Genomic DNA, 40,847 nt, shown 5'->3' on the forward strand with positions numbered 1-40,847 from the left:
GCGATTAAATCAGATCACAAACGAAGCCTTTTTTCTATCTATTTCAATTGGTTGTAGCTAAAGATCCTGTACATGAAAGGCCTCTACAACCAGATGGGCACCGAGTACAAGCGCTTGCCGCAGCTCTACCAGACCCTGTGGGGTATCTTCGCCGGGGTGAAGAACAAGCAGGATATCGAGCAATTGCGCCAAGTGCTGGTGCCCAAGATGGAGGATCTGGACGGCGAACTGGTGGATGTGAACCTCAAGGTGCGAGAAGACTTCTACGAGGCGCTCACGGCATTTGCCAGTTGTCTGAAAGTGGCGTTGCAGTCGGCCTCTTTCTTCGAGGACAGCGCCTTTAGCGAGGCGGATCGCCGTCACTACAAGGAGACGGTGAAACAGCTCTCCAGCCTGCGCCAACTGGTGCAGCAGGATGCAGGTGAGAAGATTGACTACGACGAATATGCCGAGCAGGTGAAGAAGCTGCTGGATAAGCATGTGGTCGGTGTAGAGGTCAAAGAGCCGGGTGGCGTCTACGAGGTCGGCAAGATGGGCCAGCAGCAGCCAGAGGAGTGGAACGAGAACAAGACCCGCAACGAGACCGACATCATCAAAACGCGGGTCAGCCGCATGATTGAGCAGGAGCTACGAGATGACCCTTACGCCCAGGAAGCCTTCTCCAAGCTGCTGCGACAAGCTATCGAGGAGGCAGAGAAGCTGTTCGAGCACCCGCTCAAGCAGTACATGCTGTTTCGGGAGTTCGAAGAGCAGGTGCAGGAGCGCCGCCTGAGTGACATACCTGACGCCTTTGCTGGGCATCGCCACGCTCAGGCCTACTTTGGGGTGTTCAAAAAGGTACTGCCGGAGGTGTTCGCCATTACCGACAGCCAAGTACAGGATAAGTGGATAAAGCTGGCCTTCGAGATCGATACGGTCGTGGATGCGTCTGTGGCCGAGCACTCCATCAACCCGCAGAACATCGAGGCGGGTATTCGCAAGCAACTGTTGCCACGCATGTTCCAGGAGTGCAAAGCAATCGGCAGTGGTATGGAGCAGGCCAAGAAGATCGTCGAGATGGTGGTGCAGATCACCCGAGTCGGCTTGAGCGGAGTCTGATCAGATGAATGTGCCTATTCGGGCCAAGGGCGATGCTCAGGCCCAGGCTCCAGCTCCATCCTTTAGCTTTCGCTACGGCGATGAGCGGATCGCCTTCGAGCGGGTGCAACGGAGACAGGCTAGCGGCAAGGTGCTTATCAAGGTGCATCCCGATTGCCGCGTCGTGGTCTCGGCCCCGCGTGAGGCGGCTGATGAAGCGGTTCTCGCAGCGGTCAAGCAGCGCGGACGCTGGATCTACGAACAGTTACGCGACTTTCGCCAGCAGTTGGAGCACGTCACCCCACGCCAGTACATCAGTGGGGAAAGTCACTATTACCTCGGCAAGCAGTACCTGCTCAAGGTGATCGAAGCCTCTGATTCGGTGCCGGGGGTCAAAATGCTGCGTGGCAAGTTGGAGGTGTCGGTCAGGAGCCTAGTCACTGATAGCGCAAAGAGAGCCGAGAAAGTCCAGGCACTGCTCGCTGACTGGTACAAGGCTCGTGCCAGGGAGGTGTTTGCCAGACGACTCAATGCCATGCTCGATCAGGCCATCTGGGTTACCGAGCGTCCGCCCCTGCGCATCCTGACCATGCAGACCCAGTGGGGCAGTTGTTCCCCCAATGGCCGGATCACGCTTAACCCGCATCTGGTCAAAGCGCCCCGCGAGTGTATCGATTACGTGATCCTGCACGAGCTCTGCCATATTGCCGAGCACAATCACAGCGAGCACTTTTACCGGCTGATGGGTCAGGTGATGCCCGGTTGGGAAAAGACCAAAGCGAAGCTGGATGGCATGGCTAACCGCTTGTTGACGTGAGTTATCAGCTCGTCAGTCACCCACAGCCCGGCAGGCCACCCTTGCGAATCGTGTTACGGGACACCCGCAATTGCTGGGCGATAGCCCGGATGCTCATGCCCTGACGGGCCAACACTCTGATTTCCACTGATAACTCCTGGGTCAACATGGGCGTGGCTCAAAAGCCACGATCTTGGCCCAGGTGGGTCAACTTTACTCCGGCGTTAGTGGGTCATTTTTACATCGGCGGTGACATAATCTCCGCATTATGGACTACTCTCTTGCCGACTGACGTTGATGTTATTGCAATGAAATAGGTAGGTAGGTAGGTAGGTAGGTAGGTAGGTAGGTAGGTAGGTAGGTAGGTAGGTAGGTAGGTAGGCTTGAACTAATGGAATAGATGCCGCATGCATTGCATGCGGCAACGCACGCTGGCTAACCTTTAAATTAAGGTGCTACCGACTATGCTGTGCCTGCGTAAAGTCGCTTATTGAGCCACCTGCGGCGCTATAACAACACCTCAACGGGTAGGTCCGCAAAATGCATAGGGAAGGTGCGAATAAGTCATATGGCACGAGAGCATTTACTGGTAACCCATTGATATTAAATGACTAAAATTTTCATTTTTTGTTCGTGGGATACTTGTTCGCACTTTCCTTAGTCTGGCGATGCCCATTGGTTGCAAAAAATCTAATCACCGCCATAGCTCATGCTCCTCATACTCACTCTCGATTAATGCTGGATTTACCTCCACTGCATCCTCGTCATCCTCACCTGAGTGTGACCATGTAGTGTCTGGGGTCGCAGTATCGCTTTTATCATGGCGTATAACCCGAGATGGCTGTGTTAATTGTGGTGATAACATCTCGTTGATTTTATCAACCTGCTCTTTATGTTGTTTTTCTAGGGAAGGTGCGAATAAGTCATATGGCACGAGAGCATTTACTGGTAACCCATTGATATTAAATGACTAAAATTTTCATTTTTTGTTCGTGGGATACTTGTTCGCACTTTCCCTAACTCTTGCCAGCAGGTTACGAGCGTTCAAGTACTATGTCAATACTTTTCGATCACATATCTTTATGGATGTCAATATTTATATTTACAAATATTTATAGGGGCTAATATTGACATGGGCGCATGATATGAATTGGTACTGCAACGACCCACCGTATTGAGATGGGTTGGCTCCTGCGCCCTGGCTATGGCACCAGATGTCATGCTGTCTGGGAGGGGCGCTAACCGCTACATACAGCGCTTAGCGACATATCCAGAGCTCAGGTGGCCTCTCTTCAAATGACGGTCACTAGATCCGCCGGTATCAACTCGATCTTCGCTTTCAACAGGGCAATGCTCACCCGTTTGCCGTAGCGGCCAAAGGTCAGCCCCTCCTTGCTGTGTCCTACCAGCTCCGCCACGATGTGCTCTGCCACATCCGCCTGCTGCAACTCATCAACAAAGGTGTGGCGCATGCCATAGATCGTCGGCCGCCCCTTACCGACAATGCCTGCATTGGTGAGATGGCGCTGGAACCGACACACCAGGTTGTGTGACCAGTCGGCGTCCTGGCCCGAGGGTTTATCGTCAAACAGGTACTGGTTGCCCTGGCTACGGCAGTGGCCGACATACTCTAGGAAGTGATGTCCGATCAGTGCACTGTGCAGCGGAACATCACGGTAGGCGTTGGCCGTCTTGAGCTGCTGATCTTCTTCACCCGCCTCGACCACCAGACACCAGATCCCCTCGATCTGTTTGACGTTCTGGGTCTTGAGTTGACATGCCTCAGACGGGCGCAGTCCGGCGTAGAGGCAGAGCAGCGGCACCCAGAAGTCCTGGGGCTTGAGTTTTTTGCCTTTTTGGGATTGTTTGGCTCGCAGGCTCGCAAACAGGGTGTCCAGTTGCGGGCGATGCCTGCGTACCCTGGCTTCATCTGCCCGCTTTTTCACTGGTTTCTTGCCCGCCGTTAAGCTGTCGAACGGGTTGCGGCTGCAATAGCCCAGGATCATGCACCAGCGGAAGAACTGCTTGGTGGCGGCAAGGTAATCTGATTTGGTTTTGAAGCTGATACTGTCGTTACGGAGCAGAGTGTTACGGAAGGCTTGAGCTAGGGCAGGCGTTATCTCATCGACCATGTGCCCCTTGGCCCAAGTGACGAACGCCTGAACCCGCAGTTGGAGTTGTCCGACGGATTTATGCTGGATCCCCTCACTGGCCTTACTCTCAATAAACTTCGTCAGCGCCTGTCTGAGGGGGACCCCTGTAGTAGGTGGAGAGGTATCGACGGGTTGCTTGATGGTCTGGGGAACGGACGAAAGCGCAACAGAAAGAGCATGATATTGCGGTACGGTAAAGCCCGCCGCTTTGAATGCATCGATCTCAGCTCTGATCCAGGCATGAAAACTATGGGTCGTGGCATCGGCAGGTGTCGCCGCAATGAGGGTGCGGACACGCGCCGCCAGCACCAGATTACGGTCTACGGCAACTTGACGTTCTTTGGTAAGGAGGGAAGTGCGGATAGCAAACGGCAAGCCACGGTCACGCAAAATCTTGGGCAAGGGAAGCCGAGTGTAGTAGGTGCCGGAGGCATTTTTACTCAGATACATGATTGTTCCACCCAGTTGATCCAGGAAAAAAATCACGTAAGTCTAGAAATGAAAAAACCCGTTGAAATTCAACGGGTTATATTTGGCGGTGAGGGAGGGATTCGAACCCTCGATACGTTGCCGTATACACACTTTCCAGGCGTGCTCCTTCAGCCACTCGGACACCTCACCAAATTTTTACTGCTTGAAGTGGCTTTCGGAGCACGCTGCGCGTGCATCTTGCCGACTTCGTCGGTGGGCAGCCTCTCGGATACCTCACCAAATTCTGCTCTGTGATTTAACGTGTTCAGCCAACACGGTGTTCGCTGCGCCGTTGCGCTGGAACGGGGCGTAATTTAGGGGAAAGGGCTGCCTGGGTCAACCACTTTTCCCCTTATTTTTCATAATCTTTATCGAGTGCCTATCCCTTGAACAGAATGCCGGTTTTTTAAGCCCATTCAGGGCTTGTCGAGAATGATCAGGCTGTCAGGCAGCTCGTTCTGATCCCGGGTGGCGGGGAAGGCGTCGGTCAGAATGGCGCTGGTGCGCTCCACGCACTCCAGAAACCCCTGCTCGACCTCCTTGTTGCGTACCCGAACCACGAAGTCGTCGATGATCTGCTGCCACTGGGTGTTGTCGATGTGCTGGGCGATCCCGTCGTCTACCAGGATTTCCACATAGTGCTCCGCCACCGAGACGAAGATGAGCACCCCGAGCCGGTCCCGGGTGCGGTGAAGTCCCTGCTCGACAAACTGCAGGCGGGCCATCAGGGCGGCCCGGTGACGGCGTACCTTGTTGGGAATGAGCCGCATCTTGATGGGTGTCCAGTGGAACAGCAGGCTCAGCAGCAACCAGACCGACCACTGCACCAGCAGGATCTCGTACCAGCCAAGCCAGAAGCCGAGCTGGAAGACCAGCAGGGGGGTGAGCATGGCCAGCAGGGCGGCCCACAGGGTCGGAATATAGCGATAGCCATCGCTGGCCGGGGCCAGCACGGTGACCAGTTCGGCATCCGTGGCCTGCTCGGCCTGTCGAACCCTGGCCTGCAAGGTGTGGAAAAACTGTTTCGAAATCATCTTGTTGTCTCTTTTTCCCTGATTACCAACCGCCAGATGCACCGCCGCCGCCAAAGCTGCCGCCGCCACCACTGAAACCGCCACCACCACCGCCAGTGCGGCCGCCAAAGGAGCCGGCACCGAATCCACCGGCCATGTAGGCGGCCCGGCGACGTCCTCCCGGCCCACCGCCGCCACCGCGCAGGTTGTGCAGCACGATCATCGCAATCACCACCAGGATGAAGAGCCAGGGACCTCCCTGCTTGTCGGCCTTGCTGGTGTTGTCCACGGGCTGATACTCCCCGGCCAGGGCCTGCATGATGCCCTGGCTGCCGGCGAGGATGCCGGCCACCATGTCACCGCGCTTGAAGGCGGGCAGGATCCGGGTCTGGATGATATTGGCGGCGATGGCGTCGGGCAGGGCACCTTCCAGGCCATAACCCACCTCGATGCGCACCTTGCGCTCGTCCTGGGCGATGATCAGCAGAACGCCGTTGTTCTTGCCTTTTTGGCCGATGCCCCAGTGGCGACCGAGCTGGTAGCCGTACTCTTCGATGGTATCCCCCGCCAGCGTGTCGATGGAGACCACCACCAGCTGGACGCCGCTGCGCTTCTCGAAGACGGCCAGTTGCTGTGCGAGCTGGTGGGCCTGCTTGCGGGACATCAGATTGGCCTCGTCCACCACCCGCCCGGTCAGGGCCGGGAAATCGGGGGCGGCATGCAGCGCCGTTGCACAGAGCAGCAGACAGAGCGCCAGCCAGCGTCTCATCACGTTCATTGGAAGCTGACCTTGGGCGCCTCATCGGCACCGGGTTTGGCGCTGAAGGTGGGTTTGGCTTCCAGATCGGAGTAGAGCAGCTTGGACCAGATGACCCCGGGGAAGGTACGGATCTCGGTATTGAACTGGCGTACTGCTTCGATGTAATCCTGTCTGGCCACCGCGATGCGATTCTCGGTGCCTTCCAGCTGGGCCTGCAGGGTCAGGAACTGCTGATCGGCCTTCAGATCCGGGTAGCGTTCGACCACCACCATCAGCCGGGAGAGGGCGCTGGAGAGCTGCTCCTGCGCCGCCTCGAACGCCTTGAGCTGGGAGGGGTCACTCACCTGCACGCTGCCGACTCGGGCACGGGCATCGGTGACAGCCTTGAGGGTCTCCTGCTCGTGGCTGGCGTACCCCTTGACGGTGGCCACCAGGTTGGGAATGAGATCGGCCCTGCGCTGGTACTGGTTCTCGACCTGTCCCCAGCTCGCCTTGACCTGCTCATCCAGGGTCGGAATGGTGTTCATGCCGCAGCCGGTCAAACCCAGCAGCAGGGTTAGGGTCAGCAGGGCACGGGTACCACGCTGCCAGAGTGAAGTGGCCATCTTGTTGTTCTCCATTGATATTTCTCTCGGAAATAGGTTCACCATAACAGCTTGTGGTCAGCCCTCACAACGCCTGGGTAACAGGGGGGCGCGGTAGCTCATCGACACCTTGGGCAACTGGGGTTTGTCCTTGAGCCAGGAGGCCAGCTCCTCCCCACAGCCATTGCCAGGGGGAATGGGAGCCTGGGGCTGGCAGTCCGGACTGTTTGCCGGGCAGCGCAGGCGCACGTGAAAGTGGCTGAAGTGGCCGACCCAGGGGCGCAGCTTGGCGACCCAGGCTTCACCGGGTGCCTGTTTGCACACCTCGGCCTTGATGACGGGGTTGACGAAGATGCGCGCCACCTCGGGGCGATCAGCCGCAAGGCGCAGCAGATTGAGCTGCCTGGGGCCGAATCGGCCGGGCAGCATCCGGTAGCTGGGTTCATCGATCAGCGCCCACTCCCTGGGGGCATCCTGCTCCCAGCGGCTGATGGGCCTGTCAGCCATCCTGAACCAGATGTCGGCATCCAGGCCGGTCTGGTGGCTGCGATGACCTGAGGTAAAGGGCCCCCCGTGCATCATGGCGAGGTCGGCGATATAGAGATCCGGCATGCCGGCCAGTCTGGTCTGGTTGGCCAGATGCTGCAGGTAATGGATGAGGTCGGGGTGACCGTAATAGCGCAGCCGTTTGGTGCGGATCACCTGATAACCTGGGCCTTCGAGGGGCAGGGCCACGGCATTTTTCAGGCAGCCAGCGGAGTAGCCGCCGATGGCCTCGGCATAGAGTGTGCTCGCGGACAAGAGCAGGGCGGTGGCGAACATGGGACTCCCGGGATGGCGCCCAGTGCGGGCTCAGACAGCCCCAAGCATACCAAGAGTGGCGGCTGGCCGTCATCCGTGTCGCGGTGGCGGTTGCATCGCGGCGCGTCGCTCGCGCACAATGCGCGGCAACGCAGCGACGGCAAGGCCGTTCGCATCACAGAAGGAGAAGAGAAGATGAGAGTCAGTGAGCTGGCAGCGCAAGAGAACGTGCGCTGGCTGATGCCCCCGGCCCGGCGGTTTTACGGGGTGATGATCTGCCTGTTGCTGGCGAGTCTCGCCACTGTGGTGGCCGCCCTCTGGCTGGGATATCCCGACATGGGCCTGCTGCCCTGGGTCGGGGTGGTCTTTGGCGGTATCGTGCTGGTGATGATGGTGTTGCCGCGCAGCTGGCAGCGCTGGCGTCTGGCGGAGCTTGCCTGGGATGAACGCCATCTCTATCTGCTCAATGGCGGCGAAGACCGGGCCTTGGCGCTGCCCAGAGCCGTGCTGGTGGGCATGGAGCGGGATCGCAAGGTGGGACACGATGGCCAGTGGCTCGATTTCAGCCTGGATCTCGGGCTGGATGAGGTGACTCTGGCGACGGCCACCAGCCTGCTCGGGTTGTCCCGGGAAGGGACTCACGAAGTGGCCCCCGGGGTCTATCGATTCGGGTTCAAACGTGCCTGGCATGGGCGTCGTGCCCTCGGCACATTGCTGGCCGAGCTGCACCCGCTCTGACTATTTTCTCGACAATTCATCCCAATGCTCAGATACTGCCTCTGATTCGATTTGATCTTTCCTGCTCCGATAGCCCAAGAGATCAAGGACTTGGGATACGAAGCTGGAAGTGCCATGGCATGATGCCGTGGCTGGTCCGGCAGGGGGGTTGTGCCCTTACTCCCAGGTCGGTGGATGCATAGATAAGGCACCTTGAATCGAGAGTGGATGGCATGAAGATTTACGTAGGTAATCTGTCGTACCGGATGACGGCCGACGAACTGACAACCGTGTTCAGCCAATTTGGGCAGGTAGACAAGGTCGATATCATCATCGACCGCGATACCGGTCAGTCCAAGGGGTTTGGTTTCATTGAAATGCCGGTCAATGGTGAGGCCGAGAAGGCCATCGCCGAGTTGCACGGCACCGAGGTCGGCGGCCGCACCATCACGGTCAATCAGGCCAAACCGAAGACGGATGCACCCCGTGGTCGCCCCCAGCGCCATCGTTGAATCGTCTCGATAACGGAAAACGGCATGGAATCCTCCATGCCGTTTTTGTTTTCAGGGTCTGGTGCAGACTCAGGGAACGTCATAACCCAGAGCGGCCTTGCGGATGCGGAACCACTGCTGGCGAGTGAGCTCAATGGACTCGGCTGCCACGGCGGCGGCGATCCGCTCCCGTTTGCCGGAGCCGATGAGGGGCAGCGGCTGACTCGGCAGCATCATCACCCAGGCGTAGACCACCTGCTCCAGACAGTCGGCGCCCACCTCCTGGCGGATCTGCTCGAGTTCCGCCCGCAGCGGGGCATATTCGGGGGCATGGAACAGCCGCCCGCCGCCAAGGCAGGACCAGGCCATGGGCTTGATGCGCAGTTGCTGGCATTGATCCAGGGCACCATCCAGCGTCCCCTCCTGATGGAGCGGGGAGATCTCCAGCTGGTTGGTGACCAGGGGGAAGGGCAGGCGGGATTGCAGCAGGGCGAACTGGTGGGGCGTGAAGTTGGAGACCCCGGCGTGCTTGATCTTGCCTGCCTGCTTGAGGGTGATGAAGGCGTCGGCCACCTCGTCGGCGTTCATCAAGGGGTCGGGGCGATGGATCAGCAACAGATCCAGATGATCGGTGCCGAGCTTTTGCAAGGAGGCTTCGGCACTGGCGACGATGTGTCCCTTGCCGGTGTTGTAGTGATTCAGGGCGTGGGCCGGATTGGCGGTGAGGGCGATGCCGCACTTGCTGACGATCTCCATGCGATCGCGCAGGGAGGGCTCCAGGCGCAGGGCATGGCCGAAGGCCTCCTCGCACTGGTAGCCACCGTAGATGTCGGCGTGATCGATGGTGGTGACCCCGAGATCAAGGTGATATTTCATCAGGTCCAGTAGGGTGGCGGGGGAGAGCTGCCACTCCATCAGGCGCCAGTAGCCCATGATGAGGCGGGAAAAGGTGGGGCCTTGCTCATGCAGGGCCAGACGGGATACGGACATGGTGACTCCTCTGGAGATAACAATGCGAAAAGAAAGGGGCAAAATCATGTGCAGCATCTTGGTCTCTTCCGGCGGACAAGGCAATAATGCCCCCTTCGCGAATTCGAACTATGGTTCTGACTCCGACGGGTCAAGATCCCGGTGTCAGTGAGAGGAGAAGGGGTGATGGAAGGATTTGCCGCCAGGCTGCAAAGTCTGATCGGGGAGGGGAGCGTGAGCGCTTTTGCCCGCAAGGTGGGGTTGAGTGAAGCCCTGATCCGCAAGTATCTGAAAGGGGCCGAGCCCGGCCTTGGCAAGGCGAACCAGATTGCCATGGGGGCCAACTGCTCGCTGGAGTGGCTCGCCACCGGTTGCGGGTATCTCTATCGTCAGGCCGAGGTGGTGGACAGGGACGCCCTGTCGGCGGCGGGGGCGCTGGTGCAGGAGACCCGTCCGGGAAAACCCATGCCGGACGAGGAGCAACTGGTGACCCTGCTCGCCTATTACCAGTTCCTGCGCAGCCACAAGCAGGCGGACGGTTTTCTGGACCTGGCCCGGGCGCGGGAGTTTGGGCGCCATCTGGCCGAGGCCTGAGCCTGACGGGTGCTCCCGGCAGTCCGCCATTCTTCTGATACCCTCTAAACAGTGATCAAATCCAAGGACACGCAGATGAGCTATCTGATCTTGGGCAGTGGCGGGTTGGGCAGTGCGCTGGCACGGGAGCTGGCCAGACGGGGCGAAGAGTGGTTGCTGGCGGGCAGGCAACTGCCTAGGGGGCTGGATCCCGCCTGCTACTTTCCGCTGCAGGAGGTGGACCCGCTCTCCTTCGAGGCCCTCTTTACCCTCTATGACAGCACCACACTGCCGATGGTGGTGATCAACACCATAGGCCTGCTCCATGATCTTGCCCACATGCCGGAGCGGCGGGTGGAGGAGGTGACCCCCCAATGGCTCGAAGAGAGTCTGCTGGCCAATGCCTGGCCCCACCTGGCCCTTGGTGCCAACCTCAGCCGGCGCATGATGCCCCAGAGCACGCTCTGGCTCTGCAGCCTCTCGGATCGGGCGGGAAGCCTGGAGGAGGGGGGCCAGGAGGCCATGTGCCACTACAGCTACCGCATGAGCAAGGCCGCCCTCAACATGGGATCCCGGATCCTGGCGGGTGAGTGGGCCGGACGTTTTCCCGGCGCCGGTGTCATCACCGTGCATCCCGGCCTCATGAATACCCCCATGCAGCAACCTTTTCTTCAGGAGACGGATCCCGCTTTGCTGCAGGACCCCGCCGAGGTCGCCGTCCGCCTGCTGGATCTGATGGCCACACTGACGCCGGCGCACTCGGGCCGTTTCGTGGATCTGCAGGGTCAGTCGCTGCCCTGGTGAGCCGCCGGGCTCACATTCCCGCTTGCCGTTTCTTGCCAGCCGGGTGTCGGCTGGTTAATGTCATCGTCCTGCATCAGGAGGATGACATGCGCTATATCGATTTACGAAGTGATACCGTGACCCAACCCACGGAAGCCATGCGCCAGAGCATGCTGCATGCCGAGGTGGGAGACGATGTCTATGGGGAAGATCCCAGCATCAATGCGCTGGAGCGCCGCGGCGCCGAACTGCTTGGCAAGGAGGCGGCCCTGTTCGTGCCCTCCGGCACCATGTCCAACCTGCTGGCCATGATGAGTCACTGTCAGCGTGGGGAAGGGGCCGTGCTGGGGGCGGCCTCCCACATCTATCGCTACGAGGCCCAGGGCTCTGCCGTGCTGGGCTCGGTGGCCCTGCAATCCGTCCCCATGCAGGCGGACGGCACCCTGGCCATCGAGGATGTGCGGGGGGCCATCGCTCCCGATGATCCCCATTTCGTCCAGACGCGCCTCGTCTGCCTGGAAAATACCCATAACGGCAAGGTGCTGCCATTGACCTACCTGCGCGCCATGCGCGAATTCGTCGACGAGAAGGGGCTGAAGCTGCACCTGGACGGGGCTCGCCTCTTCAATGCGGTGGTGGCGAGCGGGGAACCGGTGGCCGCCATCGCGGCGCATTTTGACAGCATCTCCGTCTGCCTCTCCAAGGGACTGGGAGCACCGGTGGGTTCCCTGCTGGTGGGATCGGCTGCGTTCATCGCCCGCGCCAGACGGCTGCGCAAGATGCTGGGGGGCGGCATGCGCCAGGGAGGGATCCTGGCCCAGGCCGCCCTGTTCGCGCTGGATCAGCACGTTGCCCGGCTGGCGGATGATCATCGCCGCGCCAGGCGTCTGGCAGAGGGGCTGGCCGCGTTGCCAGGCATCACACTCAACATGGGTGAGGTGCAGACCAACATGGTATTCCTGCGCCTGACCCAGGGAGATCCCGCCACCTTGCTGGGTTTCATGAAGGAGCGCGGCATTCTCTTCTCCGGCTACGGGGAGCTCAGGCTGGTGACCCACCTGCAGATCACCGACGATGACATCGACGAGGTGATCGACGCCTTCACCGAGTACCTGAGTGGCTGACGCCATTCCCCATCGCAACAACAAGGGCGCCATCGGGCGCCCTTGTTGTCATGGCAGGGTCGGTCATCCCTGGCGCTGGCCGGTGATCAGCATGGCCTCGTCGGTGGCGTCATAGATCATGATGGCCAGGTGGGTGACCTCTCCGGCGAAGTCGGCCAGCGGCACCAGGGTCAGGTTCTGGTACATGTAGGGGGCCGATCCCGTGATGGGGCGGTAGTTGGAGAAGCGCAACAGGTAGGGGCGCTGCTCCCAGGTGCTGAAGGCACGGTTGTTGAGTTTGAACACCATGTTGGCCTTGCGCTCGAACCAGGCCTTGTCCACATCGGGGAAGAGCGAGAACAGCCCTTGATCGCGCACCTCGCCTGCCAACCGGCCGCTGTGACTCTCCATGAAGCCGTTCCACACCTGGATCCGGTACTCCCTGTCGAGCACGACCAGCCCCACGTCCAGATTCTGGACGATGTTCATCAGCCAATGAAATTCCCGAATGTCCATGGGTCACTCCTGGTGGTTGCTGCCGCGGGGCAGTCAGAGCATGTGCATGATCTTGTTGTTCATGGTGGCGATGGAATCTTCGGTAAACAGCAGCAAGAGATCGCACTGCACCGCATAGCCCTGCACCCGATAGTTGATCTCGATGGCCAGAGTGCGGCGCCAGCGGCTCTGGTTGGTCCGAATGAGATCCTGAATGGGCCTGTGCTGGCCCAGCACCACGGGGTGACCTTGGCTAAAAGGGGTGTCGAGCTGGTTGGCGTAGCCGCGCAGGAAGGCGCCGATCAGCACGTTGGCGGTGTCCATTAGCAGTTCCAGCTCGGCGCCGTGATCCAGCTCCCCCTGATGGTTCATCAGGCGGGCCAGGTCCTGGAAGCTGGCATCGTGGAACAGCAGCAGGGCCTCCCCAGCGATCCCGGCCCCGATGAAGCCCTGGCAGACCGCAGAGAGCGTCTCCGACTCGGCGGCGGCCGAGAGTGCCATGTGCAGCTCGGAGACCTCCAGCACGTTGACGTTGGGGATGGGGAGCAGCACGAAGGCGCCGAGCAGGCGGGCCAGCAGATCCGCCCCCTGGCCCATGGCGACGTTGGCCAGCTCCTGATAGACATCCCGCAGCTCGGGGGTGAACTGGATGCTGCTCTGGGCAGCCTGGTGGCTGGCGACGGGCTGGTGCTGGATGGCCGTCACCTGGGTGGCTGATTGCCACAGACCGTGGCGCTTGAGCAAGGCAAGGAGGGTGTCCGGGGAAGCCGGCTTCTTGATGAAATCGAGGGCGCCAAGAGCCATGACACGCTCATGGGCTTCCGGCTGGATGTCGCCGGAAACCACGATCACCTTGCTGCGCACCCCCTCTCGCTTGAGGGTCTCGAGCACGCCATAACCGTCCATCTCCGGCATGGTGAGATCGAGAAAGATCAGGTCCCCGTGCCCCATCAGGATCTGCTCGACCCCTTCCAGTCCGTCCGCGGCCTGGTGCAAGGTGACACCCCAATCGGCGGGCAGGGCGCGCACCAGCTGCTTGCGCGCGAACCCGGAGTCATCACATATCAATACATTCATAGTGTTAGCCGACCTGTGCAACGAGGATTGCGCTAAGTGTGGGTCATCAGCCGTCAGATGCAACGGGCAGCGGCTGCGCCGGTGAAAATTGATCGTTCTGCTGGCAGGTACGATAGCGCTCGGAGTGCTTCTCGACGAAATCGGCGAACATCTTAACACGCAACGGGGTGAACCGGGGCTGGCAATGGAGCATGTAGAAGGGACGTTTTCCCGACTGCCAGTCAGGCAGGACGGGGACGAGCTGACCATCTTGCAGGAAGGAGTGCACATAGTGCTGCGGGGCGTTGACGATGCCGAGGTGGCGCTGGGCTGCCCGTACGGCGGCCTGGGTCTGGTCGATGCAAAGGCGGGGAGTGCGCTTGATGCAGATCGTCTGTTCGTCCCGCCCGCTCAGTTGCCAGTGCTGGTGGGGCCAGCAGTAGATGAGATCGTGCTCTTCCAGCTGGGTCGGGTGGGAGGGCACACCCATCTTCTCCAGATAGAGGGGGGAGGCGAACAGACCGTACTGGATGTGACCCAGACAGAGGGCGTTGGGCAGGGTCTGGGGGAGCTCGCCGTTGAAAAAGACCAGGTCCCTGTCCTGATCCGCCTGGAGGGCATGATCGTTGGATTGGCGGATGTCGAATTGTACCCCGGGATAGCGCAGGCCGAAGTCCACCAGCATGTCGACCAGGATGGTGTTGGAGAGGGCGATGGGGGCCGCGAGGCGGATGAGGCCGCTGATGTCCGTCTCCTCACCCCGGATTTCGCCGGTGGCCTGCTCTATCTCTGCCAGGGGGGTACAGAGGCGCTCGTAATAGCGCAGCCCTTCGTCCGTGAGACGCAGCTTGCGGGTGGATCTGTGCAGCAGGCTGCATCCGAGCTGCTCTTCCAGTTGGGAGATACGTCGACTGATGGTGCCGGTCGGCATGCCCAGCGCAGCGGCGGCGTGGGAGAAACCGCCCTCTTGCACCACCTTGACGAACAGATAGAACTCTTCGATGTACTTCATAGCGGTTTTAGGGGGTGTTCTGGCTGTAACAAGCCAGTGACCTTATGAAGAGTCACCGGGCTTGGCAAGCGCAATCCGGCGTTTAATTGATCTGGATTAGATTCGACTCGCGCTGGTATTGCTGGAGCAGATGGACGAAATCTTCAGGGGATCTGTCCAGGCTGTTGTCGGGCACCAGCAGATCGTACCCCAACAGATCACGCAGCCGTGCCATGCGGTTGCCGAGCATGGCGATCACCCCCTCATAGCGCTGGCCGGAGGGTGAGCAGAAGCGGCTCTCCTCCAGCAGTCCCTCTCCCAGGAGCCCACTGCCGCACCCTCCGGTCGGGCAGTCGGAGCGCTCGCTTCGCATGGCCTGCATCAGCACGGCGCGCTGCTCGGTCAGCAGACGGACGGCGAGCCGGGGTGTGATCAGCGTCAAAAAAGCGTCGTAATCCTTTATTTTCAAGCCGATGTAGGGCAGCTCCACCAGATCCCACCCCAAATGGATACGTGGTTGGTCAATTCGCTGAATATTTCTCCATTTCAGGATCCAGCCGCCGTACTTGTGATGGTATTGCAGGCAGTCCTGACACAAAGAGAGACTAAAATGAGGCTCGCCCAGTTTCCAAACCCCGACAAGAATTGTCATCAGGCCCGCCAGGAGGAGGGAAATGGCGGGGATTAGTAGTTGTTCACGAAGAAAAAAAGTATAAAAATCATAGCAATGGTTATCACCATGCCCAACAATACCAGTGTGAGTCCATTTCTTCGTACCATGGGGATCACATGTAGCGTTTTCATATGATTTCGGCCTTTTTTCATCCGTTTGTTATCCGATTATGGGCCGGAACTGATTTTGTACCAGCGTGAATACTCCTGTCAGGGGGCGCAAGCGACTGGTTCGACCATGAGCTTTCAGCATGAATCATCACTCAACATGAATACGCTAGACGAACGCCTGCTCACCGTGATGGATGTCCTCCACACGCCGGTCTGGGTCTATGACATCCAGCGTCATCATATTTACTGGGCCAACGATGCTGCCCTCGGGCTCTGGGAGGCGAGCTCCCTGGCCGAGCTGAAGTCCCGGGATTTCTCCGCCGACATGGCCGCCGCCATCGATCTGCTGCTGCAGCGCTATCTAGGCGATTTCCAGCAGGAGCGCAGTTACAACGAGTGGTGGACCCTCTCGCCCAAGGGGGTCAAGAAGCAGGTCTATCTGCGTCTTTCCGGGATCCAGCTTGCCGGAAGGCAGATGATGATGGCGGAAGCGGTCATCGATGCCGACACCCTCTATCAGGAGTCCTCCCTCGCCACCGGCGACACCCTGGCCTGTCTCTTTGACAACGAGGGGCGCCTCGAGAGCGGCAACCATCACTTCGACATGTGCTTTGGCACCGGCATTCTGACGCTGCCCCAGATCTTCTCCGGTGCGGACGAGGCCTTCTATCGTCGCCTCTCCCGTCTGGACGAAGTAGTGGCCGAAGGGGAGTGCCGCACCCAGAAGGGGATGCGCTGGTTCCAGTACCAGTTTCGCCATATCCAGCAGGGGGCACGGATCCTGCTGACCATGCGGGACATCACGGATCGCAAGCTCGAAGAGCTGGAGCATCGCCACCTGGCCTGGCACGACTCCCTCACCGGGCTGCTCAACCGCTACGGCCTGATGAAATCCCTGGAAGCCTATTGCGGCCTCGGGGGGCGCTTTGCCCTGGTGTTCATGGATCTGGACAACTTCAAGCTGGTCAATGACAACTACGGCCACAAGGCCGGGGATCGCCTGCTGGAGCGGGTCGCCGGACGGCTCAAGCAGATCTGCCCGCGGGACGTGGAGCTGGCGCGCCTTGGCGGGGACGAGTTCACCGCCCTGGTGCCCCTCAACCAGGCGAGCGATCGGGCCCAGGAGGTGGCGGATCTCATGCTCTCCCAGATGAGCAAGCCACTGCAGCTGAGCGGTGTCCCCGAGGTCACCATCGGCGGCAGCATCGGCATCGCCATCTACCCGGACGACGCCGATGATGGCGACAACCTCATCACCCGTGCCGACATGGCCATGTACCAGGCCAAGCAGATGGGGCGGCTTCGCTGGCAGCGCTTCACCCCCAGCATGCAGCAGAGCCTGCATCGCAAGCTGACCCTCAAGCAGTTCCTGGCCAAGGCCGTCGGTCGGGGGGAGCTCAGCCTGCGCTATCAGCCCCAGGTGGATGTGGCGCAAGGTCGGGTCATCGGTTTCGAGGCCCTGGTACGCTGGTACAATCCCGTGCTCGGCCATGTGTCGCCGGCGGAGTTCATTCCGCTGGCCGAAGAGATGGGGCTCATCCGGGAAATTGGAAGCTGGGTGCTTTCCACCGCATTGGCCCAGATGGGGGAGTGGCAGCGACAGGACGGGGTGAGGGTGCCGGTGTCGGTGAATCTCTCGGGCTTCCAGCTCTCTGCCAGTTTGCCGGAGCTGGTGGCCCAACTGCTCGAGGCATTCTCGGTGGAGGCGGCGCTGCTGACCCTGGAGCTGACCGAGACGGTGCTGATGCTCGACATGAAGGGGGGCATCGAGATCCTCGACGCCCTGAGCGAGCAGGGGATCAAGATCGCCATCGACGACTTCGGGACGGGCTACTCGTCGCTTGCCTACCTCAACCGGTTGCCGATCGACACCATCAAGCTGGACCGCTCCTTCGTGGTGGGGCTCAACCTGCCGGTGATCCGGGCGACGGTGGCCATGGCCACCAGTCTGGGGCTCGGGATCCTGGCGGAAGGGGTGGAGGAGGAGCACGAGCTCGCGGCCCTGCAGACCCAGGGTTGCCACGTCTTCCAGGGATTCCTGTTCAGCCGTCCCATGACCCCGGAAGAGGTGGCGGCAGCGGGGTTCGCAGTACAGTGCCGGCTGGGCCGCTATCCCCTCGCAAACCATTGAGCAAGTTGTCGATTAATGTGCGGCATCTCCCATTTATGAAGTGTGAGATGCCAAATTAAACATAATTAATCGAATTTTTGTCTCATATCATGGGATCCATTAGACGTTATCGCTAGTATGCGCGCTCATTCCTTGGTAATGGAGTATCACCATAATGAGTCAAGCTGCAGTGAACGAGCGTCCGGCCCCTCCCAACGGCTGGTTGAACCGCTTTCTGAACGGGGTGGAGAAGGCGGGCAACAAGCTGCCGGATCCCGCCATGCTCTTCCTCTATGCCTTGCTGATCGTCTGGGTTGGCTCCTGGATAGGCTCCCAGTTCTCCTTCGATCTGGTCAATCCCCGCACCGGAGAGGCCGTGGTCATCAACAACCTGTTGACCGGGGCAGGGCTGGCGGACTTTCTCGCCAGCATGGTCACCACGTTCACCGGGTTTGCTCCCCTTGGCATCGTGCTGGTGGCCATGCTGGGGGTCGGGGTGGCTGAACAGTCCGGTTTCATCAACACCGGGCTCAAGAAGCTGCTCAAGGTGACGCCGGCGCGCTTTCTGACCCCCATGCTGATCCTGGTGGCCATCGTCAGCCATACCGCCGCCGATGCGGGCTATGTGCTGGTGATCCCCATTGGCGGCATCATCTTCCATGCGGCGGGTCGCCACCCGCTGGCGGGGATTGCCGCAGCCTTTGCCGGGGTTTCCGGCGGGTTTGCCGCCAACTTCCTGCCCTCCGGCGGGGATGCGCTGCTTCAGGGTTTCACCCAGTCTGCAGCCCAGTAGTTCGACCCTGACTACATGGTCAACACCCTGTGCAATATCATCTTCACCGGCGCTTCTTCCTTGCTGATCATCTGCGTGGGCTGGTTTGTCACCGAGAAGATTGTCGAGCCGCGCCTCAAGCAGGTGCCTCTCAACGAGGATCTGGAGAGCGCCGACGAGATGGGTCGTTACAGCGCCCAGGAAAGCTGGGCCTTCAACTGGGCCGGGTTCGCCATGCTGGCGGCCGTGGTGCTGCTGGGGCTGGCGCTGGCCCCCGGCGACTCGCCGATGCGGGCACCGGACGGTTCCCTCACCACTTTCGCCGCACCGGTGATGAAGTCCATCGTGCCCCTCATTTTCCTGCTCTTCATCCTGCCCGGGATCGTCTATGGCTTTGTCGCTGGCAGTTTCAAGAGCGGCAAGGATGTGATCGACGCCATGTCGGCCACCATGAACAAGATGGGCTCCTACATGGTGATGGCCTTCTTCTGCGCCCTCTTCATCAAGGCGTTCGGGGATTCCAACCTCGGTACCCTGCTGGCGCTCTCCGGTGCCGAGGTGCTTCACGCCCTGGCGTTGCCGGGAGAGGTGACCATCGTCGGCATCATACTGCTGACGGCCACCGTCAACCTGGTGGTGGGCTCGGCCTCCGCCAAGTGGGCCCTCATCAGCCCCATCCTGGTGCCCATGCTGATGGCGGTGGGGATCTCGCCCGAGCTGACTCAGGCCGCGTATCGGGTGGGGGATTCCGCCTCCAACATCATCACCCCGCTGATGGTCTTCTTCCCCCTGGTGGTGGTCTATTGCCAGCAGTATGTGAAGAGCACAGGCATCGGCACCCTGGTCTCCATGATGCTGCCTTACTCCCTGGCCTTCCTGGTGAGCTGGACGGGCTTCCTGCTGATCTACTGGGCGCTGGGGTTCCCGCTTGGGTTGCAGGCCCCCTATGTCTATCCTGCCCCTTGAGGGTGACGGGGGGCCTTGGGCCCCCCGCTTTTTTTGGGTAGAGTGTGGCCTTCATCCCGGAGGTACCATGAACCCGACCATCGATCTCATTCTTTCCCATCGCTCCATTCGCCAGTTCACCCCAGAGCCCGTCAGCGCAGAGCAGCTGGATCAGATCCTGAGCGCCGCCCAGAGCGCCGCGAGCTCCAGCTTCCTCCAGGCCAACAGCATCATCCGGGTCACCGACAAGGGGTTGCGGGCCACCCTGGCGGAGCTGGCCGGCCATCAGGCCTATGTGGTCGAAGCGGCGGAGTTTCTGGTGTTTTGCGCCGACTACCATCGTCACAGCCAGATAGTGCCGGAGGCCCGCACCGGCTTCGTGGAGCAGCTCATGATCGGGGCCATCGACGGCGCCCTGATGGCGCAAAATGCCTTGCTGGCGGCCCAGTCACTTGGGCTGGGGGGGGTCTATATCGGCGGCATTCGCAACAATCCGGCCAAGGTGAGCGAGGTGCTGGGTCTGCCCCATCAGGTGATCCCGCTGTTTGGCCTCTGCCTGGGTCATCCCGCCCAGCGGCCGGAGCAAAAACCGCGGCTGCCCCGGGCGCTGGTGGTGCACGAGAACCGCTATCCAGAGACGCTCGATCGCGCCCTGCTGGCCCAATATGATCGGCAGATCCACGACTACTACCAGGCCCGCAGCAGCAACAACAAGGATCAGACCTGGAGCGGGCAGATCAGGGGGATCCTGGGCAAGGAGGCGAGGCCCTTCATGCTGGGATTCCTGCAGTCGAAGGGTTTTTGCCTCAAGTAATGGGGGCGGCGGGCGATATGGAGCAAGACGCACCGGATGCGGTCACCGCCTGGGAGCGTTCTTGTGAGGCAATACGGGATCTGGGCGCTACCCTATGAGGCTAAGCTGTTGTAGGATCTCGCAATTGGATTGGGACTGGAGTGTGAACACCCTATGATTTTAACCCTGATATTGCTGTCAATCGGCGCACTCCTGTTTCTGGTCATCGCCTATAACGTGGTGCAGCAATACAAGCAGAAGGCCGAATCGGACAAGCGCCAGGCCATTGCCCGTCACAAGGCGGTGGCAGACGAGACCGAAGAGGTGTTGCTGAACGTCAACCTGGTGCCCTTTTCCAAAAACATGGTGCTGCTGTTGCAACACCGGATCCTGGATGCCTACCGCGCCATCGCGCTGGTGATGCCCAATGCACAGGTCAAGCAGCGCATCGCCGATGTCCAGCTCCAGATCAAGAACGTGCAGGAGAACTACAGCAGCCAGGACGAGGGAAATTTCAAGACGCCGGAGTCCGACCGCCAGGCCATCCAGATGCTGCAACTGGCCAAGAAGATGCGGGCCGTGCTGCGGGTCGAGCACAACAAGGGCAAGATAGATCCTCAGGGCTTTGCCCAGGAGGATCGCCGCCTCGAGCTGATGCAGCTCAAGATCAACATCGCCAACCTGCTCAAGCGGGCCATGGATGCTCAGATCCAGGGGCAGTACGGCACCTGCCGCCAGCTCTACACCAAGGGACTGGGGGCGCTGGCCAATGTCACCGACAAGGATCCCTACCTGCTGGCGCGGGAAGAGGACATGCGTCAGGGGATGCGCCAGCTGGAAGAACACCTGCAGCAGCACAGCGAGAAGGAGCTGCAAAACATCAAGGACAAAGAGACGGACGAACTGGACGTCCTGTTCCAACCCAAGAAGAAATGGTGATCATGTCACATCCACTGGATTCCACACTGGGGCCCATGGCCCCATTTGTTTGCCAACTGCTCACGGAAATGCATGCCGTCATGGGAGTCAAGGACTCCCCCGTGGTGGATCACCTCTGCTACCGCGCCGCCACCCTGCAGGAATATCTGGAGTTGAAAGCGGTGCTGGCCGCCCACGGAGTCTTGCTGGTGGAGGGGATGATAGGCGGTCGTCCCATCGCCACCTATCGCTTGCACCAGCCTGTCTGCTGGGAGCAGGTGACCGTCCCCTGCATCGAACTGGCCGCCCCCAAGGCGGGTCGAAGCCATCAGGCCGGGCTCGAACATATCGAGCTGGTGGTGCCCTCGCTCACGACCTTGGTGACGACGCATCCGGATGTCCCCTTCAAGACCGGCAACATCGATGACGGACGCAATCCGGATATAGGACTGATGCTGCCCTCTGGGCAGATCAAGTTTCATCTGCGCCCGCTTGACGAGGTGATCGACGAAGAGCTCTGCACCGGCGCCGTAGTGCCGGTACCGGCGGACTATTATGACGGTCTGTGAGGTGAGGGCCCGTTGACGGAAGCCTGATCCTGTGGCGTCAACGCACAAGCGGGCGCCACACGTCCTTTCAAGTGACCGAGCCAGAGGCTCAACCCCGCGGTGATCATCAACACCAGCTCGATGCCGAGCACCAGACCCCAGAGCCCCCCTTGCTCCCAGAAGGGATGCAGATAAAGCCCGCCCAGACTGGCCCCCAAGTAATACCCCACCAGATAGAGCGACGAGGCGAGCGCCCGGTTGTGCTCCACGTGCTGGCCGACCCAGGCGCTGGCGCAGGCGTGGGCCAGGAAGAAGCCGAAGCTCGAGACAAGCAATCCCCCGATGATGGCGACAAGGCTCCCCTGCAACAGGGCCAGGCTGCCGAGTGCCATCAGGGCTATTCCCGCCAGCAGCAGGCGTTGTGCTCCCCAGCGATGGGCCCCGCGGCCGCTCAGTGAAGAGGCGACGGTACCAGTGAGGTAGGTCAGAAACAGCATGCCGAGCCATTGGGTCGGCAGGGAGAAGGGGGCCTTGGCCAGCAGGAAGGTGAGATAGCTGTACTGATTCAGGAAGACCATGAAGTTGAGGCCGCCGATGAGATAGGCCCCCACCAGCAGGGGATTGCCAAGGTGGCTCTGGATGGCACGGCGCAGTTGCCCAGGCGCTGCCTCCACGGCCACGAAGCAGCGCTGGGCGGGCAGCAGCCAGATGACCAGTGGCAGCAGGGCGAGGCTGATGATCCCGATACCGAGGAAGGTGTGCTGCCAGTCACCAAACCAGCCAGCCAGCAGACCGCCGACCACCCGGCCCGCGATGCCCCCCAGGGAGTTGGCGGCGATATAGACGCCGACGGCTACGATGAGGGCACGTTTGCTGAACTCTTCCCCCATATAGGCAATGGCGGTGGCGGGCAACCCTGCCAGCAGGACGCCTTGCAGGATGCGCAGGCTCACCAGCACATCAAAGTGGGTGACCCAGGGGATGCACAGGGAGAGCAGGATGGCGGCCGCCAGGGTCCACAGCATGATCCGCCGCCGTCCGAACCGATCAGCCAGACGGGCACAGACGAGCAGGGAGCCTGCAAGCCCTGCGGTGCAGCCTGCCAGCGTCCAGCTGGCGGACAGGGCGCTGACGGAGAAGACCTCTGCCAGGAGCGGCAGCAGGGGATGGGTCTGGTAGAGATTGAGGAATACCAGGAAGGAGCCCTGGCTGAGAGCCAGGGTGGCGCGTATCCATTCGCGACTGCCTACTTCGATCATATGGAGTTGTCCCGACGACTTCTGTGCAGGGTAGTGCGACGAAAAGTATAAATATAATATATTTAAGTTATTACTCTGATAAATGAAATTGATATGGATCTGAAACAGCTCGGATACCTGCTGGCGGTGCGCGATGCCGGCTCCTTCACCAGGGCGGCCCAGGGGCTGAACGTGGCCCAGCCTGCTGTCAGCATGGCCATCGCCAAGCTGGAGCAGCAGCTCGATCTGCGGCTGTTTGACCGACAGGATCGCAGCGTGCGTCTCACCCCGGAGGGAGAGGTCCTCTGTCGCCACGCCGAACGGCTGCTGCGCCAGATGCACCAGGCCGAGGCCGAGATGGCCGAGCTCAAGGGGCTGGAGCGGGGGGAGGTGCGCATCGGCATCCCCTACATGATGGGATCCTATTACTTCCCGCCAATCCTGATGGCATTCAAGCATCGCTACCCCGGTTTGAAGATCCGGGTGGAGGAGGCGGGCACCCGGGAGCTGCTCAGCCGCATGGTGGATGGCAGTCTGGATCTCGCCATCCTCATCACCAGCGATCTGCCACCGGCCCTTGAGGGGGCGCAACTGCTGCGGGAAGAGATGCTGATGGTGGTGGGGGAGGAGCACCCCCTGCGCGGCGCTGAGTCGGTCTCGTTGCCACAGTTCTTCGGCCAGGAGCTCGCCATGTTCCGGCGAGGCTTCTACCACAGGGAACACATGGAGGTGTTGGCGCAGGGGCTGGGGGTAGAGCCTGACATCGCGTTCGAAAGCAATCTCATCCCGCTGCTCAAGGCGGTGGTGCGTCAGGGATTCGCCGTGACCACCTTCCTGCGCATGGCGCTGGAAGAGGAGCCGGCCCTCACCGGCATCCCTTTTTCCCCCCCCATCTTCCTGGATCTCTGCGTAGCCTGGCGACGGGGGGATCCGCTCTCCATGGCGAACCGGGCATTGCGGGATTTTTTGCTAGCACAAGGGGATGTTTCTCACCATTGCGCTACAGATACTCAATGATTGAGTGGTATCACCAATAAAAACGCCTCCAATCTGGAGGCGTATGCTGACAAGGTGGATGCAACCTTACTTCTTGAACAGGTGATCCAGCTTGTTTGCCTTGGTGGAGAGATAAAACTCGTTGTGGGGATTGCGACCTTCCTGAAGGGGCACGCGCTCCGCCACCGGGATGCCAAAGGATTCCATCGCCTTCAACTTGCGCGGGTTGTTGGTCATCAGGCGCAGGGACTTGACCTCGAGCGCCTTGAGCATGTCGGCACAGATGGTGTAGTCGCGCATGTCGGCGGCAAAGCCAAGCGCCACGTTGGCTTCCACGGTATCGGCCCCCTGATCCTGCAGATGATAGGCCCGGATCTTGTTGAGCAAGCCGATGCCTCGCCCTTCCTGACGGACATACAGCAGGACGCCGCGGCCCGCCTTGGCGATGTTTTCCAGCGCGGCCTGCAATTGGAAGCCGCAGTCACAACGCAGACTGAACAGGGCATCCCCGGTTAGACACTCGGAATGAATGCGTCCCAGCACGGGTTCGCCGTCTGCGATATCGCCCATCACCAGCGCGGCATGATCCTTGCCCGTGCCGGTTTCCTGAAAACCAACCAGCGTGAAAGTGCCCCAGGGGGTCGGCAACTTGGATTTGGCCACGAGGGTAACGCTGCTCATATGGTTGCTCCTGACTACAGCTGCTTGAAAAAGGGCGGCTAGTGTAGCGCGCCTTGTGCATAACAACCATAAGAACAAAACCTTGCGCGAGGAGGGGGTTAGCAGATTGGTCATAATAGGCGCAATCGCGACGACTTTTGCGCAATTGTGTGCCCTGACAACTGCCAGCGTCGATGCATTCGGGTATAATCGGCGCCCATTATCCCATCCCGATCAGGGATGCGGGCAACCAGTCAAGATGCCGAGTGCGCAGGAGAAACGTTATGGCTCAGATGGCCCCCGTGATGACTATTGATGGCCCAAGTGGCGCAGGAAAAGGCACCTTGTGCCAGTTGCTGGCTGAAAAACTGGGCTGGCACCTGCTCGATTCCGGTGCCATCTACCGGGTGCTCTCCCTGGCAGCCCTGCATCACGATGTGGAGCTCGATTCCGAAGCAGCATTGGTTCCCCTGGCCGCCAATCTGGATGTGCAATTCCAGGTAGAAGGGGAGCTGGTCAAGGTGATCCTCGAAGGGGAGGATGTTTCCCGCACCATTCGTACTGAAGAAGTGGGCAACGCGGCCAGCAAAATCGCGGCGTTTCCCCGGGTACGTGAAGCCCTGCTGCGCCGTCAGCGTGCATTCCGCCAAGCCCCCGGTCTCATCGCCGACGGTCGCGACATGGGTACAGTAGTTTTCCCCGAGGCGGATGTGAAGATTTTTCTCGACGCCAGCGCCGAGGAGCGGGCCCAGCGCCGCTATAAGCAGTTGCAAGATAAGGGCTTTGATGTTAACTTTGAGCGTCTTTTAACCGAGATTCGGGAACGTGACGATCGCGACAGAAATCGCGCCGTCGCTCCTCTGAAACCCGCGGAAGATGCTCTTGTTGTAGACTCAACGTCCATGACCATAGATGAAGTGCTGGCAACGGTGCTTGCCTATGCAGAGCAACAACTTGGTGATGTCAGCGCAAACTGATGTCAGTCGTCTGCACCAAGGATGGCGCAGATAATTTAAAACAACCCCGCTTGTGCCGGATTGCAAGTGGATGTTTCATTTGTGACATAAACAATGATCGAATCTTTTGCTCAACTCTTTGAAGAGTCCCTGAACGCCGTTGAAACCCGTCAAGGTTCCATCGTCAAGGGCACTGTCGTTGCTATCGAGAACGGTTTCGTACTGGTTGATGCCGGTCTGAAATCCGAGTCTGCTATCCCGGCTGAAGAATTCAAGAACGCCATGGGCGAGCTGGAAATCAACGTAGGTGACTCCGTTGACGTGGCTCTGGACTCTATCGAAGATGGTTTCGGCGAAACCAAGCTGTCCCGCGAAAAAGCCAAGCGCCACGAAGCCTGGCTGCAGCTTGAAAAAGCTTACGAAGAGCAAGCTACCGTTATCGGTATCATCAACGGCAAGGTCAAGGGTGGTTTCACCGTTGAACTGAATGGCATCCGTGCCTTCCTGCCGGGTTCTCTGGTTGACGTGCGTCCGATCCGTGACACCGCTCACCTGGAAAACAAAGAACTCGAGTTCAAAGTCATCAAGCTGGACCAGAAGCGCAACAACGTTGTTGTTTCCCGTCGTGCCGTGATCGAGACCGAGAACACCTCCGAGCGTGAAAGCCTGCTGGCCAACCTGCAAGAAGGTCAAGAAGTTAAGGGTATCGTCAAGAACCTGACCGACTACGGTGCATTCGTAGATCTGGGCGGTGTTGACGGCCTGCTGCACATCACCGACATGGCGTGGAAGCGCGTTAAGCATCCTTCCGAAATCGTCAACGTTGGCGACGAGATCGCTGTCAAGGTTCTGAAGTTCGACCGCGAGCGTACCCGTGTATCCCTGGGCCTGAAGCAGCTGGGCGAAGATCCCTGGGTTGCTATCGCCAAGCGTTACCCGGAGACCACCCGTCTGTCTGGCCGCGTGACCAACCTGACCGACTACGGCTGCTTCGTTGAAATCGAAGAAGGCGTGGAAGGCCTGGTACACGTATCCGAGATGGATTGGACCAACAAGAACATCCACCCGTCCAAGGTTGTCAACGTTGGCGACGTGGTTGACGTGATGGTTCTGGACATCGACGAAGAGCGTCGTCGTATCTCCCTGGGTCTGAAGCAGTGCAAATCCAACCCGTGGCAGCTGTTTGCCGAAACTCACGCCAAGGGCGACCGTGTTTCCGGCAAGATCAAGTCTATCACTGACTTCGGTATCTTCATCGGTCTGGATGGCGGCATCGACGGCCTGGTTCACCTGTCTGACATCTCTTGGAACAACCAGGGCGAAGAAGCCGTGCGTGAATTCAAGAAGGGCGACGAAATCGAAGCCGTTGTTCTGCAAGTGGACCCGGAGCGTGAGCGCATCTCCCTGGGCGTCAAGCAGATCGAAGAAGACCCGTTCAATAAGTACCTGTCTGACAACAAGAAAGGTGCTATTGTGAAGGGCAAGGTTACCGAGGTTGATGCCAAGGGTGCCGTGATCGAACTGGCTGACGGCGTAGAAGGCTACCTGCGTGCCTCCGACGCTGCTCGTGACCGCGTAGAAGACGCCACTCTGGTGCTGTCTGTTGGTGACGAAGTTGAAGCCAAATTCATGGGCGTTGATCGCAAGAACCGCACCGTAAGCCTGTCTGTCCGTGCCAAGGACGAGGCTGATGAGCGTGTTGCCATCGACAGCCTGAACCAACAAGAAGAAGTTGTGTTCAGCAATGCCATGATGGAAGCGTTCAAAGCCGCCAAGGGTGAGTAATCCTTGATGCAAGAAAAGGGCGGCATTGCGCCGCCCTTTTTTATCTTGGCAAAATGATTATTGCATGTGATCGGGGAAGGAGATTTAACCTTATGACCAAATCAGATCTCATCGAACAACTGGCAGCCAGCCGCATGCATATGCCGGCCAAGGATGTCGAAGCCGCCATCAAGGAGATCCTTGAGCAGATGGCATCGACCTTGCAAAACGGCGACCGGATTGAAATCCGAGGATTTGGCAGTTTCTCGCTGCACTATCGTGCGCCCCGCGTGGGTCGCAACCCCAAGACCGGGGACAAGGTTGAACTGACCGGGAAATATGTCCCGCACTTCAAACCTGGCAAAGAGTTGCGCGAACGCGTCAACATCATCGAATAATGCAGAAAACGGCATACCTGAGTATGCCTTTTTCATTTTTATGTTTTGGAGTCTGCCCGTTGTCGGGTTTCTCACACTCTTTTCCCATTCGCGCTAGAGTCTGCCTGTGATTTTAAGGATAATCAGTCACTCATTCGCTACAGACAGGGAGCTCCCATGAAGCGTATCTTGGCCCTCATTCCACTGGTGCTGGTGTTTGTCCTGACCCTTGCCATCGGTTCTCAAAATGGTCAGCTGGTGCAGTTCAACTACCTGATTGCCCAGGGGGAGTTCTCGCTCTCCATGTTGCTGGGGTTCTTCTTCGCCGGCGGTTTTCTGCTGGGCTGGCTGGTGTTTGGTCTGCTGTTCCTGCGTCTCAAGCTGCAAAATCGCACCCTGAACCGAACCATGCGTCGTCAATCTCGCGAGTTGGAGCTTGCCCGGTCGACAACCAAGGAATAATGTCCCTCGATGCTTGAACTGCTTTTCCTGCTGTTGCCCATCGCTGCCGGTTATGGCTGGTACATGGGCCGCAGGAGTGTTCGCCAGGACACCCAGCAACAGAGTAACCAGTTTTCCCGCCAGTACGTGGCGGGCCTCAACTATTTGCTCTCTGACGAGTCGGACAAGGCGGTGGATCTCTTTATCCAGCTGCTGGAAGTCGACAGCGAAACCATCGAAACCCACCTCTCCCTCGGCAACCTGTTCCGTCAACGGGGCGAAGTCGATCGCGCCATCAAGATCCACCAGAACCTGGTCGCCCGTCAGCTGACCCGTGAGCAGCGTCAGCTTGCCTTGCAGGAGCTGGCCCGTGATTTTCTGGCTGCCGGATTGCTCGATCGGGCCGAAGCACTCTGGAAAGAGCTGTGTGATGACAGCGATTTCGAAGAGACGGCTCTGGCACAGCTCCTGATCATTCATCAGCAGTTGCGTGACTGGGACAATGCCATCGCCGTGGCGGTGCGTCTGCAGAAATTCCAGGGCAAGAAGCTGGCCGAGCCCATATCCCACTTCTATTGCGAACAGGCGGAGAGTGCCTTGCGCGATGGCGACAAGCCTGCGGGGATCGCCAAGCTCAAGCGTGCGCTCGGTGCCCACCCGGCCTGTGCCCGCGCCAGCCTGCGGCAGGCCGATCTGGCGATGGAGGAGGGCAGGTTCGAGGATGCGGCCAAGGAGCTCCTGCGGGTGTTCGAGCAGGATATCGACTTTGCCTCCGAAGCCATGCCGAAACTGCTCGAGTGCTATCGCCTGCTTGGTCGCAGCCAAGAGCTGATCCCGCTGCTTGAAAAAGCGGTAGAGGATCATGCGGGGGTCAGCGTGACCCTGGCGCTGGCCAATCTGGTGGAGGCCCGCGATGGGTTGAGTCAGGCCCGTGCGCTGGTGCTGCGCCAACTGCGTCGCCACCCCTCCATGAAGGGCTTCTATCAGCTAGTCGGTTTCCAGTTGGCCAGTGCCGAGGAGGGGCCTGCCAAGGAGAGTCTGGAGCTGCTGCAACAGCTGGTCGGCGAGCAGATCAAGATCAAGTCGACCCACAAGTGCCGTCAGTGCGGCTTTGCCACCCATTCGCTATTCTGGCAATGCCCTTCCTGCCGGCAGTGGGGCACCATCAAGCCGATCCGAGGGCTGGATGGGGAGTAAACGCCAGCGAGGCCAACACGACCGGGCGAGCACGGATACCCAAGAATTTCAGATGCCAGAGTGCAACCGGGCCCCGGCTCTGCTGCGCCTGGCTGTGGCATAACAATCCATAGGAAGTGACATGCAAGACCCCAAAGTACTGGTCGCGCTGGATTATCAGCACGAAGCCGACGCCTTTGCCTTCATTGAGCAGATCTCACCGGCCCAGTGCCGCCTCAAAGTAGGCAAGGAGATGTTTACCCTGTTTGGTCCCCAGTTCGTTCGTCAACTGGTGGCCAAGGGGTTCGACGTCTTCCTGGATCTGAAATTTCACGACATTCCCAACACCGTCGCCAAGGCGGTGGCGGCCAGTGCGGAGCTGGGCGTCTGGATGGTGAATGTCCATGCCAGCGGTGGCGAACGCATGATGCGTGCCGCCAGAGAGGCGTTGCTGCCATACGGCGACAAGGCGCCACTGCTCATCGGGGTAACCGTGCTGACCAGCATGGAGCAGTCCGACATGGTGCCCCTGGGTCTGGATGTGACGCCGGCAGAACAGGTGATCCGCCTGGCCACCCTTGCCAAGACGGCCGGGCTGGATGGTGTGGTCTGCTCCGCGGAAGAGGCGAGTGTGCTGAAGGAGCTGCTGGGAGCCGAATTCAAGCTGGTGACGCCGGGTATTCGTCCGAGCGGATCGGCTGCCGGTGATCAGCGCCGCGTCATGACGCCGCTGGCAGCGGTGGAGGTGGGTGCGGATTATCTGGTGATCGGTCGTCCCATCACCCAGTCCTCGGATCCCGCCGCCGTGCTTGGGGCTATCAATGCCGAGCTTTGCCGGTAACGGCGTCATGGGCGAATGAGCGCAGGCCGGATCCCAGATCCGGCCTGCTGCATTTTGGCCGTGGGCTGGCCTTGCCTATGGGGAGCTCAGGAGTGGACGGCCTGGGCGTCCAGACGAATGGGGAAGAGGCCGAGGAGCAGGCCGGCGAGTGCACCGATGAAGTGTGACTCGATGTGTACCCTGGCACCGATCAAGGCGGAGACAGGGCTCTCGCCGGCACTGTAAAAGTCCACACCGAGCTTGATGGCGACGCCCGCCAGCATCAGCCAGCCGGAGTGACGGCGAAAGCGGATGTCCTGCATGGCACCCCATACGAACAATCCGTGCAGCAGGCCGGAGAGTCCCATGTACCACTGGGTTTGCGGGCAGCCCCACCAGATGCCGAGTCCGACCGCCGTTCCCAGCAGCAGCAACAGCACGGGCAGGCGCCATCCCGTCAGGTACTCCTGAAACAGGCTGTAGAGCACGGCCAGACCGCTCAGGTTGAGCAGCAGGTGCCATCCATTGGTGTGTGCCAGATTGCCTGTTATGATGCGCCACCCTTCGCCCTGGGCGATCAGGTCGCGATCGAAGGCGAGCTGATGATTTGGCACGGTGAAAAAGAGCAAGGCAGTGACGAGCGAAAGCGCGATGACCCAGAGCAGACCCGATTTTCCTGACAACATGAAGCAGCCCAACGACAAAGAGAGCCGATACTGTACACGCTGTACCCGGGCCCTCAAAGCGTGCCTGTGCGATTATATTCAGCGGGTGCCGAACCTGGCTGCACTCCATATTCTGCAACACCCTGCCGAAGTAGGTCACCCCAAGGGGACGGCTGCGTTGCTGGCGGCGTCCCTGACCGATGTGCGCATCCATGTGGGAGAGGATTTTTCCGACGACGAAGGGCTCAATGCCCTGCTTGCCGACCCCGCTGTCCAGTGCTATGTGCTGTGGCCCGATGAGGAGGCCCTGACCCTGATACAGGCAAGGGAGCATCTCCTGAGAAGTGGGCGCACCGTGCGAGCCCACTTCATCCTCCTTGATGGCACCTGGCGCAAAGCCTATCGCATGTTGCACAGCTCGCCTGCACTGCTCGAGTTGCCGCGGATCACCCTCGGCGCCATTGCCGGGCAATATTCCATTCGCAAGAAGCCCTTTGAGGAGGCACTGTCCACCCTGGAGGCGGGCTACCATCTGTTGTCCCGGTGGGAAGGAGAGCCTGTGCGCTTCGCCCCGCTGATGACCCTGTTTACCCATTTGAACCGGCAGTGGCATGACTTTGCACAAGGCCGCCGCCGTTGAGTTGCCCAGAGGAGTGAAAAACATGAAAAAAGCCGTCGTGGTCTTCAGTGGCGGGCAGGACAGCACCACCTGTCTGGTGCAGGCACAGGCCCGCTATGACGAAGTGCATGCCATCACCTTCGATTACGGCCAGCGCCACCGGGCGGAGATTGACACCGCCCGCCATCTGGCGACGGCGCTCGGGATCGCCGCCCACAAGGTAATGGATGTGACCATGCTCGGGGAGCTGGCCATCTCTGCGCTGACCCGGGACGACATACCGGTGAGCTTCGAGCTTCAGGAGAACGGCCTGCCCAACACCTTCGTACCGGGACGCAACATCCTGTTCCTGACCCTGGCGGCCATCTATGCCTATCAGGTGGGCGCCGAAGCGGTGATCACCGGGGTGTGCGAGACCGACTTTTCCGGCTATCCCGATTGCCGCGACGACTTCGTCAAGGCGCTCAATCAGGCGGTCTCCCTGGGGCTGGATCGCCCCATCCGCTTCGAAACCCCCCTGATGTGGCTCGACAAGGCCGAAACCTGGGCGCTGGCGGATCATTACGGTCACCTCGATACCGTGCGTCACCAGACGCTCACTTGCTACAACGGTGTCCAGGGAGAAGGTTGCGGGGCCTGTCCGGCCTGCGAGCTGCGTCGCCGTGGCCTGGATCACTATCTGGCTGACAAGAGCGGCATCCGTGCCAGACTGTACGAGAAGAGCGGACTGGGCGAGAAAAGCGGATCCTGAGCCTGTGCCTGGCCCGGGTTTGGGGTATAATCCGCCCCTTTTGCAGCAAGTCGTGACCAAGATGCACTACCCAATCAACGAGATCTTCCAGACCATCCAGGGGGAGGGGGTATTTACCGGCCTGCCCGCCATCTTCGTTCGCCTTCAGGGCTGCCCGGTGGGCTGCCCCTGGTGCGATACCCGCCACACCTGGGTGGTGGACCCCGAGCGTGAGGTGGCCCCTGGCGAGGTGCTCGATCGTTCCAATGAGTCCGACGGCTGGAGCAAGATGAGCACGGAAGATATCCTGGCCAGCTTTACCCGGCTCGGTTACCGGGCCCGTCACGTGGTGTTGACCGGTGGTGAGCCCTGCCTCTACGACTTGCGCGAGCTCTCTTCGGCCCTGGTGGCATCGGGTTATCAGGTGCAGATCGAAACCAGCGGGACCAGCGAGGTGCTGACCCATGAGCAGACCTGGGTGACTGTTTCCCCCAAGATCGGCATGAAGGGTGGGTTGCCGGTGCTGGTCTCTGCCCTCGAGCGGGCCAACGAGATCAAGCACCCGGTGGCCACCGAGCACCATATCGAGGAGCTGGATACCCTGCTGGCCACCGCCCGGCTGCGCCCCGATGTGATAATTGCGCTGCAACCCATCAGCCAGAAAGCCAGGGCCACGGAGCTGGCCATGGCGACCTGCATCGCCCGTAACTGGCGACTCTCCATCCAGACCCATAAATACCTGAATATCGATTGATATGGATGGACTCAGTGATGAGCGCATCTTACTGACGCTGGCCAGCAAGATGCCTTACGGAAAATACAAGGGGCGGCGCATCATCGATATTCCCGAGCCCTATCTGGTATGGATGGCGCGAAGCGGTTTTCCGGCCGGTACCCTGGGCCAGTCTCTGGCACTGGCCTACGAGATAAAGCTCAATGGACTCGAGTCCATGATTATTCCCATTATTAACAGGATGTCAGAATGAGAATATATACAAGGCAAGGGGACAAGGGGCTCACGCGACTGGCCGATGGCACTTCCCTGGCCAAAGACGATAAACGTGTCGAGACCTATGGCGCCATCGACGAGCTGAATTCCCAAATAGGCTTGTTGATGGCTGAAATTCCCGCCGGGGAGACGACTCTCCTGGCCGATCTCATATTGTTGCAGCAGGAGCTGTTTGATCTGGGCGGGGAGCTGGCATTTTCCAGTGAATCGCAAACGGATACGCTGTGGCAGGTGAACGAGGCTTGGACGAACAGGCTCGAGCAACAGATCGATGCCTACAGTGCCGGGTTGCCGGTGCTGCGCAATTTTATTTTGCCGAGCGGTTCGCGGGCGGCGGCCCAGGCACATGTGGTGCGTACCCTGACCCGTCGCTGCGAGCGCCTGCTGCTTGGGTTGAGCCGCGTAGAGCGGGTGAATCCGGCCGTTTTGCCCTACCTCAACCGGCTGAGCGACTGGTTTTTCACCATCGCCCGATACCTGCTGGTATCGTCGGGTACCCCGGAGATCCTCTGGGTCAAGGCGGCTGACAGAGGCTGACCACCGCACGAAGCAGCAATAAAAAAACCTCGCCTTGCGAGGTTTTTTTATTGCTGTGGAAAGGGGTCTGATATTGCTGTCAGATGGCAAAGGCTTCCACGGATTTGCCTTCAGCAACGGCCTTGGCAATGACCGAGGGCATGCGGCCCTGACCGGTCCAGGTTTTTTCCACACCATTGTCCAGATAACGATATTTGGCGGGGCGGGGCGCACGTTTGCTGACCTTGGTATTCTCGGGAACCACGGTGTTGACCAATTCGGCGGGATCGATCCCTGCTGCCTTCAGCATTTCGGCATATTCGGCAATTTTCTTTTGATGCTCTTCACGGGCCTGGCGTTCGGCGGATTCATCTTGCCGACGTTCATCGACGATGGCGGAGAGCTTTTCCAAGCCTTCTTCCAGTTGTTCCAGCGTCAAATCGCGGCAAGCTGCACGCAGGCTACGGATATTCAACAGCACTTTCAGAAATTCGTTCATATTGGCTACCACGCGAGCAAAATATTAAGGGAAGAACTGGTTTTTCGATAATTTATAGGGGTGTTTGGCACCAAGTCAAGCCTGCCAAAATAATTAATTAGGCTGATAAATTAAGTCTCGAAATAGATATGAAGGATATTTTTATCCGTTTGACGGGACAACATCTTCGAATGGGCTCGTGTCAGATGAAAATATCGCCATCGGAGTTTTTGGTGAACCATTTGACTACCTTTGCAGGTATGGGGGCCACAGAAACCTTGAAATTTAATCAAAAAACTTGCTATCACCCGGTGGCTCGATAAAATGTGCCGCGAATACCTTTAAGTAGAGGCGCGCTGCCTATGAGTAACCGAGCGGAGGGTGATGCCTGCGATGCTCGATGAAAGGAGTCGGCGCCGAAGTGACCAGGCCATCATACCGGGTTGCTGGTTCTGCATCTAATAGGTGCAGGACTGCCATAGTCATCCACTATGGAGCGCTACCTGAAGGGGCTGAGGAGTATACCCTCCCCATGGGTTTTGTTTCTTTGATCCTCTCGGTAGATCTCCACCTGTTGTCTTTAGGTGCAAAGAGATCATGGACATCGTTCATTACGCCGACTCCGGTTGGTCCGTCGTTCCCCCCCTGCTGGCCGTTGCGCTGGCGATCATCACCCGCCGCGTCCTGGTGTCGCTGGGGGTGGGCATAGTCGCAGGCAGCCTGCTGCTCAACCAGTTCTCTCCCCTTGCGTCCCTGCATTACATGCTCGATACCGTGCTCAGGATCTTCTGGGTCGACGGTGCGCTCAATCGTGACAACGTCAACATGATCCTCTTCATGCTGCTGCTGGGCGGCCTCATCAGCCTGATGAGCGTCTCCGGTGCGACCCGGGCGTTTGCCGAGTGGGCGGAGCGCCGCGCCAAGACCCGCAAGGGTGCCAAGTCCCTGACCGGTCTGATGGTGTTCGCCTTCTTCATCGACGACTTCTTCCACAGCCTGTCGGTGGGGGCCATCTGCCGTCCGGTGACCGATCGCTTCCAGATCTCCCGCGCCAAGCTGGCCTATCTGCTGGACTCCACCGCCGCGCCGGTCTGCGTGCTGATGCCGATCTCCTCCTGGGGGGCCTACATCATCGCCCTCGTCGGCGGCATCATGGCGGCTCATGGTCTGACCGACCAGAGCCCCATCTCCGCCTTCGTCGAAATGATCCCCATGAACCTCTATGCGGTGTTCACCCTGATCATGGTGCTGGTGGTGATCGCCTTCCAGCTCGATATCGGCCCCATGCGCCAGCATGAGCAGTGGGCACTGGAGGGCAAGCTGTGGGACGAGTCCAAGGGGCGCCCCATCGGGCTCGACATGGAGAGCCCGGAGGAGAGCAATGGCGGCATGATTGACATGGTGCTGCCCATCCTGACCCTGACCCTGGCCACCGTCTATTTCATGATTGACTCCGGGGCTGCGGTGCTGGCCGACAAGGGGCTGCCGTTCAGCGTGCTCGGCTCCTTCGAAAACACCAATGTCGGCTCCTCCCTGGTCTATGGTGCCCTGTGCAGCCTGGTGGTCTCCATCGGTCTGGCCATGCGCCTCAAGCTCGGGGCAAGCAACTGGATGAAGGCGGCTCCGCAGGGGATCATGGCCATGCTGCCCGCCATCAACATCCTGCTGTTCGCCTGGACCATCGGCGCCGTGGTGCGCGATGTGGAGACCGGTAAATACCTGGCCTCTCTGGCCAATGGCAATCTGCCGGTGGAAGTGCTGCCCGCCGTGGTCTTCGTGCTCTCCTGTGCCATGGCGTTTGCCACCGGCACCAGCTGGGGTACCTTCGGCATCATGCTGCCGCTGGCCGGCGACATGGCGGCCGCCAGCGACATCAGTCTGATGCTGCCCATGCTGGCCGCCGTACTGGCAGGGTCCGTGTTCGGGGATCACAGCTCCCCCATCTCCAGCACCAGCATCCTGTCTGCTACCGGGGCCGGTTGCCATCACATCGATCACGTGATGACCCAGCTGCCCTATGCCCTGGCCATCGCCTTTGGCGCTGCGCTCGGCTACCTGGTGATGGGGCTGATGCACTCCGCGCTAGCCGGTTTCACCGTGAGCGGGCTCTGGTTCCTGATCTTCTCCGGTTACCATGTGCGCAAAGCCCGGGCGTATAGCGCCGTGGCAGTCGCATAAGAGAACAAGGGGCCTGCGGGCCCCTTGGTTTTGGCAGGGGCTTTGGTTAGCATGCGCCCCATCACTCCCGTTTCGGAACCCCATCATGGCTTCACTGCACTACAAATTTGCCACCATGAACTCAGGCAAATCGACCCAGCTCATCCAGGCCCACTTCAACTATCTGGAGCGTGGCATGTATCCGCTGGCCATGACGCCCGCCATCGACGATCGCTTCGGTGCCGGCGTCATCAGTGCCAGGGTCGGTCTTGAGCTGAAAGTGGAGGTGTTCAGCGACAGCTGCGATCTGTTCGAGATGGTCAAGGCGCGCCACGCAAAGCGGCACATCGATGTCTTCATCGTTGACGAGGCGCAGTTCCTGACCCGTGAGCAGGTTTACCAGCTCGCCCGCATCGTCGACGAGCAGGACATTCCGGTGATTGCCTATGGTCTCAAGACCGATTTTCGCGGCGAACTGTTTCCCGGCTCCTACCACCTGCTCTGTCTGGCGGACAAGTTCGAGGAGCTAAAAAGCATCTGCTGGTGCGGCAACAAGGCCCACATGAACTCGCGGGTCAACGAGGCGGGGCAGGTGATGCGCGACGGTGAGCAGGTGGAGATCGGCGGCAACGATCGCTATGTGTCGCTCTGCCGCAAGCATTATCTGGAAGGACGGGCCTTCAAGTAACCCGTGGCTGGCTCGTGCAGCCTGGACACCAAAGAGGGCGCCCATCTGGCGCCCTCTTTGTCTATGGGAGTCAGTCGATCTCGATGTCCACAGGGGCGATGATGGGGTCGGCCGCCGGGAGGCGGTGGAAGAGCTGGCGAAAATGCTGCTGTACCCGGCCTATGTCCACCAGGGACATGCCGGAGGCGAAGCCGAACCAGACATAGAGCCCGGTGAGGTCGCGAAACATGGGAGGGAGGTAGCGAGGGGCGTCGATGAGCCCCTCCAGATAGTGCTGATAGAGCACGGGGATGTCGTCCAGGGTCACCTTGCCGACGAACAGCATGGGCAGGATCTCCGGCACCCCCTCCAGCACGGCGCTGCGAATGAAGTTCACCGTCTCCACATAGCCCTTCACATAGGAGAGATCCTTGGTAAAGCAGGCGCCCCCTTCGACCATGCCTCCGCGAAACACCCGCTGGGTGATCTTGTAGGCGTCGTGCTCGCTGGCCCCCTTGGCCACGAAGTGGCGGAACACCTCGATGAAATCGGCGCCACGCTCCGCCATGTCGATGGCCATGACCCGATCCGAGATGCGCTTGGCCCTGTCCGGGAAGGAGCTGAACGTGAGGGTCTCGATGAGTACTGCCAGCCCCTCCTGACAGGCGGTGATGCGGGGCGAGCCGGCGCCGAGCCAGGTGGCGTAAGATTGCTGGCGGCCGTTGAGGGTGGTGCCGACGTGAACCCAGCCTTCGTGTACCTCCAGCACCTGCAGATCGAGCTCCGAGAAACGGGCGTGGGAGTTGAGCTTGATGTAATCCCCCCCGGCGGCGGCATCGGAGACAATGCCATCGCTGAGCTTGACCTGGACTGTGCCGTCGCTGAAGTAGCTCGACAGCTTGCCCTGCAACCTCGCCACCGCGACTTCCCCCTCGAACTCCTTGGGGTAGGGACGCACCAGGTGGCGGGCGCCGGGCAGGGAGAAGATGTCGCACAATCTGGCCCCCAGCTCCTTCAGGGTCTTGCGATCCCCGCGCAGGTGATCGCTTGCCGAGCCGTAGAGCCGCTGGCTGTAGCGCTGGAAGTCAGGCTGCCCGCGCTGGCGCAGCATCTCGATGACCACCATGTACTGATCCACCGTCTCTTGCAGGATCCGGCCGAGATCGTCCTGAGGGCCGAGGCGCCGGCGGATCCTGTCCCTCAACTCCTTGAGCTCAAGGTACTTGTTGCGGGGATCGAACCCCAGGGGGAGGGATTCATAGAAGTGCCTGTCGATGGCGGGCAGTGCCTTGCCGCCACTTGCCAGAAAGTCGCTCTGCAGGTGACGGGGCCATTTGATGGCATCCAGGATGCGGATGGGTTTTTGCAGGGCGAGCAGTTCATCCGAGAGGGATTTGAGGTGCAGGCGATACTTTTCTTGGATGGTCATCGGGCTCTTTGGAGGCGAGTGCGCTACGAGAATGGCTGAGTATAGGCACAGGGCCTGTCAAAAAGAAGCGAGACGACGGGGATCCGGCCTGTGTGCTTTTGGTTGTCTGAAAATTGGTTTAGACTGCGCCCCTTGATCTCTACCGTGTCGTGAAAATGATGAATATCCCCAGCTCTGAAATGATAATGCGTTGGTTGCAACAGGCCCGGATCGAGCACTATGTGTGCGATCAGTGTCATGGCATCCACATGGTCTCCCTGCAGTCCGTTGAGGGCATCCAGGAGAGCCGGATCTTCGTGGAAGAGGAAGGGCTGCTGTTCTCATCCGAGCTGGAAGTGCGCCCCTCATCGCTGCTGCCCCTGGTGGCCGAACTGGGTCGTCTCAACATGCAATATCCGTCCCTCAAGGTGTTCCTCGACATCATCGATGACAACCTGCCACGCCTCGTCGTGGGTCACACCGTCTTTACCAAGGCGGGTCTCACCGTCGAGCAGTTCCTGCTGTTCGTTGAAAGCACCACGGCAGCCACCCATGAAGTGGTTTCCGAATGTGAACGCCTTGGCTTCCTCAATCTGCCGGAAATCCAGGTCGCACCGGAATCCGTTCACTGACCTCAGCACCTGAACTGTGCGTTTAATGTGCGAACGGTTCGCTGCGGCTAAAAAGCCGTTGACGGCGGCGGGGCTTTCCCCTAAATTACGCCCCGTTCCAGCGCAACGGCGCAGCGGACACTGTGTTGGCTGAACACGTTAAACCACAGACAAAAATTTGGTGCGGTATCCGAGAGGCTGCCCACCGACGAAGTCGGCAAGATGCACGCGCAGCGGGCTCCGAAAGCCACTTCAAGCAGTAAAAATTTGGTGAGGTGTCCGAGTGGCTGAAGGAGCACGCCTGGAAAGTGTGTATACGGCAACGTATCGAGGGTTCGAATCCCTCCCTCACCGCCAAATATAACCCGTTGAATTTCAACGGGTTTTTTCATTTCTAGACTTGCGTGATTTTTTTCCTGGATCAACTGGGTGGAACAATCATGTATCTGAGTAAAAATGCCTCCGGCACCTACTACACTCGTCTCCCGCTGCCTAAGTCACTACGTGACCGTGGCTTGCCCTTCGCTATCCGTACTTCCCTTTGCACCAAAGATAGGCAGCTCGCCGTAGACCGCAACCTGGCAGTGGCAGCTCGTACTCGCGCACTTATCGCGGCTACTCCTGCCGATACTGCCCCCCGCAGTTTCTATCGCTGGATCCGCGCCGATCTAGACGCGTTCAAAGCAGCGGGGTTCATCCCTCCTCAAACACCTTCCACACCTCGTGAACCTTCTGTTGATGCCTCAGCTTGCCCCAGCAGTGGGATCATGCTCACCCACGCATTGGCGAGATTCATCGAGACTAAAACCAGTGAGGGGATCCAGCATAGGTCGGTGGGCCAGCTCCAACTTCGGATCAACGCCTTCGTCACCTGGGCCAAAGGCGTCAAAATTGATGAGGTGACGCCCGCACTGGCACAGGAGTATCGCAACATCTTGCTGCGCAAGACCAACCTCAGTTTCAAAACCAAAGGGGATTACCTCGCCGCCCTGAAACAGTTCTTCCGTTGGTGCGTGGCGCTGGACTATTGCAGCCGTAACCCTTTTGATGGGTTGACGGCAGGCAAGAAGCCGCACAAACGGGCGGATGAGGAGCGAGTGCGCTGGCATCGCCCTCAACTGGCTCAGCTGTTTGCCAGCCTGCGCAGCAAACAATCCCAGAAAGGCAAAAAATTGAGAGTTCAAGACTGGTGGGTGCCCCTGCTGTGCCTGTATGCCGGGCTGCGACCCTCCGAGGCTTGCCAGCTCAAAACGCAAAATATCAAACAGGTCGAGGGGATTTGGTGTTTGGTGGTCGATGCGGGAGAAGCGGATCAGCAGCTCAAAACCGTCAATGCGTACCGTACCGTGCCACTGCACAGTGCGTTGATCGGACATCAATTCCTAGACTATGTGGAGAGTCGTCGCAGTCAAGGGAAGGTATTTTTGTTCGATGACCATCAGGCAAAGACGACGATTGGGCGCATAACATCACCTGTCGCTTCCAACGCCACCTCAATGATGCTGGCATCGTAGGTCAGGGCCGCCCCACCATTTACGGGATGAGACACACGTTTATCGATGAGCTGCAACAGGCGGACGTTGCTGAGCATATTGTGGCTGAGTTGGCGGGACATAGTAAAACAGGGATCACTTTTGGCCGCTATGGTAAACGGGTAAGCGTCTCTCTTTTGAAAGAAAAGATAGAGTTGATTCCCAGAGACTTAGTATAAGTGTCAATCCAGTACCGTCTGGTGAACTTTTGCTGTAGTGCTCATAGACGTATAAGCCCCAACTCAATGCCTGTCTCTTGATCAGATCTTGATCCCCTGCGCCATCAGATCCTTGGCGGCAAGAAAACCCTCCATTTTACTTTGCA

42 protein-coding genes, 2 tRNA genes, 2 pseudogenes and 1 riboswitch are annotated in these 40,847 nt (G+C 59.6%); of the genes and pseudogenes, 29 read left to right on the top strand and 17 right to left on the bottom strand.

The genetic code is table 11. From position 1 onward, the window contains the following. Window positions 1–72: 72 nt before the first annotated feature. Together PG892_RS11480 and PG892_RS11485 are read left to right on the top strand one after the other, a co-directional pair. Complete coding sequence (locus PG892_RS11480) at window positions 73–1,098, top strand: hypothetical protein (protein ID WP_270825416.1); 1,026 nt, start codon at window positions 73–75, stop codon at window positions 1,096–1,098. A 4-nt stretch (window positions 1,099–1,102) separates the two neighbouring features. Next, window positions 1,103–1,894, top strand: coding sequence for a M48 family metallopeptidase (locus tag PG892_RS11485; protein ID WP_270825418.1), 792 nt, complete (start codon window positions 1,103–1,105; stop codon window positions 1,892–1,894). A 40-nt stretch (window positions 1,895–1,934) separates the two neighbouring features. Here PG892_RS11485 and PG892_RS11490 read toward each other — a convergent pair. The 7 genes and pseudogenes from PG892_RS11490 to mepA form a co-directional block, all read right to left on the bottom strand. Beyond that, window positions 1,935–2,042: pseudogene (locus tag PG892_RS11490) on the bottom strand (helix-turn-helix domain-containing protein); the annotation flags it as partial. A gap of 1,123 nt (window positions 2,043–3,165) precedes the next feature. Beyond that, window positions 3,166–4,476 carry a tyrosine-type recombinase/integrase gene (locus tag PG892_RS11495; RefSeq protein WP_270825419.1) on the bottom strand — a complete coding sequence of 437 codons (1,311 nt, stop codon included), beginning with the start codon at window positions 4,474–4,476 and terminating at the stop codon, window positions 3,166–3,168. Window positions 4,477–4,559: 83 nt separating this feature from the next. Then, window positions 4,560–4,647: transfer RNA gene (locus tag PG892_RS11500), tRNA-Ser, on the bottom strand. A 266-nt stretch (window positions 4,648–4,913) separates the two neighbouring features. Further along, window positions 4,914–5,531 carry a TPM domain-containing protein gene (locus PG892_RS11505; RefSeq protein ID WP_010675024.1) on the bottom strand — a complete coding sequence of 206 codons (618 nt, stop codon included), beginning with the start codon at window positions 5,529–5,531 and terminating at the stop codon, window positions 4,914–4,916. Between the two features lie 22 nt (window positions 5,532–5,553). Further along, entirely contained in the window at window positions 5,554–6,288 is a 735-nt protein-coding gene (locus tag PG892_RS11510) for a TPM domain-containing protein (protein ID WP_041211561.1), read from the bottom strand. After that, window positions 6,285–6,890, bottom strand: coding sequence for a LemA family protein (locus tag PG892_RS11515; RefSeq protein ID WP_223938485.1), 606 nt, complete (start codon window positions 6,888–6,890; stop codon window positions 6,285–6,287). The genes PG892_RS11510 and PG892_RS11515 overlap by 4 nt, the downstream gene beginning before the upstream one ends. A 42-nt stretch (window positions 6,891–6,932) precedes the next feature. Next, on the bottom strand, window positions 6,933–7,676 hold the full coding sequence (gene mepA, locus PG892_RS11520) for a penicillin-insensitive murein endopeptidase (RefSeq protein ID WP_223915141.1): 744 nt from the start codon (window positions 7,674–7,676) through the stop codon (window positions 6,933–6,935). 174 nt (window positions 7,677–7,850) lie between these two features. On the opposite strand from mepA, the gene PG892_RS11525 reads away from it, so the two are divergent. After that, the gene (locus PG892_RS11525; RefSeq protein ID WP_223915142.1) at window positions 7,851–8,393 is read left to right on the top strand and encodes a hypothetical protein; all 543 of its coding nucleotides are present in this window, start codon (window positions 7,851–7,853) and stop codon (window positions 8,391–8,393) included. Window positions 8,394–8,605: 212 nt separating this feature from the next. Beyond that, a complete protein-coding gene (locus PG892_RS11530) occupies window positions 8,606–8,884 on the top strand; it encodes an RNA recognition motif domain-containing protein (RefSeq protein ID WP_029314670.1) in 279 nt (92 codons plus the stop codon). A gap of 69 nt (window positions 8,885–8,953) precedes the next feature. Here PG892_RS11530 and PG892_RS11535 read toward each other — a convergent pair whose 3' ends face one another. After that, window positions 8,954–9,853 (bottom strand): aldo/keto reductase, encoded by a 900-nt coding sequence (locus PG892_RS11535; RefSeq protein ID WP_103859220.1) that lies wholly within the window; start codon window positions 9,851–9,853, stop codon window positions 8,954–8,956. 165 nt (window positions 9,854–10,018) lie between these two features. Here PG892_RS11535 and PG892_RS11540 point away from each other — a divergent pair, with 165 nt between their 5' ends. From PG892_RS11540 to ltaE, 3 genes are all read left to right on the top strand, one after another. Then, window positions 10,019–10,426: a transcriptional regulator gene (locus PG892_RS11540; RefSeq protein WP_052816457.1), complete on the top strand. Its 408-nt coding sequence runs from the start codon at window positions 10,019–10,021 to the stop codon at window positions 10,424–10,426. Between the two features lie 75 nt (window positions 10,427–10,501). Then, on the top strand, window positions 10,502–11,209 hold the full coding sequence (locus PG892_RS11545) for a short-chain dehydrogenase (protein ID WP_128314236.1): 708 nt from the start codon (window positions 10,502–10,504) through the stop codon (window positions 11,207–11,209). A gap of 86 nt (window positions 11,210–11,295) precedes the next feature. Then, a complete protein-coding gene (gene ltaE / locus PG892_RS11550; RefSeq protein WP_103859222.1) occupies window positions 11,296–12,312 on the top strand; it encodes a low-specificity L-threonine aldolase in 1,017 nt (338 codons plus the stop codon). Window positions 12,313–12,375: 63 nt separating this feature from the next. Here ltaE and PG892_RS11555 read toward each other — a convergent pair whose 3' ends face one another. The 4 genes from PG892_RS11555 to PG892_RS11570 form a co-directional block, all read right to left on the bottom strand. After that, window positions 12,376–12,807: a PAS domain-containing protein gene (locus PG892_RS11555; protein WP_039038700.1), complete on the bottom strand. Its 432-nt coding sequence runs from the start codon at window positions 12,805–12,807 to the stop codon at window positions 12,376–12,378. Window positions 12,808–12,840: 33 nt separating this feature from the next. Then, the gene (locus tag PG892_RS11560) at window positions 12,841–13,863 is read right to left on the bottom strand and encodes a response regulator (protein ID WP_029314668.1); all 1,023 of its coding nucleotides are present in this window, start codon (window positions 13,861–13,863) and stop codon (window positions 12,841–12,843) included. Window positions 13,864–13,909: 46 nt separating this feature from the next. Then, entirely contained in the window at window positions 13,910–14,854 is a 945-nt protein-coding gene (locus tag PG892_RS11565; protein ID WP_223915144.1) for a LysR family transcriptional regulator, read from the bottom strand. A gap of 82 nt (window positions 14,855–14,936) precedes the next feature. After that, window positions 14,937–15,485 (bottom strand): DUF2982 domain-containing protein, encoded by a 549-nt coding sequence (locus PG892_RS11570; protein ID WP_223918117.1) that lies wholly within the window; start codon window positions 15,483–15,485, stop codon window positions 14,937–14,939. Window positions 15,486–15,806: 321 nt separating this feature from the next. Here PG892_RS11570 and PG892_RS11575 point away from each other — a divergent pair, with 321 nt between their 5' ends. The 5 genes and pseudogenes from PG892_RS11575 (at window position 15,807) to PG892_RS11595 (ending at window position 21,723) form a co-directional block, all read left to right on the top strand. Beyond that, a complete protein-coding gene (locus PG892_RS11575; protein ID WP_223915165.1) occupies window positions 15,807–17,747 on the top strand; it encodes a putative bifunctional diguanylate cyclase/phosphodiesterase in 1,941 nt (646 codons plus the stop codon). Window positions 17,748–17,901: 154 nt separating this feature from the next. Continuing rightward, window positions 17,902–19,464, top strand: a pseudogene (locus tag PG892_RS11580) (AbgT family transporter). Window positions 19,465–19,531: 67 nt separating this feature from the next. Further along, window positions 19,532–20,257 carry an oxygen-insensitive NADPH nitroreductase gene (gene nfsA, locus PG892_RS11585; RefSeq protein WP_103858887.1) on the top strand — a complete coding sequence of 242 codons (726 nt, stop codon included), beginning with the start codon at window positions 19,532–19,534 and terminating at the stop codon, window positions 20,255–20,257. Between the two features lie 153 nt (window positions 20,258–20,410). Beyond that, a complete protein-coding gene (locus tag PG892_RS11590; protein WP_103858888.1) occupies window positions 20,411–21,175 on the top strand; it encodes a DNA repair protein in 765 nt (254 codons plus the stop codon). After that, window positions 21,169–21,723, top strand: coding sequence for a VOC family protein (locus tag PG892_RS11595; protein WP_223915146.1), 555 nt, complete (start codon window positions 21,169–21,171; stop codon window positions 21,721–21,723). Before PG892_RS11590 ends, PG892_RS11595 begins: the two co-directional genes overlap by 7 nt. On the opposite strand, the gene PG892_RS11600 is transcribed toward PG892_RS11595, so the two are convergent. Continuing rightward, window positions 21,708–22,961 carry an MFS transporter gene (locus tag PG892_RS11600; RefSeq protein WP_223915148.1) on the bottom strand — a complete coding sequence of 418 codons (1,254 nt, stop codon included), beginning with the start codon at window positions 22,959–22,961 and terminating at the stop codon, window positions 21,708–21,710. The genes PG892_RS11595 and PG892_RS11600 overlap by 16 nt on opposite strands. Window positions 22,962–23,054: 93 nt before the next feature. Here PG892_RS11600 and PG892_RS11605 point away from each other — a divergent pair, with 93 nt between their 5' ends. Continuing rightward, complete coding sequence (locus tag PG892_RS11605) at window positions 23,055–23,957, top strand: LysR family transcriptional regulator (protein ID WP_010675004.1); 903 nt, start codon at window positions 23,055–23,057, stop codon at window positions 23,955–23,957. A gap of 66 nt (window positions 23,958–24,023) precedes the next feature. Here the strand turns inward: PG892_RS11605 and ribA are convergent, their stop codons facing one another. Next, window positions 24,024–24,617: a GTP cyclohydrolase II gene (ribA, locus tag PG892_RS11610; protein WP_010675003.1), complete on the bottom strand. Its 594-nt coding sequence runs from the start codon at window positions 24,615–24,617 to the stop codon at window positions 24,024–24,026. A gap of 263 nt (window positions 24,618–24,880) precedes the next feature. On the opposite strand from ribA, the gene cmk reads away from it, so the two are divergent. From cmk to pyrF, 6 genes are all read left to right on the top strand, one after another. Further along, a complete protein-coding gene (gene cmk, locus PG892_RS11615; RefSeq protein WP_041215039.1) occupies window positions 24,881–25,573 on the top strand; it encodes a (d)CMP kinase in 693 nt (230 codons plus the stop codon). A gap of 93 nt (window positions 25,574–25,666) precedes the next feature. Continuing rightward, window positions 25,667–27,337, top strand: a complete 1,671-nt coding sequence (gene rpsA / locus PG892_RS11620) for a 30S ribosomal protein S1 (protein ID WP_010675001.1) — start codon at window positions 25,667–25,669, stop codon at window positions 27,335–27,337. A 92-nt stretch (window positions 27,338–27,429) separates the two neighbouring features. Beyond that, window positions 27,430–27,714 (top strand): integration host factor subunit beta, encoded by a 285-nt coding sequence (gene ihfB / locus PG892_RS11625; RefSeq protein WP_005299934.1) that lies wholly within the window; start codon window positions 27,430–27,432, stop codon window positions 27,712–27,714. A gap of 156 nt (window positions 27,715–27,870) precedes the next feature. Beyond that, window positions 27,871–28,155, top strand: coding sequence for a LapA family protein (locus tag PG892_RS11630; RefSeq protein ID WP_010675000.1), 285 nt, complete (start codon window positions 27,871–27,873; stop codon window positions 28,153–28,155). A gap of 9 nt (window positions 28,156–28,164) precedes the next feature. Further along, the gene (lapB, locus tag PG892_RS11635) at window positions 28,165–29,331 is read left to right on the top strand and encodes a lipopolysaccharide assembly protein LapB (protein WP_270825420.1); all 1,167 of its coding nucleotides are present in this window, start codon (window positions 28,165–28,167) and stop codon (window positions 29,329–29,331) included. Window positions 29,332–29,452: 121 nt separating this feature from the next. Continuing rightward, a complete protein-coding gene (pyrF, locus tag PG892_RS11640) occupies window positions 29,453–30,151 on the top strand; it encodes an orotidine-5'-phosphate decarboxylase (protein WP_223915152.1) in 699 nt (232 codons plus the stop codon). 86 nt (window positions 30,152–30,237) lie between these two features. On the opposite strand, the gene rrtA is transcribed toward pyrF, so the two are convergent. Continuing rightward, window positions 30,238–30,816 carry a rhombosortase gene (gene rrtA / locus PG892_RS11645; RefSeq protein ID WP_223915160.1) on the bottom strand — a complete coding sequence of 193 codons (579 nt, stop codon included), beginning with the start codon at window positions 30,814–30,816 and terminating at the stop codon, window positions 30,238–30,240. On the opposite strand from rrtA, the gene PG892_RS11650 reads away from it, so the two are divergent. The 5 genes from PG892_RS11650 to PG892_RS11670 all read left to right on the top strand — a co-directional run bounded on the left by PG892_RS11650 (window position 30,782) and on the right by PG892_RS11670 (window position 33,690). Continuing rightward, window positions 30,782–31,435 carry a tRNA-uridine aminocarboxypropyltransferase gene (locus tag PG892_RS11650; RefSeq protein ID WP_223915162.1) on the top strand — a complete coding sequence of 218 codons (654 nt, stop codon included), beginning with the start codon at window positions 30,782–30,784 and terminating at the stop codon, window positions 31,433–31,435. The genes rrtA and PG892_RS11650 overlap by 35 nt on opposite strands. Window positions 31,436–31,457: 22 nt before the next feature. After that, a complete protein-coding gene (gene queC, locus PG892_RS11655; protein ID WP_223915163.1) occupies window positions 31,458–32,165 on the top strand; it encodes a 7-cyano-7-deazaguanine synthase QueC in 708 nt (235 codons plus the stop codon). Window positions 32,166–32,226: 61 nt separating this feature from the next. Beyond that, window positions 32,227–32,898, top strand: coding sequence for a 7-carboxy-7-deazaguanine synthase QueE (gene queE, locus PG892_RS11660; RefSeq protein ID WP_223915164.1), 672 nt, complete (start codon window positions 32,227–32,229; stop codon window positions 32,896–32,898). A gap of 1 nt (window position 32,899) precedes the next feature. Continuing rightward, window positions 32,900–33,130: a DUF3820 family protein gene (locus tag PG892_RS11665; protein WP_039038687.1), complete on the top strand. Its 231-nt coding sequence runs from the start codon at window positions 32,900–32,902 to the stop codon at window positions 33,128–33,130. After that, window positions 33,127–33,690, top strand: coding sequence for a cob(I)yrinic acid a,c-diamide adenosyltransferase (locus tag PG892_RS11670; RefSeq protein WP_041211547.1), 564 nt, complete (start codon window positions 33,127–33,129; stop codon window positions 33,688–33,690). The genes PG892_RS11665 and PG892_RS11670 overlap by 4 nt, the downstream gene beginning before the upstream one ends. 79 nt (window positions 33,691–33,769) lie before the next feature. Here the strand turns inward: PG892_RS11670 and PG892_RS11675 are convergent, their stop codons facing one another. Then, window positions 33,770–34,168 carry an H-NS family histone-like protein gene (locus PG892_RS11675; protein WP_041215041.1) on the bottom strand — a complete coding sequence of 133 codons (399 nt, stop codon included), beginning with the start codon at window positions 34,166–34,168 and terminating at the stop codon, window positions 33,770–33,772. Between the two features lie 317 nt (window positions 34,169–34,485). Next, a riboswitch (Lysine riboswitch) is annotated at window positions 34,486–34,657 on the top strand. A gap of 87 nt (window positions 34,658–34,744) precedes the next feature. Between PG892_RS11675 and PG892_RS11680 the strand changes: the two genes are divergently transcribed. Together PG892_RS11680 and PG892_RS11685 are read left to right on the top strand one after the other, a co-directional pair. Then, window positions 34,745–36,325, top strand: a complete 1,581-nt coding sequence (locus tag PG892_RS11680) for a Na+/H+ antiporter NhaC family protein (protein ID WP_223917356.1) — start codon at window positions 34,745–34,747, stop codon at window positions 36,323–36,325. An 85-nt stretch (window positions 36,326–36,410) separates the two neighbouring features. After that, on the top strand, window positions 36,411–36,992 hold the full coding sequence (locus PG892_RS11685; RefSeq protein ID WP_010674989.1) for a thymidine kinase: 582 nt from the start codon (window positions 36,411–36,413) through the stop codon (window positions 36,990–36,992). 70 nt (window positions 36,993–37,062) lie between these two features. Here the strand turns inward: PG892_RS11685 and PG892_RS11690 are convergent, their stop codons facing one another. After that, on the bottom strand, window positions 37,063–38,400 hold the full coding sequence (locus tag PG892_RS11690) for a flavohemoglobin expression-modulating QEGLA motif protein (RefSeq protein ID WP_114522776.1): 1,338 nt from the start codon (window positions 38,398–38,400) through the stop codon (window positions 37,063–37,065). A gap of 155 nt (window positions 38,401–38,555) precedes the next feature. On the opposite strand from PG892_RS11690, the gene PG892_RS11695 reads away from it, so the two are divergent. From PG892_RS11695 to PG892_RS11705, 3 genes are all read left to right on the top strand, one after another. Then, the gene (locus PG892_RS11695; RefSeq protein WP_160839247.1) at window positions 38,556–39,011 is read left to right on the top strand and encodes a YbjN domain-containing protein; all 456 of its coding nucleotides are present in this window, start codon (window positions 38,556–38,558) and stop codon (window positions 39,009–39,011) included. A 248-nt stretch (window positions 39,012–39,259) separates the two neighbouring features. Then, window positions 39,260–39,347: transfer RNA gene (locus PG892_RS11700), tRNA-Ser, on the top strand. A gap of 83 nt (window positions 39,348–39,430) precedes the next feature. Continuing rightward, a complete protein-coding gene (locus PG892_RS11705; protein ID WP_270825422.1) occupies window positions 39,431–40,504 on the top strand; it encodes a phage integrase SAM-like domain-containing protein in 1,074 nt (357 codons plus the stop codon). Window positions 40,505–40,847: the final 343 nt, after the last annotated feature.

The sequence above is a fragment of the Aeromonas sp. QDB68 genome (genome assembly GCF_027707405.1).
GTDB classification, from domain to species: domain Bacteria; phylum Pseudomonadota; class Gammaproteobacteria; order Enterobacterales; family Aeromonadaceae; genus Aeromonas; species Aeromonas caviae.

Bases quoted from the DNA above. Each gene is read 5' to 3' on its own strand.
- PG892_RS11480 (WP_270825416.1), top strand. From the start codon at position 73: ATGAAAGGCCTCTACAACCAGATGGGCACCGAGTACAAGCGCTTGCCG.
- PG892_RS11485 (WP_270825418.1), top strand. From the start codon at position 1,103: ATGAATGTGCCTATTCGGGCCAAGGGCGATGCTCAGGCCCAGGCTCCA.
- PG892_RS11495 (WP_270825419.1), bottom strand. From the start codon at position 4,476: ATGTATCTGAGTAAAAATGCCTCCGGCACCTACTACACTCGGCTTCCC.
- PG892_RS11505 (WP_010675024.1), bottom strand. From the start codon at position 5,531: ATGATTTCGAAACAGTTTTTCCACACCTTGCAGGCCAGGGTTCGACAG.
- PG892_RS11510 (WP_041211561.1), bottom strand. From the start codon at position 6,288: ATGAACGTGATGAGACGCTGGCTGGCGCTCTGTCTGCTGCTCTGTGCA.
- PG892_RS11515 (WP_223938485.1), bottom strand. From the start codon at position 6,890: ATGGAGAACAACAAGATGGCCACTTCACTCTGGCAGCGTGGTACCCGT.
- mepA (WP_223915141.1), bottom strand. From the start codon at position 7,676: ATGTTCGCCACCGCCCTGCTCTTGTCCGCGAGCACACTCTATGCCGAG.
- PG892_RS11525 (WP_223915142.1), top strand. From the start codon at position 7,851: ATGAGAGTCAGTGAGCTGGCAGCGCAAGAGAACGTGCGCTGGCTGATG.
- PG892_RS11530 (WP_029314670.1), top strand. From the start codon at position 8,606: ATGAAGATTTACGTAGGTAATCTGTCGTACCGGATGACGGCCGACGAA.
- PG892_RS11535 (WP_103859220.1), bottom strand. From the start codon at position 9,853: ATGTCCGTATCCCGTCTGGCCCTGCATGAGCAAGGCCCCACCTTTTCC.
- PG892_RS11540 (WP_052816457.1), top strand. From the start codon at position 10,019: ATGGAAGGATTTGCCGCCAGGCTGCAAAGTCTGATCGGGGAGGGGAGC.
- PG892_RS11545 (WP_128314236.1), top strand. From the start codon at position 10,502: ATGAGCTATCTGATCTTGGGCAGTGGCGGGTTGGGCAGTGCGCTGGCA.
- ltaE (WP_103859222.1), top strand. From the start codon at position 11,296: ATGCGCTATATCGATTTACGAAGTGATACCGTGACCCAACCCACGGAA.
- PG892_RS11555 (WP_039038700.1), bottom strand. From the start codon at position 12,807: ATGGACATTCGGGAATTTCATTGGCTGATGAACATCGTCCAGAATCTG.
- PG892_RS11560 (WP_029314668.1), bottom strand. From the start codon at position 13,863: ATGAATGTATTGATATGTGATGACTCCGGGTTCGCGCGCAAGCAGCTG.
- PG892_RS11565 (WP_223915144.1), bottom strand. From the start codon at position 14,854: ATGAAGTACATCGAAGAGTTCTATCTGTTCGTCAAGGTGGTGCAAGAG.
- PG892_RS11570 (WP_223918117.1), bottom strand. From the start codon at position 15,485: ATGACAATTCTTGTCGGGGTTTGGAAACTGGGCGAGCCTCATTTTAGT.
- PG892_RS11575 (WP_223915165.1), top strand. From the start codon at position 15,807: ATGGATGTCCTCCACACGCCGGTCTGGGTCTATGACATCCAGCGTCAT.
- nfsA (WP_103858887.1), top strand. From the start codon at position 19,532: ATGAACCCGACCATCGATCTCATTCTTTCCCATCGCTCCATTCGCCAG.
- PG892_RS11590 (WP_103858888.1), top strand. From the start codon at position 20,411: ATGATTTTAACCCTGATATTGCTGTCAATCGGCGCACTCCTGTTTCTG.
- PG892_RS11595 (WP_223915146.1), top strand. From the start codon at position 21,169: ATGGTGATCATGTCACATCCACTGGATTCCACACTGGGGCCCATGGCC.
- PG892_RS11600 (WP_223915148.1), bottom strand. From the start codon at position 22,961: ATGATCGAAGTAGGCAGTCGCGAATGGATACGCGCCACCCTGGCTCTC.
- PG892_RS11605 (WP_010675004.1), top strand. From the start codon at position 23,055: ATGGATCTGAAACAGCTCGGATACCTGCTGGCGGTGCGCGATGCCGGC.
- ribA (WP_010675003.1), bottom strand. From the start codon at position 24,617: ATGAGCAGCGTTACCCTCGTGGCCAAATCCAAGTTGCCGACCCCCTGG.
- cmk (WP_041215039.1), top strand. From the start codon at position 24,881: ATGGCTCAGATGGCCCCCGTGATGACTATTGATGGCCCAAGTGGCGCA.
- rpsA (WP_010675001.1), top strand. From the start codon at position 25,667: ATGATCGAATCTTTTGCTCAACTCTTTGAAGAGTCCCTGAACGCCGTT.
- ihfB (WP_005299934.1), top strand. From the start codon at position 27,430: ATGACCAAATCAGATCTCATCGAACAACTGGCAGCCAGCCGCATGCAT.
- PG892_RS11630 (WP_010675000.1), top strand. From the start codon at position 27,871: ATGAAGCGTATCTTGGCCCTCATTCCACTGGTGCTGGTGTTTGTCCTG.
- lapB (WP_270825420.1), top strand. From the start codon at position 28,165: ATGCTTGAACTGCTTTTCCTGCTGTTGCCCATCGCTGCCGGTTATGGC.
- pyrF (WP_223915152.1), top strand. From the start codon at position 29,453: ATGCAAGACCCCAAAGTACTGGTCGCGCTGGATTATCAGCACGAAGCC.
- PG892_RS11650 (WP_223915162.1), top strand. From the start codon at position 30,782: ATGACCCAGAGCAGACCCGATTTTCCTGACAACATGAAGCAGCCCAAC.
- rrtA (WP_223915160.1), bottom strand. From the start codon at position 30,816: ATGTTGTCAGGAAAATCGGGTCTGCTCTGGGTCATCGCGCTTTCGCTC.
- queC (WP_223915163.1), top strand. From the start codon at position 31,458: ATGAAAAAAGCCGTCGTGGTCTTCAGTGGCGGGCAGGACAGCACCACC.
- queE (WP_223915164.1), top strand. From the start codon at position 32,227: ATGCACTACCCAATCAACGAGATCTTCCAGACCATCCAGGGGGAGGGG.
- PG892_RS11665 (WP_039038687.1), top strand. From the start codon at position 32,900: ATGGATGGACTCAGTGATGAGCGCATCTTACTGACGCTGGCCAGCAAG.
- PG892_RS11670 (WP_041211547.1), top strand. From the start codon at position 33,127: ATGAGAATATATACAAGGCAAGGGGACAAGGGGCTCACGCGACTGGCC.
- PG892_RS11675 (WP_041215041.1), bottom strand. From the start codon at position 34,168: ATGAACGAATTTCTGAAAGTGCTGTTGAATATCCGTAGCCTGCGTGCA.
- PG892_RS11680 (WP_223917356.1), top strand. From the start codon at position 34,745: ATGGACATCGTTCATTACGCCGACTCCGGTTGGTCCGTCGTTCCCCCC.
- PG892_RS11685 (WP_010674989.1), top strand. From the start codon at position 36,411: ATGGCTTCACTGCACTACAAATTTGCCACCATGAACTCAGGCAAATCG.
- PG892_RS11690 (WP_114522776.1), bottom strand. From the start codon at position 38,400: ATGACCATCCAAGAAAAGTATCGCCTGCACCTCAAATCCCTCTCGGAT.
- PG892_RS11695 (WP_160839247.1), top strand. From the start codon at position 38,556: ATGATGAATATCCCCAGCTCTGAAATGATAATGCGTTGGTTGCAACAG.
- PG892_RS11705 (WP_270825422.1), top strand. From the start codon at position 39,431: ATGTATCTGAGTAAAAATGCCTCCGGCACCTACTACACTCGTCTCCCG.